The 56,673-nt window shown below is 70.2% G+C and carries 54 protein-coding genes (2 of these 54 only partly in view); 46 read left to right on the forward strand and 8 right to left on the reverse strand.

Features of this window, described 5'->3' with window-relative positions; genetic code table 11:
- Positions 1–1,483: the 5' portion of an HSP90 family protein gene (locus ACWCQ1_RS09835; protein ID WP_451026211.1), read on the reverse strand. It extends 386 nt beyond the left edge of the window; the window shows 1,483 of its 1,869 coding nt (coding positions 1–1,483); the start codon lies at positions 1,481–1,483; its stop codon lies off the left edge, out of view.
- Positions 1,484–1,650: 167 nt separating this feature from the next.
- Here ACWCQ1_RS09835 and ACWCQ1_RS09840 point away from each other — a divergent pair, with 167 nt between their 5' ends.
- The 8 genes from ACWCQ1_RS09840 (at position 1,651) to mutM (ending at position 9,861) form a co-directional block, all read left to right on the forward strand.
- Entirely contained in the window at positions 1,651–4,872 is a 3,222-nt protein-coding gene (locus ACWCQ1_RS09840; RefSeq protein ID WP_451026212.1) for a helicase-related protein, read from the forward strand.
- Positions 4,873–4,910: 38 nt separating this feature from the next.
- Positions 4,911–5,495, forward strand: a complete 585-nt coding sequence (gene rsmD / locus ACWCQ1_RS09845; RefSeq protein ID WP_451026213.1) for a 16S rRNA (guanine(966)-N(2))-methyltransferase RsmD — start codon at positions 4,911–4,913, stop codon at positions 5,493–5,495.
- Positions 5,496–5,521: 26 nt separating this feature from the next.
- Complete coding sequence (gene coaD / locus ACWCQ1_RS09850; protein ID WP_356772047.1) at positions 5,522–6,001, forward strand: pantetheine-phosphate adenylyltransferase; 480 nt, start codon at positions 5,522–5,524, stop codon at positions 5,999–6,001.
- 58 nt (positions 6,002–6,059) lie between these two features.
- Positions 6,060–7,121, forward strand: coding sequence for a cell division initiation protein (locus tag ACWCQ1_RS09855; RefSeq protein ID WP_451026214.1), 1,062 nt, complete (start codon positions 6,060–6,062; stop codon positions 7,119–7,121).
- A 132-nt stretch (positions 7,122–7,253) separates the two neighbouring features.
- Positions 7,254–7,898 carry a YceD family protein gene (locus ACWCQ1_RS09860; RefSeq protein ID WP_133046771.1) on the forward strand — a complete coding sequence of 215 codons (645 nt, stop codon included), beginning with the start codon at positions 7,254–7,256 and terminating at the stop codon, positions 7,896–7,898.
- A 2-nt stretch (positions 7,899–7,900) separates the two neighbouring features.
- On the forward strand, positions 7,901–8,074 hold the full coding sequence (rpmF, locus tag ACWCQ1_RS09865; protein ID WP_003951102.1) for a 50S ribosomal protein L32: 174 nt from the start codon (positions 7,901–7,903) through the stop codon (positions 8,072–8,074).
- Positions 8,075–8,081: 7 nt separating this feature from the next.
- On the forward strand, positions 8,082–8,921 hold the full coding sequence (gene rnc / locus ACWCQ1_RS09870; protein WP_165954999.1) for a ribonuclease III: 840 nt from the start codon (positions 8,082–8,084) through the stop codon (positions 8,919–8,921).
- A 79-nt stretch (positions 8,922–9,000) separates the two neighbouring features.
- Entirely contained in the window at positions 9,001–9,861 is an 861-nt protein-coding gene (gene mutM / locus ACWCQ1_RS09875) for a bifunctional DNA-formamidopyrimidine glycosylase/DNA-(apurinic or apyrimidinic site) lyase (protein WP_133046773.1), read from the forward strand.
- Here mutM and ACWCQ1_RS09880 read toward each other — a convergent pair.
- Complete coding sequence (locus ACWCQ1_RS09880; protein ID WP_133046774.1) at positions 9,834–10,235, reverse strand: winged helix-turn-helix transcriptional regulator; 402 nt, start codon at positions 10,233–10,235, stop codon at positions 9,834–9,836. The two genes, mutM and ACWCQ1_RS09880, sit on opposite strands and share 28 nt — an antisense overlap.
- Positions 10,236–10,370: 135 nt before the next feature.
- Here ACWCQ1_RS09880 and ACWCQ1_RS09885 point away from each other — a divergent pair, with 135 nt between their 5' ends.
- Complete coding sequence (locus ACWCQ1_RS09885) at positions 10,371–10,952, forward strand: flavodoxin family protein (RefSeq protein ID WP_358595676.1); 582 nt, start codon at positions 10,371–10,373, stop codon at positions 10,950–10,952.
- Positions 10,953–10,964: 12 nt separating this feature from the next.
- On the opposite strand, the gene ACWCQ1_RS09890 is transcribed toward ACWCQ1_RS09885, so the two are convergent.
- Positions 10,965–12,089 (reverse strand): CAP domain-containing protein, encoded by a 1,125-nt coding sequence (locus tag ACWCQ1_RS09890; RefSeq protein ID WP_358595679.1) that lies wholly within the window; start codon positions 12,087–12,089, stop codon positions 10,965–10,967.
- A gap of 169 nt (positions 12,090–12,258) precedes the next feature.
- Here ACWCQ1_RS09890 and ACWCQ1_RS09895 point away from each other — a divergent pair, with 169 nt between their 5' ends.
- From ACWCQ1_RS09895 to ACWCQ1_RS09910, 4 genes are all read left to right on the forward strand, one after another.
- Entirely contained in the window at positions 12,259–12,540 is a 282-nt protein-coding gene (locus ACWCQ1_RS09895) for an acylphosphatase (RefSeq protein ID WP_133046777.1), read from the forward strand.
- A gap of 383 nt (positions 12,541–12,923) precedes the next feature.
- Entirely contained in the window at positions 12,924–13,127 is a 204-nt protein-coding gene (locus ACWCQ1_RS09900; RefSeq protein WP_016432419.1) for a hypothetical protein, read from the forward strand.
- 220 nt (positions 13,128–13,347) lie between these two features.
- Positions 13,348–16,959 (forward strand): chromosome segregation protein SMC, encoded by a 3,612-nt coding sequence (smc, locus tag ACWCQ1_RS09905; protein WP_451026215.1) that lies wholly within the window; start codon positions 13,348–13,350, stop codon positions 16,957–16,959.
- Positions 16,960–17,152: 193 nt separating this feature from the next.
- Positions 17,153–18,574: a sugar porter family MFS transporter gene (locus ACWCQ1_RS09910; protein ID WP_451026216.1), complete on the forward strand. Its 1,422-nt coding sequence runs from the start codon at positions 17,153–17,155 to the stop codon at positions 18,572–18,574.
- Between the two features lie 113 nt (positions 18,575–18,687).
- Here the strand turns inward: ACWCQ1_RS09910 and ACWCQ1_RS09915 are convergent, their stop codons facing one another.
- Positions 18,688–19,659, reverse strand: coding sequence for an LLM class flavin-dependent oxidoreductase (locus ACWCQ1_RS09915; RefSeq protein WP_451026217.1), 972 nt, complete (start codon positions 19,657–19,659; stop codon positions 18,688–18,690).
- Between the two features lie 304 nt (positions 19,660–19,963).
- Between ACWCQ1_RS09915 and ftsY the strand changes: the two genes are divergently transcribed.
- A complete protein-coding gene (gene ftsY, locus ACWCQ1_RS09920) occupies positions 19,964–21,166 on the forward strand; it encodes a signal recognition particle-docking protein FtsY (RefSeq protein WP_358595692.1) in 1,203 nt (400 codons plus the stop codon).
- Between the two features lie 204 nt (positions 21,167–21,370).
- Here ftsY and ACWCQ1_RS09925 read toward each other — a convergent pair whose 3' ends face one another.
- Positions 21,371–22,027, reverse strand: a complete 657-nt coding sequence (locus tag ACWCQ1_RS09925) for a bifunctional DNA primase/polymerase (protein WP_133046782.1) — start codon at positions 22,025–22,027, stop codon at positions 21,371–21,373.
- Between the two features lie 447 nt (positions 22,028–22,474).
- On the opposite strand from ACWCQ1_RS09925, the gene nsdA reads away from it, so the two are divergent.
- From nsdA to ftsH, 6 genes are all read left to right on the forward strand, one after another.
- A complete protein-coding gene (nsdA, locus tag ACWCQ1_RS09930; protein ID WP_133046783.1) occupies positions 22,475–23,953 on the forward strand; it encodes a transcriptional repressor NsdA in 1,479 nt (492 codons plus the stop codon).
- A gap of 332 nt (positions 23,954–24,285) precedes the next feature.
- Entirely contained in the window at positions 24,286–25,626 is a 1,341-nt protein-coding gene (locus tag ACWCQ1_RS09935) for an ammonium transporter (RefSeq protein WP_133046784.1), read from the forward strand.
- The gene (locus ACWCQ1_RS09940; RefSeq protein ID WP_133046785.1) at positions 25,623–25,961 is read left to right on the forward strand and encodes a P-II family nitrogen regulator; all 339 of its coding nucleotides are present in this window, start codon (positions 25,623–25,625) and stop codon (positions 25,959–25,961) included. The genes ACWCQ1_RS09935 and ACWCQ1_RS09940 overlap by 4 nt, the downstream gene beginning before the upstream one ends.
- Positions 25,962–25,987: 26 nt before the next feature.
- Positions 25,988–28,435 (forward strand): [protein-PII] uridylyltransferase, encoded by a 2,448-nt coding sequence (locus tag ACWCQ1_RS09945; RefSeq protein WP_133046786.1) that lies wholly within the window; start codon positions 25,988–25,990, stop codon positions 28,433–28,435.
- A 93-nt stretch (positions 28,436–28,528) separates the two neighbouring features.
- Complete coding sequence (gene ffh / locus ACWCQ1_RS09950) at positions 28,529–30,091, forward strand: signal recognition particle protein (RefSeq protein WP_133046787.1); 1,563 nt, start codon at positions 28,529–28,531, stop codon at positions 30,089–30,091.
- A 94-nt stretch (positions 30,092–30,185) separates the two neighbouring features.
- Positions 30,186–32,213 (forward strand): ATP-dependent zinc metalloprotease FtsH, encoded by a 2,028-nt coding sequence (ftsH, locus tag ACWCQ1_RS09955; protein WP_358595696.1) that lies wholly within the window; start codon positions 30,186–30,188, stop codon positions 32,211–32,213.
- Here the strand turns inward: ftsH and ACWCQ1_RS09960 are convergent.
- Positions 32,210–33,076 carry an SAM-dependent methyltransferase gene (locus ACWCQ1_RS09960; protein ID WP_358595699.1) on the reverse strand — a complete coding sequence of 289 codons (867 nt, stop codon included), beginning with the start codon at positions 33,074–33,076 and terminating at the stop codon, positions 32,210–32,212. The genes ftsH and ACWCQ1_RS09960 overlap by 4 nt on opposite strands.
- A gap of 199 nt (positions 33,077–33,275) precedes the next feature.
- On the opposite strand from ACWCQ1_RS09960, the gene proS reads away from it, so the two are divergent.
- The 18 genes from proS to ACWCQ1_RS10050 all read left to right on the forward strand — a co-directional run bounded on the left by proS (position 33,276) and on the right by ACWCQ1_RS10050 (position 47,948).
- Positions 33,276–34,691: a proline--tRNA ligase gene (gene proS / locus ACWCQ1_RS09965; RefSeq protein ID WP_358595702.1), complete on the forward strand. Its 1,416-nt coding sequence runs from the start codon at positions 33,276–33,278 to the stop codon at positions 34,689–34,691.
- Between the two features lie 261 nt (positions 34,692–34,952).
- Positions 34,953–35,549, forward strand: coding sequence for a hypothetical protein (locus tag ACWCQ1_RS09970; protein ID WP_133046790.1), 597 nt, complete (start codon positions 34,953–34,955; stop codon positions 35,547–35,549).
- 272 nt (positions 35,550–35,821) lie between these two features.
- On the forward strand, positions 35,822–36,241 hold the full coding sequence (rpsP, locus tag ACWCQ1_RS09975) for a 30S ribosomal protein S16 (RefSeq protein WP_133046791.1): 420 nt from the start codon (positions 35,822–35,824) through the stop codon (positions 36,239–36,241).
- Positions 36,242–36,243: 2 nt separating this feature from the next.
- Positions 36,244–36,483: an RNA-binding protein gene (locus ACWCQ1_RS09980; protein WP_003973401.1), complete on the forward strand. Its 240-nt coding sequence runs from the start codon at positions 36,244–36,246 to the stop codon at positions 36,481–36,483.
- Positions 36,484–36,577: 94 nt separating this feature from the next.
- Entirely contained in the window at positions 36,578–37,120 is a 543-nt protein-coding gene (gene rimM / locus ACWCQ1_RS09985; RefSeq protein WP_358595711.1) for a ribosome maturation factor RimM, read from the forward strand.
- A 3-nt stretch (positions 37,121–37,123) separates the two neighbouring features.
- Positions 37,124–37,957: a tRNA (guanosine(37)-N1)-methyltransferase TrmD gene (trmD, locus tag ACWCQ1_RS09990; RefSeq protein WP_451026218.1), complete on the forward strand. Its 834-nt coding sequence runs from the start codon at positions 37,124–37,126 to the stop codon at positions 37,955–37,957.
- 135 nt (positions 37,958–38,092) lie between these two features.
- Positions 38,093–38,443, forward strand: coding sequence for a 50S ribosomal protein L19 (gene rplS / locus ACWCQ1_RS09995; protein WP_079309735.1), 351 nt, complete (start codon positions 38,093–38,095; stop codon positions 38,441–38,443).
- A gap of 45 nt (positions 38,444–38,488) precedes the next feature.
- Positions 38,489–39,184, forward strand: a complete 696-nt coding sequence (gene lepB / locus ACWCQ1_RS10000) for a signal peptidase I (protein ID WP_133046794.1) — start codon at positions 38,489–38,491, stop codon at positions 39,182–39,184.
- The gene (gene lepB / locus ACWCQ1_RS10005; RefSeq protein ID WP_358595716.1) at positions 39,177–40,298 is read left to right on the forward strand and encodes a signal peptidase I; all 1,122 of its coding nucleotides are present in this window, start codon (positions 39,177–39,179) and stop codon (positions 40,296–40,298) included. The genes lepB (ACWCQ1_RS10000) and lepB (ACWCQ1_RS10005) overlap by 8 nt, the downstream gene beginning before the upstream one ends.
- Entirely contained in the window at positions 40,186–41,169 is a 984-nt protein-coding gene (gene lepB / locus ACWCQ1_RS10010; protein ID WP_133046796.1) for a signal peptidase I, read from the forward strand. Before lepB (ACWCQ1_RS10005) ends, lepB (ACWCQ1_RS10010) begins: the two co-directional genes overlap by 113 nt.
- 104 nt (positions 41,170–41,273) lie before the next feature.
- Entirely contained in the window at positions 41,274–42,050 is a 777-nt protein-coding gene (gene lepB / locus ACWCQ1_RS10015) for a signal peptidase I (protein WP_133046797.1), read from the forward strand.
- Positions 42,040–42,585 (forward strand): NUDIX hydrolase, encoded by a 546-nt coding sequence (locus ACWCQ1_RS10020; RefSeq protein ID WP_451026219.1) that lies wholly within the window; start codon positions 42,040–42,042, stop codon positions 42,583–42,585. Before lepB (ACWCQ1_RS10015) ends, ACWCQ1_RS10020 begins: the two co-directional genes overlap by 11 nt.
- Positions 42,586–42,641: 56 nt before the next feature.
- Entirely contained in the window at positions 42,642–42,950 is a 309-nt protein-coding gene (locus ACWCQ1_RS10025) for a DUF2469 domain-containing protein (protein ID WP_003965949.1), read from the forward strand.
- Between the two features lie 118 nt (positions 42,951–43,068).
- Positions 43,069–43,431, forward strand: a complete 363-nt coding sequence (locus ACWCQ1_RS10030; protein WP_451026220.1) for a YraN family protein — start codon at positions 43,069–43,071, stop codon at positions 43,429–43,431.
- Position 43,432: 1 nt separating this feature from the next.
- Positions 43,433–45,058: a YifB family Mg chelatase-like AAA ATPase gene (locus tag ACWCQ1_RS10035; protein WP_451026221.1), complete on the forward strand. Its 1,626-nt coding sequence runs from the start codon at positions 43,433–43,435 to the stop codon at positions 45,056–45,058.
- Positions 45,055–46,212 carry a DNA-processing protein DprA gene (gene dprA / locus ACWCQ1_RS10040; protein WP_451026222.1) on the forward strand — a complete coding sequence of 386 codons (1,158 nt, stop codon included), beginning with the start codon at positions 45,055–45,057 and terminating at the stop codon, positions 46,210–46,212. The genes ACWCQ1_RS10035 and dprA overlap by 4 nt, the downstream gene beginning before the upstream one ends.
- 232 nt (positions 46,213–46,444) lie before the next feature.
- Positions 46,445–47,287 (forward strand): RNA polymerase sigma factor WhiG, encoded by an 843-nt coding sequence (whiG, locus tag ACWCQ1_RS10045; RefSeq protein ID WP_133047344.1) that lies wholly within the window; start codon positions 46,445–46,447, stop codon positions 47,285–47,287.
- A gap of 103 nt (positions 47,288–47,390) precedes the next feature.
- The gene (locus ACWCQ1_RS10050) at positions 47,391–47,948 is read left to right on the forward strand and encodes a TetR/AcrR family transcriptional regulator (protein ID WP_451026275.1); all 558 of its coding nucleotides are present in this window, start codon (positions 47,391–47,393) and stop codon (positions 47,946–47,948) included.
- Positions 47,949–48,405: 457 nt separating this feature from the next.
- Here the strand turns inward: ACWCQ1_RS10050 and ACWCQ1_RS10055 are convergent, their stop codons facing one another.
- Complete coding sequence (locus ACWCQ1_RS10055) at positions 48,406–48,978, reverse strand: M23 family metallopeptidase (RefSeq protein ID WP_451026223.1); 573 nt, start codon at positions 48,976–48,978, stop codon at positions 48,406–48,408.
- Between the two features lie 271 nt (positions 48,979–49,249).
- On the opposite strand from ACWCQ1_RS10055, the gene rpsB reads away from it, so the two are divergent.
- From rpsB to ACWCQ1_RS10085, 6 genes are all read left to right on the forward strand, one after another.
- Positions 49,250–50,161: a 30S ribosomal protein S2 gene (gene rpsB, locus ACWCQ1_RS10060; RefSeq protein ID WP_133047346.1), complete on the forward strand. Its 912-nt coding sequence runs from the start codon at positions 49,250–49,252 to the stop codon at positions 50,159–50,161.
- Positions 50,162–50,311: 150 nt separating this feature from the next.
- A complete protein-coding gene (gene tsf / locus ACWCQ1_RS10065) occupies positions 50,312–51,148 on the forward strand; it encodes a translation elongation factor Ts (protein ID WP_133047347.1) in 837 nt (278 codons plus the stop codon).
- A 166-nt stretch (positions 51,149–51,314) separates the two neighbouring features.
- Positions 51,315–52,073: a UMP kinase gene (gene pyrH, locus ACWCQ1_RS10070; protein WP_133047348.1), complete on the forward strand. Its 759-nt coding sequence runs from the start codon at positions 51,315–51,317 to the stop codon at positions 52,071–52,073.
- 142 nt (positions 52,074–52,215) lie between these two features.
- Entirely contained in the window at positions 52,216–52,773 is a 558-nt protein-coding gene (gene frr, locus ACWCQ1_RS10075; protein ID WP_133047349.1) for a ribosome recycling factor, read from the forward strand.
- A 128-nt stretch (positions 52,774–52,901) separates the two neighbouring features.
- On the forward strand, positions 52,902–53,897 hold the full coding sequence (locus ACWCQ1_RS10080; protein ID WP_358595744.1) for a phosphatidate cytidylyltransferase: 996 nt from the start codon (positions 52,902–52,904) through the stop codon (positions 53,895–53,897).
- A 223-nt stretch (positions 53,898–54,120) separates the two neighbouring features.
- Positions 54,121–54,570: an SRPBCC family protein gene (locus tag ACWCQ1_RS10085; RefSeq protein ID WP_451026224.1), complete on the forward strand. Its 450-nt coding sequence runs from the start codon at positions 54,121–54,123 to the stop codon at positions 54,568–54,570.
- 6 nt (positions 54,571–54,576) lie between these two features.
- Here the strand turns inward: ACWCQ1_RS10085 and ACWCQ1_RS10090 are convergent, their stop codons facing one another.
- A complete protein-coding gene (locus ACWCQ1_RS10090; protein WP_451026225.1) occupies positions 54,577–54,996 on the reverse strand; it encodes a hypothetical protein in 420 nt (139 codons plus the stop codon).
- Between the two features lie 167 nt (positions 54,997–55,163).
- Here ACWCQ1_RS10090 and rlmN point away from each other — a divergent pair, with 167 nt between their 5' ends.
- Both rlmN and ACWCQ1_RS10100 read left to right on the forward strand, forming a co-directional pair.
- Positions 55,164–56,270, forward strand: a complete 1,107-nt coding sequence (rlmN, locus tag ACWCQ1_RS10095) for a 23S rRNA (adenine(2503)-C(2))-methyltransferase RlmN (protein WP_133047353.1) — start codon at positions 55,164–55,166, stop codon at positions 56,268–56,270.
- Positions 56,271–56,396: 126 nt separating this feature from the next.
- On the forward strand, positions 56,397–56,673 hold the 5' portion of the coding sequence (locus ACWCQ1_RS10100) for a thiamine ABC transporter substrate-binding protein (RefSeq protein ID WP_451026226.1). Its footprint extends 797 nt past the window's final position; the window shows 277 of its 1,074 coding nt (coding positions 1–277); its start codon is at positions 56,397–56,399; its stop codon lies off the right edge, out of view.

Consider the following 56,673-nt stretch of genomic DNA (forward strand, 5'->3'; position numbering starts at 1 on the left):
GTACTATGTCACATTGCACCGCGTCCAGCCGGGCCCGCGCCGCCGCCAGGAACCCCGACAGGGCCAGCTCCTCCGCCGCGTCCACGGCGTCCAGATGCGCCGTCACGGTGTCCGCGTCCAGCTCCGCGACCACCGTCCCCGGACGCACCGACGGCAACGCCTCGACCAGCTCGCCGTCGTACGTGTAACCGCCGTTGATCACCCCGATGCCCTGCGCGGAGGCGATCGGCGCGACCTGCCGGTACTCCTCCACCGTCCGCGTGAAGTGCACCACCCGGTGCCGCTGCGCGAACTCCTCCAGCGACAGCCGCCCGTCGGTCGTCTCGAACGGCAGCCACGGCAGCATCGTCCGCAGCATCTCCCGGTCGTGCCGCGCCAGGGACTTCACGCCCAGGTGGTGCACCGACAGGAAGGCCGCCAGCCGCTCCGGATCACCGGCCGCGAGCCCGGTCAGCCAGGCCCGGATCCGTTCGCCGAGCGCCTCCCGCACGGCCGCCAGAGTCTCGTCCTCGTACAGCGACTCGCGCGAGGCCGTGGGCCGCAGGCTGTCCGTGTCGAGCACGCAGCGCACGAAGAACGCCCAGTCCGGCAGCAGCTGTTCGGCCCGCTCGGTCAGCAGCATGCCCTTGAGGTGCACCCGGTGCGTCGCCCGCTGCGCCGGACTGACCGCCGACGGCAGCACGTACGCCACCCCCCGGATCCCGGCGAGCGGTACGTCCAGCTCGATCGTGTCCAGCGGGGTGAACCCGAACAGCTCGTGGCAGTGCCGCGCCAGGGCCACCCGGCGGGTGGCGGGGGAGGGGTAGGGACGGTCCCAGGGCGCGGGCAGGTCCGTGACCGCCTCCTCGCCCACCCGGACGTCGTACGGCAGCAGCGAACCGAAGTCCCGCGCCAGCGTGAGCACCCGCTCGGGCGACAGCCACTCCCCGGCCCCCGCCCGCGCCACCAGATGCACGGTGGTGCCCGGTTCGGGCCGCGCCGCGGCGGGCAGCGTCCGCACGGTGTAGGAGCCGTCGTCGCTCGCCGTCCACTCCACGGGCGCCGCGTCCGGGGTACGGGCGCTGCGGCTGACGACCCGGATCCGCTCGGCCACCACGAAGCAGGCCAGCAGCCCGATGCCGAACTGCCCGAGGAAGTCCGAACGGACCTCCTGGATCCCGCCGGCGATCCCCTCGGAGCGCTTGGAACTGCGCCCGATGGTGGCCAGCAGGCTGTGCACGTCCGCCTCGGTGAGCCCGATGCCGGAGTCCTCCACCCGCAGCGCGCCCGCCTCCGCGTGCAGCCGCACCCGCGCCGGGGCGTCGGGCTGCTCGGCGCGCCGGGCGGTGATGGCGTCCACGGCGTTCTGCAGCAGCTCGCGCAGATAGACCCGTGGACTGGAGTAGAGGTGATGGGAGAGCAGGTCCACCAGTCCACGCAGGTCGACCTGGAACGTATGAGGTGGCTGGGACGGCTGGGATGACTGTGAGGTCTGGGAGTCCATCGTCGCAGCGCCGGTGGGGGGACTGCACGTCGGCGCGGGGTCGGGCGGTCCCGATTGGGGCGGTGACCGCGGGGGATGGCCGGAGCGCGCCATCCTAAAGCCGGAACGAGCCGTCTGACCAGGGGTTTCGACAGACGTATACGGCGATGTCAGTGACGTGGTGTGCAATGGATCTCGTGCCCGCACTGGAAGAACCACTGAAGAAGGTGCTCGGACCACCCACCGCGAAGGTGATGGCCGAGTCCCTCGGCCTGCACACCGTCGGCGACCTCCTGCACCACTACCCGCGCAGATACGAGGAGCGCGGCCAGCTCACCCACCTCGCCGAGCTGCCGATGGACGAGCACGTCACGGTGGTCGCCATGGTCGCCGACGCCCGGCTGCACACCTTCGCCTCCGCGCGGGCCCCCCGCGGCAAGGGCCAGCGCCTGGAGGTGACGATCACCGACGGCAGCGGCCGGCTCCAACTGGTCTTCTTCGGCAACGGCGTCCACAAACCCCACAAGGAACTGCTGCCGGGCACCCGCGCGATGTTCGCGGGCAAGGTCTCCCTCTTCAACCGCCGCCTCCAACTGGCCCATCCGGCGTACGAGTTGTTGCGCGGCGACAGCGAGGAGACGGTCGAGACCTGGGCCGGCGCCCTGATCCCCATCTACCCCGCCACCGCCAAGCTGGAGTCCTGGAAGATCGGCAAGGCGATCCAGACGGTGCTGCCCAGCGCCCAGGAGGCCCTTGACCCCCTGCCCGCCACCCTCCGTGAGGGGCGCGGCCTGGTCACCCTGCCCGAAGCCCTCCTGAAGATCCACCAGCCCCACACCAAGGCCGACATCGCCGACGCCCGCTCCCGCCTCAAGTGGGACGAGGCCTTCGTCCTCCAGGTCGCCCTGGCCCGCCGTCGGCACGCCGACGCCCAACTCCCCGCCGTCGCCCGCAAACCCAAGCCCGACGGCCTCCTCACCGCCTTCGACGACCGTCTCCCCTTCACCCTCACCGAGGGCCAGCGGAAGGTCTCGAAGGAGATCTTCGACGACCTGGCGACGGAGCACCCGATGCACCGCCTCCTGCAGGGCGAGGTGGGTTCCGGGAAAGCTCAACCCCTGGACTCGCTTGTGCTCACACCCCGCGGTTTCCGTCGGATGGGAGACCTGGGGGTGGGCGACGAGGTCGTTGTGCCCGCAGGAGAGATCGCTCTGGTCGACGGGGTCTTTCCGCAAGGGGAGCGGGATGTGTGGCGCGTCGTGCTCTCCGACGGAAGTTCGGTGGAATGCGATGACGAACACCTCTGGATCGTCGGCACGAGTTGCGGCTGGGACCGTGGTCAGCCCCCCAAGGTGATGACTACCCGGGAAATCCGACACGATCTGTTCAAGGCCAACGGGTCGTCGAAGTGGTACATCCCGGCGGCGACCCCCGTGGATCTCGGCGACGATTCCGGTCTTCCTCTGGACCCCTACCTTTTCGGGCTCCTGTTGGGCGACGGCTCGTTCCGGCACAATCTGCGGTTTTCCACCGTCGACGCGGAGATTCGCGATGCATTGGTGGCGGCGGTGGCTCCGGACTGTCGGCTCGTCCCGGTGACCGGTTCTCGGTGCGACTACACCATTCAGCTGACCCGACGTTCGGGCGGTGCCCGTAACCCGGTCATCCAGATCTTGCGTGATCTGGGTCTTTGGGGGCTGACGTCGCATGGCAAGTTCATTCCCGCCGAATTCAAGAACACGTCGATCAAGAACCGCCTCGCCCTCCTGCAGGGGCTCATGGACACCGACGGTACGGTTGATCAGAACGGCTTGAGTATTTCCCTGTGCTCGGCCTCGCCGATGTTGGCGGACGACGTGGCTTGGCTCGTGCGCTCCCTGGGGGGCCGGGCGCGTGTTCTGCCCAAGAAGGCCGCATTCAACGTCTCGGTGGCGCTACCCGACGGCTACCCGCCGTTTCGGCTTACCCGCAAGGTCGAACGCGTACGTCCACGTGCGAAGTACAACACCTTCCGTCGGGGCATCCGCACTGTGGAACACGTGGGACGGAAGCCGGTCCAGTGCATCAGCGTCGCTCACCCGAGCCACGCGTATGTCACCGACAACTTCACCGTCACGCACAACACGATGGTCGCCCTCCGCGCGATGCTCGCCACCGTCGACGCCGGCGGGCAGGCCGCCATGCTCGCGCCCACCGAGGTGCTGGCCCAGCAGCACCACCGTTCCGTCGTGGAGATGATGGGCGAGCTGGCCGAGGGCGGGATGCTGGGCGGCTCCGAGCACGCCACCAAGGTGGTGCTGCTGACCGGCTCCATGGGGACGGCGGCCCGGCGCCAGGCGATGCTCGACCTGGCCACCGGCGAGGCCGGCATCGTGATCGGCACGCACGCGCTGATCGAGGACAAGGTCCAGTTCCACGACCTGGGCCTGGTCGTCGTCGACGAACAGCACCGCTTCGGCGTCGAGCAGCGCGACGCCCTGCGCGGCAAGGGCAAACAGCCCCCGCACCTCCTCGTCATGACGGCCACCCCCATCCCGCGCACGGTCGCCATGACGGTCTTCGGCGACTTGGAGACCTCGGTCCTCGACCAGCTCCCCGCCGGCCGCTCGCCCATCGCCTCCCATGTCGTCCCCGCCGCCGACAAACCCCACTTCCTGGCCCGCGCCTGGGAGCGGGTCCGCGAGGAGGTCGGCAAGGGCCACCAGGCGTACGTCGTCTGTCCCCGCATCGGCGACGAGGAGGACGACCCGAAGAAGTCCGGCAAGAAGAAGTCCCCCGAGGACGAGGCGGAGAAGCGCCCGCCGCTCGCGGTCCTGGACGTCGCGGACCAGCTGGCGAAGGGGCCGCTGCACGGCCTCCGTGTGGAGGTCCTGCACGGACGTATGCACCCCGACGACAAGGACGCGGTCATGCGCCGCTTCGCCGCCGGTGACACCGACGTCCTGGTCGCCACCACCGTCATCGAGGTCGGTGTCAACGTCCCCAATGCCACCGCGATGGTCATCATGGACGCCGACCGCTTCGGCGTCTCCCAGCTCCACCAGCTGCGCGGCCGGGTGGGCCGAGGCTCCGCCCCCGGCCTGTGCCTCCTGGTCAGCGAGATGCCGGAGGCGAGCGCGGCCCGCCAGCGGCTGAACGCGGTGGCGTCGACCCTGGACGGCTTCGAGCTCTCCCGCATCGACCTGGAGCAGCGCCGCGAGGGCGACGTCCTCGGCCAGGCACAGTCGGGCGCCCGCACCAGCCTGCGGGTGCTGGCCGTCATCGAGGACGAGGACGTCATCGCGGAGGCGAGGGAGGAGGCGGCGGCGGTCGTGGCGGCGGACCCGGAGCTCACCGGCCTCCCGGCGCTACGGACGGCGCTGGACGCCCTCCTGGACGAGGAGAGGGAGCAGTACCTGGAAAAGGGCTGAGAATGAACCCGTAGCCGTCCACAACCGAGGAACCGAAGATGACCCGCGTGATCGCCGGCGCAGCCGGCGGACGTCGACTCGCCGTGCCGCCGGGCAACGGCACCCGTCCCACCTCCGACCGCGCACGCGAGGGCCTCTTCTCCACCTGGCAGTCCCTCCTCGGCGGCCCCCTCCAGGGCGAACGGGTCCTCGACCTGTACGCCGGCTCAGGAGCCGTGGGCCTCGAAGCCCTCTCCCGAGGCGCGAGCCACACCCTCCTCGTCGAGGCCGACGCGCGGGCCGCCCGCGTCATCAGGGAGAACGTCAAAGCCCTCGGCCTCCCCGGCGCGGAGGTCAGGGCGGGCAAGGCCGAGCAGATCATCCAGTCGGCGCCCGCGGCCCCGTACGACCTTGCCTTCCTCGACCCCCCGTACCGTGTCACGGACCACGATCTTCGGGAGATTCTGCTCACACTCCGCACCGAACACTGGCTCGCGCCGGAGGCTCTGGTCACCGTGGAGCGCAGCACCAGAGGCGGAGAATTCATGTGGCCGCAGGGCTACGAGGCGGTCAAGGCCCGTCGCTACGGCGAGGGAACGTTTTGGTACGGTCGCGCCGCCTCTACGTGCGAAGACGCACGATGACCGGACCGGAGAGCGAGGGATCACAAGTGCGCCGCGCCGTCTGTCCCGGGTCGTTCGACCCCATCACCAACGGACACCTCGACATCATTTCCCGCGCCTCCCGTCTGTACGACGAGGTCTACGTCGCGGTCATGATCAACAAGTCCAAGAAGGGCCTGTTCGAGATCGACGAGCGGATCGACCTGATCCGCCAGGTCACCGCCGAGTACGGCAACGTGAGGGTCGAGGCCTTCCACGGACTCCTCGTCGACTACTGCAAGCAGCGTGACATCCCGGCCATCGTCAAGGGCCTGCGCGCCGTCAGCGACTTCGACTACGAGCTGCAGATGGCCCAGATGAACAACGGCCTGTCCGGCGTGGAGACGCTCTTCGTGCCGACGAACCCCACCTACAGCTTCCTCTCCTCCTCCCTCGTCAAGGAGGTCGCGACCTGGGGAGGCGACGTCTCCCACCTCGTGCCGCCGACCGTCCTCGAAGCCCTGAACGAGCGCCTCCGCCAGGACTGATGGGGCTACAGTCGTCCCGTCCGTCTCCAACACATCGGTAGAGAGTGGCGAGCACACGGTGGACGTGCAGAAGAAGCTCGACGAGATCGTCGCGGCGGTCTCCAGTGCGCGGTCGATGCCCATGTCGGCGTCGTGCGTGGTCAACCGCGCGGAACTGCTCGCGATGCTCGAAGAGGTTCGCGCGGCCCTGCCCGACTCCCTGGCCCAGGCGCAGGAGTTGATCGGCGGCCGGGAGGAGATGGTCGAGCAGGCCCGCCAGGAGGCCGAGCGGATCATCCAGGGCGCGCACGCCGAGCGCGGCTCGCTGATCTCCGACACCGAGATCGCCCGCCGCTCCCAGGCCGAGGCCGACCGGATCCTGAGCGAGGCCCGCCGGGAGGCGGAGGAGGTCCGCGCCGAGGCCGACGACTACGTCGACTCCAAGCTCGCCAACTTCGAGGTCGTCCTCACCAAGACCCTGGGCTCCGTCGGCCGTGGTCGCGAGAAGCTGCTGGGCACCGGACCGGGCCTGGACGAGCAGGGCTACGAGGACGAGGACGCCCCCGAGCGCAGCCACGACCCGGAGACCCTGCGCAAGGACGCCGACGCCTACGTGGACGTCAAGCTGGGCGCCTTCGAGGCGGTACTCGCCAAGACGCTGGAGGCGGTCGGCAAGGGGCGCGCCAAGCTGCACGGCCGCATCGCCACCGACGACCTCGGCGCCCTCGCCGACGACACGACGTCCTTCCAGCACTCCAGCGACGCCGACTACCTGGCCGACCTCACCGCGCTCTCCCAGCAGGAGAACTCGGCCGAGCAGCAACAACAGGCGCAGCCGCAGCAGTACGACCAGCAGCCGGCCTACGGCTACCAGCAGACGGACGCCTACGCCGCGGCCGGCTACCAGCAGCAGACGTACGGCCAGCAGGACGCCTACGGCTACCAGCAGGCCGATCCCTACGCGTACCAGGGCTACGACGCCCAGCAGCAGGCCGCGTACGACCCGAACCAGGTCCAGCAGCACCAGTCGCAGCAGCACCAGCCGCAGCAGTCGTACGCCCTCGACGAGACCAGCCTCTTCGACACCGGCATGATCACGCCGGAGCAGTTGAGGGCCTACGAGCAGGGCCGCGGCCAGTAACGGACCACCGGATTGGGCCGTGAGCGAAAGGTCCAGTATCCTGGCTCTTCGGTCGCGCGTACGTCCGCGATCAACGCTGCCCGGGGACACCGCAGGGCGGTGTCCCTCTGAGCTCAGAAGATCGAAAGCAGGATGGCTCCCAACGCTCGCCTCGACCACCGCAACCCCCTCGTGTTCGACACGCACGAGCTGGGTCGCCGTCCCGGTGCGCTGCAGCGGCTGTCCCGCACGGTCGACGCCCCCAAGGACTTCGGTGTCCAGGGGGTCGTCGGAGTGCCGGAAGGCGCTCCGGTGCAGCTCGAACTCCGGCTCGAGTCGGTCATGGAAGGGGTGCTTGTCACAGGCACCGCCCGTGCACAGGCCGAGGGGGAGTGCGTAAGGTGTCTGGAGCCGCTTCAGCTCGACGTCGAAGCGGACTTCCAGGAGATGTTCTCGTACCCTGACGCCGACGACCGGGGCCGCCCCAAGGCGGAGCCGGCCGACGACGCCGAGGAAGACGAGGACAGGCTCTTCATCGAGGACGGCCTGTTCGACCTCGAGCCCGTGCTGCGCGATGCGGTGGTGCTCGCACTGCCGATGCAGCCGGTGTGCCAGGAAGACTGCCCGGGTCTGTGCTCCGAGTGCGGAGCGCGGCTGGCGGACGACCCGGACCACCACCACGACGCCGTCGACATCCGTTGGGCGGCACTGCAGGGACTCGCCGAAACCATGACGGACGGCGAGAAGGACGAGATGAGCGGCGCCGAAGCGGGCGTCGACGAGAAGCAGGAGAAGTAGCCGTGGCTGTTCCGAAGCGGAAGATGTCGCGCAGCAACACGCGCCACCGCCGGTCGCAGTGGAAGGCTGCGGTCCCCACCCTGGTTGCGTGCGAGCGCTGCCACGAGCCCAAGCAGCAGCACATCGCGTGCCCGTCTTGCGGCACCTACAACAAGCGCCAGGTCCTCGAGGTCTGAGCGGCTGGTGAGAGGCACCGTGTCCACTGCCAAGAAGGCGGATGACGCCAAGGCGGACCCGTCCGCCAAGAAGAAAGCGGACAACACAGCCTCGTCCCACACGCTTCTGGAAGGGCGGCTCGGGTACAAGCTCGAGTCCGCCCTTCTGGTGCGTGCGCTGACCCACCGTTCCTACGCGTACGAGAACGGCGGTCTGCCGACCAACGAGCGGCTGGAGTTCCTCGGGGACTCCGTGCTCGGTCTCGTGGTCACGGACACGCTGTACAACACCCACCCCGACCTGCCCGAGGGCCAACTGGCCAAGCTGCGGGCCGCGGTGGTCAACTCGCGTGCGCTGGCGGAGGTCGGTCGCGGCCTGGAACTCGGCTCCTTCATCCGGCTGGGCCGCGGTGAAGAGGGCACGGGGGGCCGGGACAAGGCGTCCATCCTCGCCGACACCCTGGAAGCGGTGATCGGCGCGGTCTATCTCGACCAGGGCCTCGACGCGGCCTCCGAACTGGTGCACCGCCTGTTCGACCCGCTGATCGAGAAGTCCTCGAACCTCGGTGCCGGCCTGGACTGGAAGACCAGTCTCCAGGAGCTCACCGCGACCGAGGGGCTCGGTGTCCCCGAGTACCTGGTCACGGAGACCGGCCCCGACCACGAGAAGACCTTCACTGCTGCCGCCCGCGTCGGAGGCGTCTCGTACGGCACCGGCACCGGCCGCAGCAAGAAGGAGGCGGAGCAGCAGGCCGCCGAGTCCGCCTGGCGGTCCATCCGGGCCGCCGCGGACGAGCGCGCCGAGAAGGCGGCGGCCGAGAAGGCCGCCCTGGACGGCGACGAAGGCCCGACGTCCGTCTCTGCCTGACGAACAGCGCGTCCCGAGCGCCTGTCCCGCACACCGGGGCGGGCGCTCGGCTCATCCACAGTCCGGTACGGGAGTCGTCATGCCCGAGTTGCCCGAGGTCGAGGTCGTCCGGCGCGGCCTGGAGCGGTGGGTCGCCCACCGTGTCGTCGCCGACGCCGAGGTGCTGCACCCGCGTGCCGTACGGCGCCACATCGCGGGCGCCGACGACTTCGCGCACCGACTCAAGGGCCACCGCGTCGGCGTCCCGAGCCGCCGCGGCAAGTATCTGTGGCTGCCCCTGGAGGACACCCGCCAGTCGATCCTGGCGCACCTCGGGATGAGCGGCCAGCTGCTGGTCCAGCCGGCCACGGCCCCCGACGAGAAGCACCTGCGCATCCGCGTCCGCTTCGCCGACGCCCTCGCGACGGAACTCCGCTTCGTCGACCAACGCACCTTCGGCGGGCTGTCGTTGCACGACAACACCCCCGAGGGCCTGCCCGACGTCATCGCGCACATCGCCCGCGACCCCCTCGACCCGCTGTTCGACGAGGACGCCTTCCACCAGGCGCTGCGCCGCAAGCGGACCACCATCAAACGGGCCCTGCTGGACCAGTCGTTGATCAGCGGGGTCGGCAACATCTACGCGGACGAGGCCCTTTGGCGGGCCCGCGTCCACTACGAGCGCCCCACCGCCGGCTTCACCCGCCCGCGCACGGCCGAACTCCTGGGCCACGTAAGGGACGTGATGAACGCGGCCCTCGCCGTCGGCGGAACCAGCTTCGACAGCCTGTACGTCAACGTCAACGGGGAGTCCGGCTACTTCGACCGGTCCCTCGACGCGTACGGCCGTGAGGGGCTGCCGTGCAAGAGGTGCGGTACGCCCCTGCGCAGGCGCCCCTGGATGAACCGGTCCAGCTATTTCTGCCCGAAGTGTCAGAGGGCGCCGCGCGTGGCGTCGTAACGCTCGCGGGCCGTGAGGACGTCGTTCATGCGGCCCTCCACCAGGTGGATCAGGTCCAGCAGCCGCTCGGCGACCTGGCGGCCGAGCGGGGTCAGTTCGTAGTCCACGCGGGGCGGGTTGGTCGGCTGGGCCTCGCGGTGCACCAGGCCGTCGCGCTCCAGTGCGTGCAGCGTCTGGGAGAGCATCTTCTCGCTCACGCCGTCGACCCGGCGGCGCAGCTCGTTGAAGCGCAGCGAACCCTCGTACAGCGCGCCCAGCGTGAGCGAGCCCCAGCGTCCCGTGACGTGTTCGAGGGTGCCGCGCGAGGGACATGCCTTGGCGAACACATTGAACGGGAGGTCGTGCGCCGACGGGCGCTCCTGCGTGCTGTCCATAGCACAAGCGTACGCGAACGCAGCGCTAACTGACAGGTTGCACTAACCAGAAGTTAGTGCTTTCCTTTCGTCATCGCCAGTGAGCTGGTCATTGACTGTGAACGCTCATCCATGCTCATCTCAGGAGTACTCATCGTGACCACCCCTGTTGTCTCCATCGCCTACCACTCCGGCTACGGCCACACCGCCGTGCTCGCCGAGGCCGTCCGCGCCGGTGCCGTCGAGGCGGGTGCCGAGGTGCACCTGATCAACGTCGACGGGATCACCGACGAGCAGTGGGCGCTGCTGGACGGCTCGGACGCCATCGTCTTCGGCTCGCCGACCTACATGGGCACCGCGTCCGGCGCCTTCCACGTCTTCGCCGAGGCGTCCTCGAAGCGCTGGTTCGGGCAGGACTGGAAGGACAAGCTGGCGGCCGGCTTCACCAACTCCGGCTCCAAGAGCGGCGACAAGCTGCACACCCTGCAGTTCTTCCAGATCCTCGCCGGCCAGCACGGCATGCACTGGGTCAACCTCGGGCTGCACCCCGGCTGGAACAACAGCGAGGGCAGCGAGCACGACCTCAACCGCCTCGGTGTCTTCGCGGGCGCCGCCGCCCAGACCAACGTCGACGAGGGCCCGGACGCCGTCCACAAGGCGGACGTCCAGACCGCCGAGCACCTGGGGCGCCGGGTGGCGGAGACGGCGCGGGTGTTCCTCCAGGGCCGCGCCGCCTGAGCCTCGTAACGTCTAGTAGCCGAAGTCCTGTGTCCACCAGGGGCCACCGGTGCCGAAGTGGACACCGACCCCCAGGGTCTTGAAGTCGCAGTTCAGGATGTTCGCCCGGTGGCCGGGGCTGTTCATCCAGGCCTCCATCACCGCGGCCGCGTCGGCCTGCCCCCGGGCGATGTTCTCGCCGCCGAGGCTGGTGATGCCGAGCTTGGCGGCCCGGTCCCACGGCGTCGCGCCGCTGGGGTCGGTGTGGTCGAAGAAGTTCTGCGCGGCCATGGCGTCGCTGAAGTTCTCCGCCAGCTCCGACAGGGTGCTGTTCGCGGACACCGCACTGCAGCCGACCTTGGCCCGCTCCTCGTTGACGAGCTTGAGCACCTCCGCCTCGGCCGCGGCCTGGGCGGAGACCGTCACCGCGGGGGCGGTCGCGGACTGCTTCGGCGGCGCGGTCTCCTTCCGCGAGGGCTTCGAGGGCGTCGTCTTCGGCTTCTTGCTCTGCGGCGCCTTCGGCTTCTTCGTCGGCACCTCGGTCGGGGCGGCCGCGGAGGCGGACGGAGCGGAGGGAACCGCGGAGGGCGTGGGCGAGCGGTCGGCGTCGCGGCTCGTCGAGGAGCCGTCGTCCCGGCCCTGGACGCTGCCGGAGGTGCCGCCCTGCTCGGCCGCCGAGTTGCTCGGCGTGCTCGCGGCCTGCACTTTTCCGCCGCCGCCACCGCCACCCAGCTTGTAGTTGTCCAGCCCGGGCACCGCACCCGTGGCGACCGCGACCGTGCCGATCGCGACCGCCGCGGAGACCCCGAGCAGCCCGGTCTTCACCGGCGTCACGGTCCGCTTCCGACGGCGGTGCGACCCGCCGCGCCCGCCGTCGGGCGTGAAGCCGTCGTCCGGGAAGACGGTGCGGTAGTCGTCCTCGTTGGCGAACAGGTAGGCGGCACTCCGAGCGGAGGCCTCGGCGTACTCGTCCGCGTTCAGATACGGGGCCGTGCCCAGCGTGGGCGGGTCCTCGGGCCCGTAGGCCTCCGGCGGGTCATAGCTGTACGAGTACTGCCGGGGGTCGTAACTGCCGGCGTGCGAGCCGTTCCTCGCTGTGACCCCCGTGGCGCGGCCCGTGGCGGCGCGGCCGGCGGCGGAGCGTCGGTGGCGTCCCATGTTTCTGGCCTTCCTCGTCCTGGCGGTCAACCCGCCGGATACGATCTTGCGGGTGACCCAGCTCACTCCTTCGAGTGAGTTTTATCTGAGATTCATTGGGTGGGGACGGTACCGCATGGCGCCAGAGGAGGAAGTGTCCGGAGAGACATTGGCCGGTTAGGTTGCCCCCATGAGCGAGGATGTACGACTGGTCGCCTGGGTGCGCGGACGCGTCCAAGGTGTGGGTTTCCGCTGGTTCACGCGGGCCAAGGCGCTGGAGCTCGGCGGCCTGAGTGGTTTTGCTCTCAATTTGGGCGACGGCCGGGTCCAGGTGGTCGCGGAGGGCTCGCGGGAGTCCTGTGAAGGACTTCTGGACTGGCTCCAGGGTGACGACACGCCCGGGCGCGTGGAAGGCGTCACCGAGATCTGGGACACACCTCGCGGGGGTTACGACGGCTTCGCCATCCGCTGACCGCTTTCTGTAAAGAGGCCCAGGCGGGAGCGGACGGACATGCCACCGGCAGCTGCCGGGAGCGGAAAGACGCTGGTGGTTGCCAAGAACCGCTTGCTCTGGCAGGCTGCGCACGCAAAGATGATCGCCACGCCCCGAGGGGCCCGCAGGAGTCGCAGCGCAGCCGTTCTCAGGCCGCGCGCCCCCGGGATGCCCGCCAATACGGGGCGTGATCGTGTTGACCGTCAAACTTTTTGGTGAGACGCTGAAAGCACCCCGCGCACCTTAGCTGTTTGGCATGGATGAACGGCAGCATGAACTCCATAGTGTCAAGCACCACGGGTGCGATTCCCTCACGACCCACACCGCTTCGGTCGGTCACTCAGTGTGGAGGACCATCCATCATGGCAAAGGCGCTTCTCGGTTACGTCGGCGGCTCCGACCCTCGACTCCTCGCCGAGATGCGACGGCTTCAGCAGCGTGTCCAGGACCTGGAATCCGAGCTCGTACGGATCCAGGCCGAGAACGACGCGCTCGCGGCTGCCGCTTCTCACGACAGGATCATGGAGAGCATCGACGCACACCAGGCGGAGCCTGCGCTCACCTGATCACTGCATCGCACCACGACAGCAGTGGTTGGGCCGCCCGTATCAACCGCTAAGTTGTCAGATTTGCAAGGGACGCTTCGGCGTCCCTTCTTTCTTACCTGCCCCCGCGCATCCTTTCACCTTCTACAACGTTTGATGTGCCCTGCATGTTCAAAGGTGAAACCGCGGGAGACAGCACGTTCATGGAGTGAGACACCCCCGGAAGGTAGAGTCCAGCGGCGTGCACCTCAAGGCCCTGACCCTCCGCGGGTTCAAGTCGTTCGCCTCGGCGACCACGCTCCGGTTCGAACCGGGGATCACGTGCGTCGTCGGACCGAACGGCTCGGGCAAGTCCAACGTCGTCGACGCCCTCAGCTGGGTGATGGGCGAGCAGGGTGCCAAGTCGCTGCGCGGCGGCAAGATGGAGGACGTCATCTTCGCCGGCACCACCGGCCGCCCGCCGCTGGGCCGCGCCGAGGTGTCCCTGACCATCGACAACTCCGACGGCGCGCTGCCCATCGAGTACGCCGAGGTCACCATCACGCGGATCATGTTCCGCAACGGCGGCAGCGAGTACCAGATCAACGGCGACACCTGCCGTCTGCTGGACATCCAGGACCTCCTCTCCGACTCCGGCATCGGCCGCGAGATGCACGTCATCGTCGGCCAGGGCCAGCTCGACTCCGTCCTGCACGCCGATCCCATGGGCCGCCGCGCCTTCATCGAGGAGGCGGCGGGCGTCCTCAAGCACCGCAAGCGCAAGGAGAAGGCCCTCCGCAAGCTCGACGCGATGCAGGCCAACCTCGCGCGCGTGCAGGACCTGACCGACGAACTCCGCCGCCAGCTCAAGCCACTGGGCCGGCAGGCCGCCGTCGCCCGCCGGGCCGCCGTCATCCAGGCCGACCTCCGCGACGCCCGGCTGCGTCTGCTGGCCGACGATCTCGTACGACTGCGCCAGGCGCTGCAGGCCGAGGTCGCCGACGAGGCCGCGCTGAAGGAGCGCAAGGAAGCTGCCGAGCAGGAGCTGAAGAAGGCCCTCCAGCGCGAGGCCCTCCTGGAGGACGAGGTACGGCAGCTCACCCCGCGCCTGCAGCGCGCCCAGCAGACCTGGTACGAGCTTTCGCAGCTGGCCGAGCGCGTGCGCGGCACGATCTCGCTGGCCGACGCCCGCGTGAAGAGCGCCACCTCCGCGCCTCCCGAGGAGCGGCGCGGACGCGACCCGGAGGACATGGAGCGCGAGGCCGCCCGGATCAGGGAGCAGGAGGCCGAGCTGGAGGCGGCCCTGGAGGCGGCCGAACGCGCCCTGGAGGACACGGTCGCCCACCGCGCCGAACTCGAACGCGAACTCACGCAGGAGGAACGGCGCCTGAAAGACGTGGCCCGCGCCATCGCCGACCGCCGTGAGGGCCTCGCCCGCCTCAACGGCCAGGTCAACGCGGCCCGTTCGCGCGCCGCCTCGGCCCAGGCCGAGATCGACCGGCTGGCAGCGGCGAGGGACGAGGCACAGGAGCGCGCGGTCGCCGCCCAGGAGGAGTACGAGGCGCTCAAGGCCGAGGTCGACGGCCTGGACGCCGGCGACGCCGAACTGGCGGAGCGGCACGAGTCGGCCAGACAGCAGCTGACGGAGGCGGAGACCGCCCTGTCGGCGGCCCGCGAGGCGGCGACGGCGGCGGAACGCAGGCGCGCGGCGACACAGGCCCGCCATGAGGCGCTGGCACTCGGCCTGCGCAGAAAGGACGGCACGGGCGCCCTGTTGGGAGCGAAGGATCGTCTCTCCGGACTGCTGGGCCCGGCAGCCGAACTCCTGACCATCACCCCGGGCTACGAGGTCCCCCTGGCGGCGGCCTTCGGTGCGGCGGCGGACGCACTGGCGGTGACGTCACCGTCGGCGGCGGCCGATGCGATCCGGCTCCTGCGCAAGCAGGACGGGGGACGGGCGGCACTGATTCTGGCCGGGGGCCCCGAAGACGCGCCCCAAAGGGGCGCGGGGCTGCAACAATTTGCGGCTCCGCCGCGGAGCGCGATCAACCACGACGGCCCGGCAGACGCCACACATCAGCACGCGGCAGATCTGGTCCGCGGCCCTTCCGACCTGATGCCGGCGGTCCGTCGCCTTCTGCAGGGCATCGTCGTCGTGCCCACCCTCGAAGACGCCGAGGAACTGGTCTACTCCCAGCCCCACGTCACCGCCGTGACCGCCGAAGGCGACCTGCTCGGCTCCCACTTCGCCCACGGCGGCTCCGCCGGCGCCCCGAGCCTCCTCGAAGTACAGGCCTCCGTCGACGAGGCCGCCGCCCAACTCGAAGACCTGGCCGTCCGCTGCGAGGAACTCACCGAGGCCCAGCACGCGGCCCAGGAGCGCCGCAGGGAATGCGCCGCCCGTGTCGAGGAACTGGCCGACCGCCGCCGAGCCGCCGACCGCGAGAAGTCGACCGTGGCCCAGCAGCTCGGCCGTCTCGCGGGACAGGCCAGAGGCGCCGCGGGCGAGGCCGAGCGGTCCGTCGCGGCGGCGGCCCGCGCCCAGGACGCCCTCGACAAGGCACTCCAGGACGTCGAGGAACTCGCCGAACGGCTGGCCGTGGCCGAGGAGATGCCCGTCGAGGAGGAGCCCGACACCTCCGTCCGGGACCGCCTCGCCGCCGACGGCGCCAACGCCCGCCAGACCGAGATGGAGGCCCGCCTCCAGGTCCGTACGCACGAGGAACGCGTCAAGGGCCTGGCCGGGCGCGCCGACTCCCTCGACCGCGCCGCCCGCGCGGAGCGCGAGGCACACGCGCGTGCCGAGCAGCGGCGGGCCCGGCTGCGTCACGAGGCGGCCGTCGCGGAAGCCGTCGCCTCCGGTGCCCGCCAGCTGCTCGCGCACGTCGAGGTCTCGCTCACCCGCGCCGACGAGGAGCGCACCGCCGCGGAGGCCGCCAAGGCCCGGCGTGAGCAGGAGCTGACCGCAGCCCGCAACGCCGGACGTGACCTCAAGGCGGAGCTCGACAAGCTCACCGACTCCGTGCACCGCGGTGAGGTCCTCGGCGCCGAGAAGCGGCTGCGCATCGAGCAGTTGGAGACCAAGGCGCTGGAGGAACTGGGCGTCGAACCCGCCGGGCTCGTCTCCGAGTACGGCCCCCACCAGCTCGTACCGCCCTCCCCGCCCGCCGAGGGCGAGGAACTGCCCGAGGACCCGGAGCATCCGCGCAACCGGCCGAAGCCGTTCCACCGGGCCGAACAGGAGCGGCGGCTGAAGGCGGCCGAGCGCGCCTACCAGCAGCTCGGCAAGGTCAACCCGCTGGCGCTGGAGGAGTTCGCCGCGCTGGAGGAGCGGCACAAGTTCCTCAGCGAGCAGCTGGAGGACCTGAAGAAGACCCGCGCCGACCTCCTTCAGGTCGTGAAGGAGGTCGACGAGCGGGTCGAGCAGGTCTTCACCGAGGCCTACCGGGACACCGCCCGGGAGTTCGAGGGCGTCTTCAGCCGGCTCTTCCCCGGCGGCGAGGGACGGCTCGTGCTGACCGATCCAGACAACATGCTCACCACGGGCGTCGACGTCGAGGCCCGGCCGCCCGGCAAGAAGGTCAAGCGGCTGAGCCTGCTCTCGGGTGGCGAGCGGTCGCTGACCGCCGTCGCCCTGCTGGTGTCGATCTTCAAGGCCCGTCCGAGCCCGTTCTACGTCATGGACGAGGTCGAGGCCGCCCTCGACGACACCAACCTCCAGCGGCTCATCCGCATCATGCAGGAGCTGCAGGAGGCCTCGCAGCTCATCGTGATCACGCACCAGAAGCGCACGATGGAGGTCGCCGACGCGCTGTACGGCGTCTCCATGCAGGGCGACGGTGTCTCGAAGGTCATCAGCCAGCGGCTGCGCTGACCTGTCGTCGGCGGGGCGTCCCTTCAAGAAGTGAACGTAAGTCACTGAATCCTGTCTCAGTTCTCACATTTCCCCGCGTTTGATTTTGGGAGTTGAAGGCATAAGGTCAGCAGAGTTGGATTTAGCTTCAGGTACCACCTACCTGGAGCGCTGACCGCACCGGCGGCGTTGCCGGTGGCCCGAGGAGTTGAACGTGACCAGCACAGCGCAGGCACAGAAGTCAGGAGCCGGTACGGCTCATCCCGATCACCTCGGGCATGTCATCTTCATCGCGGCGGCGGCCGCGATGGGCGGTTTCCTCTTCGGCTACGACAGTTCCGTGATCAACGGCGCCGTCGAGGCCATCCGGGACCGCTACGACATCGGCTCCGCGGCCCTCGCCCAGGTCATCGCCATCGCCCTGATCGGCTGTGCCATCGGCGCCGCGACCGCGGGCCGGATCGCCGACCGCATCGGCCGGATCCGCTGCATGCAGATAGCCGCCGTGCTGTTCACCATCAGCGCCGTCGGCTCCGCGCTGCCCTTCGCCCTGTGGGACCTCGCCCTGTGGCGCGTCGTCGGCGGCTTCGCCATCGGCATGGCCTCCGTCATCGGCCCCGCCTACATCGCCGAGGTCGCCCCGCCGGCGTACCGCGGCCGGCTCGGTTCCTTCCAGCAGGCCGCGATCGTCGTCGGCATCGCCATCTCCCAGCTGGTCAACTGGGGTCTGCTCAACGCGGTCGGCGGCGACCAGCGCGGCAAGCTGATGGGCCTGGAGGCCTGGCAGGTCATGCTCGGCGTCATGGTGATCCCGGCCGTCCTGTACGGCCTGCTCTCCTTCGCCATCCCCGAGTCGCCGCGCTTCCTGATCTCCGCCGGCAAGCGCGAGCGCGCCCGCGAGATCCTCGCCGAGGTCGAGGGGGGCGAGAGCGCCGTCCTCGACGCCCGGGTCGCCGAGATCGAGCAGGCGATGCGGAGCGAGCACAAGTCGTCGTTCAAGGACCTGCTCGGCGGTGGCTTCTTCTTCAAGCCGATCGTCTGGGTCGGTATCGGCCTGTCGGTCTTCCAGCAGTTCGTCGGCATCAACGTCGCGTTCTACTACTCCTCGACGTTGTGGCAGTCGGTCGGCGTCGACCCGACGGACTCGTTCTTCTACTCCTTCACGACGTCGATCATCAACATCGTCGGCACCGTGATCGCGATGATCTTCGTGGACCGGATCGGCCGCAAGCCGCTGGCCCTGATCGGCTCCGTCGGCATGGTCATCGGTCTGGCGCTGGAGGCCTGGGCCTTCTCGTACCACCTGGTCGACGGCAAGCTGCCGGCCGCGCAGGGCTGGACCGCCCTGGTCGCCGCCCATGTCTTCGTCCTCTTCTTCGCCCTGTCCTGGGGTGTGGTCGTCTGGGTCATGCTCGGCGAGATGTTCCCGAACAAGCTCCGCGCCGCAGCCCTGGGCGTGGCCGCCTCGGCGCAGTGGATCGCCAACTGGGCCATCACCGCTAGCTTCCCGTCGCTGTCCGACTGGAACCTCTCCGCGACCTACGTGATCTACACGGTCTTCGCGGCGCTCTCCATCCCGTTCGTCCTGAAGTTCGTCAAGGAGACGAAGGGCAAGGCGCTGGAGGAGATGGGCTGAGGCCCCCCGGCTCGGGGGAAGGCCCCCGACTCGAGTGAAGGCCCCCGGCTCGGGGAGAAGGGCCAAGTCCCCGCCGCCCCTCTCCCCGTATCCGCAGGACGTACCGCCCCGGCTCACTCCCCGAGCCGGGGCAGTACGTTCTCGCAGAACAACCGCAGGCTGCGCCATCCCTCCTCCACCGGCATGCCACCGGACAGCGGATGCAGGACGAGATTGTCGAGCCCCTGCTCCACGCACTGGTCCGGCGTCAGGATCCGGTAGACGCCCTCGGCACGCAGTTCCTCCACGCTCGTGGCCCCCGACTTCACCGCCGAGCGGATGTCCCCGGACTGCCAGGAGGCGTAGGTCCGGGCCTCGTGCAGGAAGTGCGCGCCGTAGGAGGCCCAGGCCCGGTCCGGGTCCTCGGCGATGTGCAGCAGCGGGGTCTCGGCGGTCGGCATCATGGTCCAGCCTTCGGTGCCGTACTCCACGAGCCGTTCCTTGTAGTAGGCCTCCAGCTCCGGCAGATGCGCGCTCGGGAAGAAGGGGAGACCGAGGCGGGCGGCCCGGCGGGCGGCGGCCTTCGAGGAGCCGCCGACCAGCAGCAGGGGGTGCGGGTCGGTGAAGGGGCGCGGGGTGATCCGTACCGTACGGCCCCGGTACTCGAACGCCTCGCCGGTCCAGGCATTCAGGAGCGTCTCCAGGACCTCGTCCTGGATCCTCCCGCGGCGCTTCCACTCCACGTCGAACAGCGCGTACTCCTCCGGGCGGTACCCGATCCCCGCGACCGTCACCAGCCGGCCGCCGCTGAGCAGGTCCAGCACGGCGATCTCCTCGGCCAGCCGGAGCGGGTCGTGCAGCGGGCCGATGATCGCCGACACGGTCACCGCGATCCGCCGGGTCGCGCCGAAGACCGCGCCCGCGAAGGCGAACGGCGACGGCAGCCAGTTGTTGTCGGCGCCGTGGTGCTCCTCGGTCTGCACGGTGGTGATGCCGTGCTCGTCGGCGTAAGCGGCCATCTCCAGTGCCGCGCGGTAGCGGGCGGAGAGCGTGGCGGGGGTGGCGCCGGGCTCGACGAGGTTGAAGCGGACGACCGTGACGGGCATGGGGGTCCCCCTTCACAGGGCGGGTGGTGCGGGGGACGGTAGCTGACGGAGCGTCAGATGGCCATGCCGTTGGGTTGCCGCGATGAGACGAGGGCGGGTCGCGGCCCACTGCATGGGCCACGACCCCCCTGGGGGACGCTCAGTGCGCACCCGGCACGTCCCGGTACTGGACGCGTTGTGACTCCGCTCCCGAGGAGCTTCCGGCCGACCGAAGTCGGACCGCGGGCCGGCCCGGCCCGGCAGGGCACGAGCCCGCCTGTGCATCGAACGATCGAGGGGGACGTCACGCCATACTGAAGGTGTTATGGAAACCGTCATCCTTGCTGTAGTCATCGCCGTGGTCGTGCTCGGCGCGCTCGGTGGGCTCGTCGTCGGCAGTCGTCGCAGGAAGCCGCTGCCGCCGCCGCCCCCCTCCGCGCCCGACATCACCGCCCCTCCGGCCGAGCCGCACGTCGGCGACGAGGCCGAGACGCCCCGCGACGAACCGCGCCGGACGATAGAGGAGGTGGATCTTCCGGACGGCTCGGCGCCGGTCACCGTCGAGGAACCGCCGGCTCTGGAAGTCCCCGAGATCGAGGTGCCCGAGCCGACCGCCGGCCGGCTCGTGCGCCTCCGCGCCCGTCTCTCCCGCTCCCAGAACGCGCTCGGCAAGGGGCTGCTCGCGCTCCTGTCCCGGGAGCACCTGGACGAGGACACCTGGGAGGAGATCGAGGACCTCCTGCTCACCGCCGACGTCGGAGTGCAGCCCACCCAGGAACTGGTGGACGGCCTGCGCGAGCGCGTGAAGGTGCTCGGCACCCGCACCCCCGAGGAACTGCGCGGCCTGCTGCGCGCTGAGCTGCTCAAGCTGGTCGACCCCGGCATGGACCGCACGGTGAAGACCGAGCCTGAGACCAGCAAGCCCGGCATCGTGATGGTCGTCGGCGTCAACGGCACCGGCAAGACCACCACCACCGGCAAGCTCGCCCGGGTGCTCGTCGCCGACGGACGCAGCGTGGTGCTGGGCGCCGCCGACACCTTCCGCGCCGCCGCCGCCGATCAGCTGCAGACCTGGGGTGAGCGCGTCGGCGCCTACACCGTTCGCGGGCCCGAGGGCGGCGATCCCGCCTCCGTCGCCTTCGACGCGGTGAAGGAGGGCAAGGAGATGGGCGTGGACGTCGTGCTCATCGACACCGCCGGCCGTCTCCACACCAAGACCGGCCTCATGGACGAGCTCGGCAAGGTCAAGCGCGTCGTCGAGAAGCAGGCCCCGCTGGACGAGGTGCTGCTGGTACTGGACGCGACCACCGGGCAGAACGGCCTGGTCCAGGCCCGGGTCTTCGCCGAGGTCGTCGACATCACCGGCATCGTCCTGACCAAGCTCGACGGCACGGCCAAGGGCGGCATCGTGGTCGCGGTCCAGCGCGAGCTGGGCGTACCGGTCAAGCTGATCGGTCTCGGCGAGGGCGTGGACGACCTGGCCCCGTTCGAGGCGGAGGCGTTCGTGGATGCCCTTATCGGTGACTGACCGGCCCCCACCACACGAAGGAGCGCCCGCCCCGAGGTGCAGTCGGGAGCGGGCGCTTCGCTGTGTACGGGGCGGGGGGTACGGCTGTGCAGGCGGCCGGTGTGGCAGGTGCGGCTCCGCCCGCGGCGGGTGTGGCAGGTGCGGCTTCGCCCGCGGCGGGTGTGGCAGGTGCGGCTTCGCCCGCGGCCGGTGTGGCAGGTGCGGCTATGCCCGCGACCGGTGTGCCACGTACGCCAGGGTGCCCAGCAGGAGGCGGGCCGCCGGTGGCCTCGTCGCGGAGTCCAGGGCCGGGGGGCGCAGCCAGCGGACGGGGCCCAGGCCGGCCCGGTCCGACGGGGGAGCGGTGATGTGGGTGCCGGGGCCCAGGCCACGCAGGTCCAGGGAGGTCGGGTCGTCCCAGCCCATGCGGTAGAGCAGCGCGGGGAGTTCGGCGGCGCCGCCCGGGGCGACGAAGAAGTGGGCGCGGCCCTCGGGGGTGGCGGCGACCGGGCCGAGGGGGAGGCCCATGCGTTCGAGGCGGACGAGGGCGCGGTGCCCTGCGGGGGCGGCCACCTCGATGACGTCGAACGCGCGGCCGACCGCGAGCATCACCGCGGCACCGGGGAACTCGCCCCAGGTCTTGGTCACTTCGTCGAGGGTGGCGCCGGCCGGCACGGGGGGTGCGAAGTCCAGCGGGTGCGCGCCCGGCGCGGGACAGTCGGCACGGCCGCAGGAGCACTGGCCGCCCGCGGCCCGCGCGCCCGCCACGACGTCCCAGCCCCACAGTCCGGTGTACTCGGCGACGGCGGTGCACTCCGAGGAGCGACCGCGCCTGCGCGTGCCGGACCGGATCTCCCGGATGCCGCCGATCGTGAACCCCATGCCCCCTCCAACGTTTCCGACGCGTCGGTGGTTACGGCGCGGATGCGGAACGTGACCCTCTGTGTTCGGATGCCCCGGTTCCGCTCGGTCCCGAGCGGCGCTCGGAAGTACCCCTGGTGGTGAACTCGGCCGTGCGCGCCCCTGAGTGCATCGCTCCGCCTACTCCCGGCCGTCCTATGTCAAGTGAATCGTGTGGCGGCGACCGTTAGTTCATTCGAAGGGGTGGCGAATGGTGGCGTTTCAGGGATCGCCATGGCTGGACGCGTGATCGTAGGATTACTTTGAGTGCACGAGTCCTGGGGGCACATGCACTCGTGGGTATGCCGGAGGCAACTCGGCATCGCGTTCGAAGGGTGAGAACCGGCGGACGGGCGGCCGTATTTACCGGCATTCTGATAGGGCTTGGCGCACTCAGCGACAAGTGGTCTCAGGGATGGGGGCGTTCCAGTGAGCGGCAACGGCGGAGGCGGGACGACCGCGACCAGCACGGACAAGCGCCCGAACGAGCTGCTCACGTCGTGGTTCGTCCGCAGCGGCTGGTCGAAGGGCGAGCTGGCCCGTCAGGTCAACCGCAGGGCACGCCAGTTGGGCGCCAACCACATCTCCACCGACACCTCCCGGGTGCGCCGCTGGCTGGACGGCGAGAACCCCCGCGAACCCATCCCCAGAATCCTGTCCGAGCTGTTCTCCGAGCGCTTCGGGTGCGTGGTCTCCGTCGAGGACCTCGGCCTGCGCGCGGCACGCCAGTCACCGTCCGTGTCCGGCGTCGACCTGCCCTGGACGGGCCCGCAGACAGTCGCTCTGCTCAGCGAGTTCTCGCGCAGCGACCTGATGCTGGCGCGGCGCGGCTTCCTCGGGAGCTCGCTCGTGCTGTCGGCGGGCCCGTCCCTCATCGAGCCGATGCAGCGCTGGCTGGTGCCCGCGCCGCAGACCCCGCAGCCGGAGCCCGAGCCCGTCAGCCGGGCCCGCGGCCGGCTCTCCAGGCCCGAGCTGGACCTCCTCGAGTCCACCACGATCATGTTCCGCCAGTGGGACGCCCAGTGCGGCGGCGGCCTGCGCCGCAAGGCGGTCGTCGGCCAGCTGCACGAGGTGACCGACCTGCTCCAGGAGCCCCAGCCCGAGGAGACCACCCGCAAGCTGTTCAAGGTCGCCGCCGAGCTGGCCGAGCTGGCCGGATGGATGTCGTACGACGTCGGGCTGCAGCCCACCGCCCAGAAGTACTTCGTGCTCGCCCTGCACGCGGCCAAGGAGGCCGGCGACAAGCCCCTCGGCTCCTATGTCCTGTCCAGCATGAGCCGCCAGATGATCCACCTCGGCCGGCCCGACGACGCACTGGAGTTGATCCACCTCGCGCAGTACGGCAGCCGGGACTGCGCGAGCCCGCGCACCCAGTCGATGCTGTATGCGATGGAGGCCCGCGCGTACGCCAACATGGGCCAGCCCGGCAAGTGCAAGCGGGCCGTGCGGATGGCCGAGGACACCTTCGCGGACGTCGACGAGTGGGACGACCCGGATCCCGACTGGATCCGCTTCTTCTCCGAGGCCGAGCTGTACGGGGAGAACAGCCACTCCTTCCGCGACCTCGCCTATGTCGCCGGCCGCAGCCCCACCTACGCCTCGCTGGCCGAGCCGCTGATGCAGCGGGCGGTGGAGCTGTTCGCGGCGGACAGCGAGCACCAGCGGTCGTACGCACTCAACCTCATCGGCATGGCCACCGTGCACCTGCTGCGGCGTGAACCCGAGCAGAGCGCGGTGCTGGCCGAGCAGGCCATGCACATCGCCAAGAAGGTCCGCTCGGAGCGCGTGAACACTCGTATCCGAAAGACGGTCGACACGGCTGTACGCGACTTCGGGGAGCTGGCCGAGGTCGTCGACCTCACCGAGAAGCTCGCCATCGAACTCCCGGAGAACGCCGAAGCGGTCTGACCCAGCAGGAGAAACACCTGACCCCGGCCGCGGCCGGCCCTCCCGAACTGCCCGACTCGGCTCCCCCATGCCAGGTCGTCGGAAGGCCGACCGCGGCCGGTTCCCGTCATTCGCGAAGGTTGCGCCACGATAACGATCGCGCGGCCGGACATCCGGCAGTTCATCGACGCGTAACACACAGGGCGTCTTCGTCACTCCGGTGAAACAACCAGGGGCTTCCATCGAAACCGCGCTGCGCCAATCTCATGGCGCATAACCGGCCCACCCCTTTTAACCGGACCGCTCACACGCTCCGACCCGCACGGGGCCGTACAACCGACGAGGAGACGCCGATGGCATCAGCCGCCATCACGCTTGCCGCGGAGGCACCCAAGCTGTCATCCGCCAACACAGGCTTCATGCTGATCGCATCCGCCCTGGTGCTGATCATGACCCCGGGTCTCGCCTTCTTCTACGGAGGCATGGTCCGGGTCAAGAGCACCCTGAACATGCTGATGATGAGCTTCATCAGCATCGGCATCGTCACCATTCTGTGGGTGCTCTACGGTTTCTCTCTCGCCTTCGGCACGAACAACAGCCTGATCGGCTGGGACACCGACTGGTTCGGACTCCACAAGGTCGGCCTCACCGAGCTCTGGCCCGGCTACACCATCCCGATCTTCGTGTTCATGGTCTTCCAGATGATGTTCGCGATCATCACGCCGGCCCTGATAAGCGGCGCCCTCGCGGACCGCGTCAAGTTCTCGGCCTGGGCGCTCTTCGTCGCCCTGTGGCTCACGGTCGTCTACGTCCCGGTCGCCCACTGGGTGTGGGGCGCCGACGGCTGGGCCTTCAAGCTCGGTGTGATCGACTTCGCCGGTGGTACCGCGGTCCACATCAACGCCGGTGCCGGCGCCCTCGGCGTCATCCTGGTCATCGGCAAGCGCGTCGGCTTCAAGAAGGACCCGATGCGTCCGCACAGCCTCCCGCTGGTGATGCTCGGTGCCGGTCTGCTGTGGTTCGGCTGGTTCGGCTTCAACGCGGGCTCCTGGCTCGGCAACGACGACGGCGTCGGCGCGCTGATGTTCGTCAACACGCAGGTCGCCACCGCCGCCGCCATGCTCGCCTGGCTCGCCTACGAGAAGATCCGCCACGGCGCGTTCACCACGCTGGGCGCCGCTTCCGGAGCGGTCGCGGGTCTGGTCGCGATCACCCCGTCCGGTGGCGCGGTCTCCCCGATCGGCGCGATCGCCGTCGGTGCCATCGCCGGTGTCGCCTGCGCCGCCGCGGTCGGCCTGAAGTTCAAGTTCAACTACGACGACTCGCTCGACGTCGTCGGCGTCCACATGGTCGGCGGCATCATCGGCTCCCTGCTCATCGGCTTCTTCGCCACCGGCAAGGGCCAGTCCACCGCGACCGGTGTCTTCTACGGCGACCACTCCTTCACCCAGCTGTGGAAGCAGTTCGCCGGTGTCGGCGCGGTCCTCGCCTACTCCCTGATCGCCTCCGCGGTCCTCGCCTTCCTCCTCGACAAGACCATCGGCATGCGGGTCACCGAGGACGAGGAGGTCGCCGGTATCGACCAGGCCGAGCACGCCGAGACCGCATACGACTTCAGCGGCGCGGGCGGTGGCATCGCCGGATCCGCCGCCTCGGTCCTGGCCGCCACGGAGAGCAAGAAGGTGGACGCATGAAGCTCATCACCGCCGTCGTCAAGCCGCACCGGCTCGACGAGATCAAGGAAGCCCTCCAGGCCTTCGGGGTCCACGGCCTGACGGTCACCGAGGCGAGCGGTTACGGTCGTCAGCGGGGCCACACCGAGGTCTACCGCGGTGCCGAGTACACCGTCGACCTGGTGCCCAAGATCCGTATCGAGGTACTGGCCGAGGACGACGACGCCGAGCAGCTGATCGAGGTCGTCGTCAAGGCGGCCCGCACCGGCAAGATCGGTGACGGCAAGGTCTGGTCGATCCCGGTCGAGACGGCGGTCCGGGTGCGGACCGGCGAGCGCGGCCCCGACGCGCTCTGACGGAAAAAAAGAACAGGAGCTCCTGGGTGTCGAGTACGGACGTGCACAACGAAGCAGAAGACTCGGGACCCAGCGGCTACGCGGCGGCCCGGCTGCGCCTCCTCACCGAGGGGGAGCGGTCCGGGCCGCCGCGCCGTGCGGCCCTGTCCGCGCTGACGGACGACTGGCTGACGGGGCTCTTCGCCGCCGGAGCCGAGGGGCTGCGCGGGGTCTCCCTGGTCGCCGTCGGCGGATACGGGCGCGGCGAGCTGTCCCCGCGCAGCGACCTGGACCTGCTGCTCCTGCATGACGGCAGCGACAGCAAGGCGGTCGCCGCGCTCGCCGACCGTCTCTGGTACCCCGTCTGGGACCTCGGTCTCTCCCTGGACCACTCGGTACGCACCCCGGCGGAGGCCCGCAGGACCGCCGGGGAGGATTTGAAAGTCCAACTCGGTCTCCTGGACGCCCGTCACATCGCCGGCGACCTCGGTCTCACCGCCGGTCTGCGTACCGCCGTCCTCGCCGACTGGCGCAACCAGGCACCCAAGCGCCTGCCCGAACTGCAGGAACTGTGCGCCGAGCGCGCCGAGCGCCAGGGCGAGCTGCAGTACCTGCTGGAACCGGACCTGAAGGAGGCGCGCGGCGGGCTGCGGGACGCCACCACCCTGCGCGCCGTCGCCGCCTCCTGGCTGGCCGACGCCCCGCGCGAGGGCCTCGACGACGCCCGGCGCCGGCTCCTCGACGTCCGTGACGCGCTCCACCTCACGACAGGGCGCGCGACGGACCGGCTCGCACTCCAGGAACAGGACCAGGTCGCCGCCGAACTCGGCCTGCTCGACGCGGACACGCTGCTGCGCCAGGTCTACGAGGCGGCCCGCGTGATCTCGTACGCCAGTGACGTCACCTGGCGCGAAGTGGGGCGCGTCCTCAGGTCGCGCGCCGTGCGGCCGCGGCTGCGCGCCATGCTGGGCGGCGGCAAGCCGGTCGCCGAGCGCTCCCCGCTGGCCGAGGGCGTGGTGGAGCAGGACGGCGAGGTGGTGCTCGCCCGCGCCGCGCGCCCCGAGCGCGACCCCGTCCTGCCGCTGCGCGCCGCGGCCGCCGCCGCGCAGGCCGGACTCCCGCTCTCCCTGCACGCCGTACGGCGCATGGCGGCCATCACGCGCCCCCTGCCCACGCCGTGGCCCGCCGAGGCGCGCGAGCAGCTGGTGACCCTGCTCGGCTCCGGTCATCCGACCATCGAGGTCTGGGAGGCACTGGAGGCGGAGGGGCTGATCACCCGGCTGCTGCCGGACTGGGAGCGGGTGCGGTGCCGGCCGCAGCGCAACGCCGTGCACATCTGGACCGTCGACCGGCACCTCATCGAAACGGCCGTGCGCGCCTCCGAGTTCACCCGCCGCGTCCACCGTCCCGACCTCCTCCTGGTCGCCGCGCTGCTGCACGACATCGGCAAGGGCTGGCCCGGCGACCACTCGGTGGCCGGCGAGATCATCGCGCGCGACGTGGCCGCCCGGATCGGCTTCGACCGCGACGAGGTCGCCGTGCTCGCGACCCTGGTACGGCACCATCTGCTGCTCGTCGACACCGCCACCCGGCGTGACCTGGAGGACCCGGCCACCGTGCGGTCGGTCGCAGACGCGGTCGGCTCGCAGGGGACGCTGGAGCTGCTGCACGCGCTGACCGAGGCGGACGCGCTGGCCACCGGACCGGCCGCCTGGTCGTCCTGGCGCGGCTCGCTCGTCGCCGATCTCGTGAAGCGGGTCTCCGCGGTCCTCGCCGGGGACGTCCCCGACGAGCCCGAGGCCGCCGCGCCCACCGCCGAGCAGGAACGGCTCGCCATCGAGGCGGTCGCCACGGGCTCTCCCGTGCTGTCGCTGCGCGCGCAGACCGAGCCGCCGGCCGAGGACCAGCCCTCAGGGGACCCCGAACCGCTCGGCGTGGAGCTGCTGATCGCCGTGCCCGACCAGCCGGGCGTGCTGCCCGCGGTCGCCGGCGTCCTCGCCGTGCACCGGCTGACCGTGCGCACGGCGGGACTGCGGACCCTGGACCTGCCGGACGGCGTCGAGGGCTCGGTGCTGCTGCTGGACTGGCGGGTGGCCGCCGAGTACGGCTCCCTGCCGCAGGCCGCTCGGCTGCGTGCGGACCTCGTACGGGCCCTGGACGGCTCCCTGGACATCGCGGGACGCCTGGCCGAGCGGGACGCCGCCTATCCGCGCCGCCGGGGAGTCGTGGCCCCGCCGCCCCGTGTGACGGTCGCCCCGGCCGCCTCCCGGCACGCCACGGTGATCGAGGTGCGCGCCCAGGACGCCCCAGGACTGCTGCACCGGATCGGACGGGCACTGGACGACGCGAAGGTACGGGTGCGCAGCATGCACGTGTCGACCCTCGGCGCCAACGCCGTGGACGCCTTCTACGTCACCGCCCCCGAGGGCACGCCCCTGCCCACCGAGGAAGCGGCCTCGGTGGCCCGGAAACTGGAGGAGACGCTGCGGGGGTGACCTCGAAGGTGCCGGGCGGGGGCGATTGTCCTGCCGGTCCGGATACCCTGGAAGGCGCTCACACTGACCCCGACTCCGAGGACCGACGCCGCCGTGTTCGACACTCTCTCCGATCGCCTTTCAGCGACCTTCAAGAATCTGCGCGGCAAGGGGCGTCTGAGCGAGGCGGACATCGACGCCACCGCGCGCGAGATCCGTATCGCGCTGCTCGAGGCGGACGTGGCCCTGCCTGTCGTCCGGTCGTTCATCAAGAACGTCAAGGAACGCGCCCTCGGCCCCGAGGTCTCCGGTACGCAGTATCCCGCCCAGCGGGTGCTGGACATCGTCAACGACGAGCTGGTCACCGTCCTGGGCGGCCAGACCCGCCGACTGCGCTTCGCCAAGCAGCCCCCGACCGTGATCATGCTCGCGGGTCTGCAGGGTGCCGGTAAGACCACCCTCGCGGGCAAGCTCGCCAAGCACCTCAAGGAAGAGGGCCACTCGCCGCTCCTGGTCGCCGCCGACCTCCAGCGCCCGAACGCGGTCAACCAGCTCAGCGTCGTCGCCGAGCGCGCTGGCGTCGCCGTCTTCGCCCCGGAGCCGGGCAACGGCGTGGGCGACCCGGTCAAGGTCGCCAGGGACTCCGTCCAGCACGCCAGGACCAAGCTCCACGACATCGTCATCGTCGACACCGCCGGCCGCCTCGGCATCGACCAGGAGATGATGCAGCAGGCCGCGGACATCCGGGACGCGGTCTCGCCGGACGAGATCCTCTTCGTCGTCGACGCGATGATCGGTCAGGACGCCGTCAACACGGCGGAGGCCTTCCGCGACGGCGTCGGCTTCGACGGCGTGGTCCTCTCCAAGCTCGACGGTGACGCCCGCGGTGGTGCGGCCCTGTCGATCGCCTCGGTCACCGGCAAGCCGATCATGTTCGCCTCCAACGGCGAGAAGCTGGACGACTTCGACGTCTTCCACCCGGACCGGATGGCCTCCCGCATCCTCGACATGGGTGACCTCGCCACCCTGTTCGAGAAGGCGCAGAAGGAGTTCAGCGAGGAAGAGGCCGCGAAGATGGCCTCCAAGCTCGCCTCCAAGAAGGGCCAGGACTTCACCCTGGACGACTTCCTGGCCCAGATGGAGCAGGTCAGGAAGATGGGCAGCATCAGCAAGCTGCTCGGCATGATGCCCGGCATGGGCCAGATCAAGGAACAGATCAACAACATCGACGAACGGGACGTCGACCGCACGGCCGCCATCATCAAGTCGATGACCCCGGGTGAGCGCCAGGACCCGACGATCATCAACGGCTCCCGCCGCGCCCGTATCGCCAAGGGTTCCGGTGTCGAGGTCAGCGCCGTCAAGAACCTCGTCGAGCGGTTCTTCGAGGCCCGCAAGATGATGTCCCGCATGGCCCAGGGCGGCGGCATGCCCGGGATGCCGGGGATCCCGGGCATGGGCGGCGGTCCCGGCCGCAGCCGGAAGCAGCCGAAGAAGGCCAAGGGCAAGCAGCGCTCCGGCAACCCGATGAAGCGCAAGCAGCAGGAGCAGGAGGAGGCCGCACGCCGGGCCGCCGCCCAGGGCGGTGCCGTGCCGGGCGGTGCCTTCGGGCTGCCGGGTCAGCAGGGCGGCCAGGACTTCGAGCTGCCGGACGAGTTCAAGAAGTTCATGGGCTGAACTCCACGAGAGTTCACGGGCCGCTCGTTAAGTTCATGGGTCGATTTCACCGGCAGCGCACGCCCGGGGTTGGTCGTTGTCGTAACGTCCGCTTATGACCAACCCCGCGCCGCCGCGCAAGTCGCCCGACCAGCCCTGGCGTACCGAGGGCACGCCCGAGGAGCCGCAGAAGCCGTCCTCGGGCGGCCGGAGGATGCGCGGCGGTTGGTGGAGCCTGATCCTCACCGCGCTGGTCGTGTACCTGATCGCGAACGTGCTGCTGTCGTTCTTCAACGAGGGCGACGAGCCGACGATCTCCTACACCGAGTTCAGCAAGCAGGTCGACGCGGGCAACGTCAGCAAGATCTACGCCAAGGGCAACGCCATCCAGGGCCAGCTCAAGAAGGCCCGGGACAACCCCCAGGGCGAGGGCAAGTACACCAAGTTCAACACCGAGCGGCCCACCTTCGCGGACGACAAGGTCTGGGAGGACCTGACCAAGCACGACGTCACGGTCACCGCGGAGCCGGTCGTCCAGCACCGCAGCTTCCTGTCCAACCTGCTGATCTCGCTGGCGCCGATGCTGCTGCTGATCGCGGTGTGGGTGTTCATCGCACGGCGGATGAGTTCGGGGCTCGGCGGCGCGGGCGGCATGCTCGGCCGCAAGGCGCCGCCCAAGCCGGTGGAGCTGGAACCGGGGCAGCAGCGCACCACGTTCGAGGACGTCGCCGGCATCGACGAGGTCGAGGGCGAGCTCAACGACGTCGTGGACTTCCTGAAGAACCCCGATGCCTACCGCAGGATGGGCGCGAAGATGCCCAAGGGCGTACTGCTCGCGGGCCCTCCCGGCACCGGCAAGACGCTGCTCGCGCGGGCGGTCGCCGGCGAGGCGGGGGTGCCGTTCTTCTCGGCGTCCGCCTCCGAGTTCATCGAGATGATCGTCGGTGTGGGCGCCTCACGCGTGCGTGAACTGTTCGCGGAGGCCCGCAAGGTGGCCCCGTCGATCATCTTCATCGACGAGATCGACACCATCGGCCGGGCCCGCGGCGGCGGTTCCGGAATGGGCGGTCACGACGAACGCGAGCAGACACTGAACCAGATCCTCACCGAGATGGACGGCTTCTCCGGCTCGGAGGGCGTCATCGTCATCGCGGCCACCAACCGCGCCGACGTCCTCGACCCGGCCCTGACCCGCCCCGGCCGCTTCGACCGGGTGGTCATGGTCTCGCCCCCGGACCGCGGCGGCCGCCAGGCCATCCTGGAGATCCACACCCGCCAGATCCCGCTCGCGCCGGACGTCGACCTCGCCCAGGTCGCCCGGACCACCCCGGGCATGACCGGCGCCGAACTCGCCAACCTCGCCAACGAGGCCGCCCTCCTCGCCGTCAAGCGCAAGCAGGAGAAGGTCACCCAGGCCGACCTCTCGGAGGCGCTGGAGAAGGTCCAGCTGGGCGCGGAACGGCCGCTGGTGATGCCCGACGAGGAGCGGCGCAGGACGGCGTACCACGAGAGCGGACACGCCCTGCTGGGCATGCTCCAGCCCGGCGCCGACCCCGTCCGCAAGATCACCATCGTCCCGCGCGGCCGCGCCCTCGGCGTCACCCTGTCGACGCCGGAGTCCGACAAGTACGCCTACACCGAGGAGTACCTGCGCGGCCGGATCATCGGCGCGCTCGGCGGCATGGCGGCGGAACAGGTCGTGTACGGGGTGATCACCACCGGCGCCGAGAACGACCTCGAACAGGTCACCAACATCGCGCGCGGCATGGTCGCCCGCTGGGGCATGAGCGACCGCGTCGGCCGCCTCTCCGCCCTGCCCAACGACGCCCAGCAGGCCTACGGCCTCGCGGCGGCCCCGCAGACCCTCGACGTCATCGACGGCGAGATGCGCCGCATCGTCGACGAATGTTATGACGAGGCCTGCCGCAAGCTCACCGAGCACCGCGGCCGACTCGACGCACTCGCCGAGGCCCTGCTGGAGCGGGAGACCCTGGAGGAGGCGGACGTGTACCGCATCGCGGGCATCACGCGTCTGACCAAGGACGTCGAGAACGCGCAGGACGCGCAGGACGCGCAGGACACGGAGGCACAGGGCGACCGGCCCGAGGAGTCCCTCCAGGGCACGGGCAAGGAGTCCCTCTAGGGCACGCGCGCGATCAGGTAGCGGAAGACGTTCGGCATCCACACCGTCCCGTCGCCGCGCCGGTACGGGTGCAGGGCCTCCGTCAGCTCCTTGTCGACCTGGACCTGGTCCGTGGCGGTGATCGCCGCGTCGAAGAGGCCGGTGGAGAGCAGCCCCCGCAGCGCGCTGTCGACGCCGGCGTAGCCGAAGGGGCAGGAGACCCGGCCCGAGCCGTCCGGCTTGAGGCCGGCCCGCTGGGCGACCTCCTCCAGGTCGTCGCGAAGGGCGGGGCGCCAACTGCCCGCGCCGCGCAGCGGATCCGCCAGCCTGGCGGCCACCCGCAGAACGGACGACGTGGCGCAGCGTTCCGGCGGACCCCAGCCGGCGAGCACCACGGGCGCCCCGCGCTCGGCGAGCGGTGTCGCTGCCCGTAGCAGCCCGCCGAGCCCCTCCGAGTCGCCCGCGAGACACCCGATGGGCTCGAAAGCGGTCACCAGGGTGTACGCGGGCGTCTCCGCGTCGCCCGCGGCCCCGACGTCCCCGGGCGAACCGTCGACGAGTCGTGTGTCCCCACGCGCGCGCGTGCCCCCCGGCTCCGGGAGCAGCCGCTCCCGCGCGAGGGCGAGCCGTTCGGGCGAGCGGTGGTCGACACCGGTGACCGCGGCGCCTCTGGACGCCGCCATCAACAGGGCGAGTCCGCTGCCGCAGCCCAGGCCCAGCATCCGGGTGCCGGAGCCCACCTCCAGTCGCTCGTAGACGGCCTCGTAGAGCGGAACCAGCATCCGCTCCTGGATCTCGGACCAGTCACGCGCGCGTGCACACAGGTCCACACGGGGTGTCGTCCCCGTATGAGGCAGGTGCTGCCGCACGAGCGTAGGTGTCATGTAAAGCGCCCCAATCCGCCGAGAGTTGCCGCTGTACCCGTTTCCATGGCCCCCGTGACGTGCGCTCGCGCTCCCCCCGTATGCCAGGTAACTCCGCACTCGACTGCTCGTCCAGGGGTTGACGGTCCCCGGCTTGTGGCTTGACCGCGCCGGTGAAAAGAATTCACATCCCGGCAATGTGCCCCCGTAATATCCCGGCATGGCAAAGGCATCCGTGCTCACCCCGCGGGCGGACGACTTCCCCCGCTGGTACCAGGACCTCATCAACAAGGCCGAACTGGCGGACAACGGGCCGGTGCGCGGCACCATGGTCATCCGACCGTACGGATACGGGCTCTGGGAGCGGATGCAGGCCGAGATGGACGCCCGGATCAAGGCCACGGGCACGCAGAACGCGTACTTCCCGCTGCTGATCCCGCAGTCGTACCTCACCCGCGAGGCGGACCACGTCGAGGGCTTCGCACCGGAGCTGGCCGTGGTCACCCACGCCGGGGGCAAGGAGCTGGAGGAGCCGGCGGTCGTCCGGCCCACCTCCGAGACGATCATCAACGAGTACTTCTCGAAGTGGGTGCAGAGCTACCGCGATCTGCCGCTGCTGATCAATCAGTGGGCGAACGTGGTGCGTTGGGAGTTGCGGCCCCGCCTCTTCCTCCGTACCACCGAGTTCCTGTGGCAGGAGGGCCACACCGCGCACGCCACCTACGAGGAGGCACGCGACTTCGCCGCCCGTATTCAGCGGCACGTCTACGGGGATTTTCTGCGGGACGTCCTCGCGATGGACTTCGTCTCCGGACGCAAGACGGTCAAGGAGCGCTTCGCGGGTGCCATCAACACCCTGACCCTCGAAAGCATGATGGGCGACGGCAAGGCCCTCCAGATGGTCACCAGTCACGAGCTGGGCCAGAACTTCGCGAAGGCCTTCAACACCCGGTACCTGTCGAAGGAAGGCAGCCAGGAACTCGTCTGGCAGACCTCCTGGGGCTCCACCACCCGCATGATCGGCGCCCTGGTGATGACTCACGGCGATGACAACGGCCTGCGCGTCCCGCCGCGGCTGGCGCAGATCCAGGTCGTCGTCCTCGCGATCAAGGGCGACGAGACGGTTCTGGCCAAGGTCCGCGAGATCGGTGATCTGCTGGCGGCCGCGGGTGTCCGCGTCCATGTCGACGACCGCACCGACATCCCCTTCGGGCGCCGGGCCGTCGACTGGGAGCTCAAGGGCGTGCCGGTACGGATCGAGGTCGGCCCCCGTGACCTGGAGAACGGCACGGCGATGCTCGCCCGGCGGATCCCGGGCGGCAAGGAGCCGGTGGCGATCGACTCCCTCGTACGACTGCTGCCGTCCGTCCTGGAGGAGGACCAGGCGCTGCTGCTGGCGCAGTCCCGCGCGCGGCGTGAGTCGCGCACGGCCGACGTGTCGACGGTCGAGGAGGCCGTGGAGGCGGCCGTGGCCGGCGGCTGGGCGCGGATCCCGTGGGCGGATCTCGGCACGGAGGGCGAGGCCAGGCTGGCCGAGCACGCGGTGACCGTACGGTGTCTGGTCGGCGCCGACGGGTCGGTGCCGGAGTCCGAGGACGCACCCGGTAACGTCGCCCTCGTCGCGCGCGCTTACTGATACGGCGCCCTTCCGCGGCGAGAGCGGCCGAAACGCCCCTTGCACATCCGCGGAACACAGCCGCACCGGCGCGTGGACGGTGGCTACGCGCCGGTACGTAGGTCTTGCTACGTACCACCTTGGTAGGAGCTGTGAGGTTTCTCCGCAGATCAGCGCACCCGCCCTCGTCTCCACTCATCAGCGGCAACTGACGGGTACGTGCAAATTATTTGGGATGCCCCGGAATAGGAACACAGGGGCACCCCCGCTCGTTGTCATTACGTGAGCACGACACAGACACCACCTGTTCTCGCCGCCGAGCTGGCACAGGCGTGGGCCGACATTCAGCGGTACCACCCCGAGCTGCCCGACCTCGCCGCGCCAGAATCCCTGATCGGAGAGTCGTCGTCCGCGTGCGGGCACGAGCTCTCCTTCGAGCGACTGCTCCATGAGGCAGTCCACGGCATCGCCGCAGCACGCGGCGTGCGCGACACGTCCCGTGCCGGCCGGTACCACAACCGCAGATTCCTCGCGATCGCCGAGGAGCTGGGCCTGGACCACCCCGAGGAACCGCATCCCAGCAGCGGCTTCTCGCTGGTCACGCTCAACCCCGAGGCCAAGCGCCGTTACCGTCCGACGATGGAGCGCCTCCAGCGCGCCCTGAAGGCGCACACGGCGGCGACCTCCGCGGACACCCCGAAGAGCTTCCGGGGACCGGCCGCCCGGCACGGTTCCTCCGGCGGAGGGGTGCGCGTGAAGGCCGTGTGCGACTGCGGGCGCAACGTCCGGGTCGTCCCGTCCGTCCTGGCCCAGGCCCCCATCGTCTGCGGCGGCTGCGGCAAGCCGTTCCGGATTCCGGAGGTCGTCGGCGCGGCATGAGGATGCGGCTGCTCGTGGCAGCCGCACCCGTGATGCCGTGGCGGACGTGTGCAGCCTGTGGGCACCCGGAGAGCCGGGTGCCCCTCAGGCATGCCCCGGACCACCCGGCGTGAGCGACCCGCCGGGTGTGGCACAATGGCTAGCTGTACTCGACAGCCGCACAGGACCCCTCTCTCCTCCGGCTGACGCGTCCATCGGGCACTCGGGTACCGCAACCCCACGCGGCCTTCTCGCCGTGCCCAACCACGTCAAATCCAGGAGAACCCACTCCCGTGGCAGTCAAGATCAAGCTGAAGCGTCTGGGCAAGATCCGTTCGCCTCACTACCGCATCGTCGTCGCCGACTCCCGCACCCGTCGCGACGGCCGTGCGATCGAGGAGATCGGCAAGTACCACCCGACCTACAACCCGTCGGTCATCGAGGTGGACGCCGAGCGCGTGGCGTACTGGCTGGGTGTCGGCGCGCAGCCGACCGAGCCCGTCCTCGCCATCCTGAAGAAGACCGGCGACTGGCAGAAGTTCAAGGGCGAGCCCGCCCCGGCTCCGCTGCTCGTCGCCGAGCCGAAGAAGGCGCGCCCGTCGTTCGAGGCCCTGGGTGGCGACGACGAGGGCAAGGGTGAGGCGATCACCCAGAAGAAGAAGGCGGAGAAGAAGGACGAGGCTGCCGCCGAGTCCGAGTCGGCCGAGGCCTGAGCATGCTCGAGGAGGCTCTCGAGCACCTCGTGAAGGGCATCGTCGACAACCCCGACGATGTGCAGGTCGCATCCCGCAACCTGCGCCGCGGACGTGTCCTCGAGGTCCGGGTCCACCCCGACGACCTCGGCAAGGTGATCGGCCGCAACGGTCGCACCGCACGCGCTCTGCGTACCGTCGTGGGCGCCATCGGCGGCCGCGGTGTCCGCGTCGACCTCGTCGACGTCGACCACGTCCGCTGACGCCGAAAACGCAGCACCGGCTCGGGCCGGGGAGGGCCACTGGGCCGTCCCCGGCCCGTAGTCGTGTGCAACCGGATCAGGAGAAGCAAGCACCGTGCAGCTGGTAGTCGCTCGCATCGGCCGTGCCCACGGCATCAAGGGCGAGGTCACCGTCGAGGTCCGTACGGACGAGCCCGAAGTGCGGCTCGCCCCCGGCGCCGTACTCGCCACCGATCCCGCCTCCGCGGGCCCGCTCACCATCGAGACCGGACGCGTCCACAGCGGCCGCCTCCTGCTGCGCTTCGCGGGCGTGGCAGACCGCAGCGCCGCCGAGGCCCTGCGCAACACCCTCCTGATCGCCGAGGTCGACCCCGACGAACTGCCCGAGGAGGAGGACGAGTACTACGACCACCAGCTCATCGATCTCGACGTCGTCACCCGGGACGGCGTGGAGGTGGGCCGGATCACCGAGATCTCGCACCTGCCCTCGCAGGACCTGTTCATCGTGGAGCGCCCCGACGGCAGCGAGGTCCTGATCCCGTTCGTCGAGGAGATCGTCGCCGAGATCGACCTGGCGGAGCAGAAGGCGGTCATCACACCGCCGCCCGGCCTGATCGACGACCGTGCCGAGATCGCCTCCTCGCGGGAAGAGTCGTAGGACATGCGCCTCGACGTCGTCACGATCTTCCCCGAGTACCTCGAACCGCTGAACGTCTCCCTCGTCGGCAAGGCACGCGCGCGTGGGCAGCTCGACGTCCAGGTGCACGACCTGCGGGCGTGGACGTACGACCGGCACAACACCGTCGACGACACCCCGTACGGCGGCGGCCCCGGGATGGTCATGAAGACCGACCCCTGGGGAGACGCGCTCGACACCGTGCTCGCCGACGGCTACGAGAGCGGCTCGCACGCCCCCGCGCTGATCGTGCCCACCCCCAGCGGCCGTCCCTTCACCCAGGAACTCGCCGTCGAGCTCTCCGAGCGCCCCTGGCTGATCTTCACGCCCGCGCGCTACGAGGGCATCGACCGCCGTGTCATCGACGAGTACGCGACCCGCGTCCCGGTGTACGAGGTGTCCATCGGCGACTACGTCCTCGCCGGCGGCGAGGCGGCCGTCCTGGTGATCACGGAGGCCGTGGCCCGGCTGCTGCCCGGCGTCCTCGGCAACGCCGAGTCGCACCGCGACGACTCCTTCGCGCCCGGCCCCATGGCCAACCTCCTGGAGGGCCCCGTCTACACCAAGCCCCCCGAGTGGCGCGGACGCTCCATCCCCGACGTGCTGCTCAGCGGCCACCACGGCAAGATCGCCCGCTGGCGCCGCGACGAGGCCCTCAGGCGTACGACGGCCAACCGGCCCGACCTGATCGAGCGCTGCGACCCCAAGGCCTTCGACAAGAAGGACCGCGAGATGCTCTCCATCCTGGGCTGGGCGCCGGATCCAGAGGGGGAGCCGTACGGCCGATTTTGGCGCAGGCCAGAGGGCGTGGAAGAATAGGCCGCTGTTGTGCGTCGTCCGGCGTGCGCCCCTGCCACAGGGGGACACGACGCCCGCCCCGACACGGACAGCATCCTTCCTGGAACACCTAGCTCCCGTTGATGACCTGTGGCATCAGCGAAGAAAGCAGACGAAATGTCTCACCTGCTCGACTCCGTCGACTCCGCGTCGCTGCGCAGCGACATCCCGGCCTTCCGCCCGGGTGACACCGTCAACGTCCACGTCCGCGTCATCGAGGGCAACCGCTCCCGTGTGCAGCAGTTCAAGGGCGTTGTGATCCGTCGCCAGGGCGCCGGTGTCCGCGAGACCTTCACGGTCCGCAAGGTCTCCTTCTCCGTCGGCGTCGAGCGCACCTTCCCGGTGCACACCCCGATCGTGGAGAAGATCGAGCTCGTCACCCGCGGTGACGTGCGTCGCGCCAAGCTGTACTACCTGCGCGAGCTGCGCGGCAAGGCGGCGAAGATCAAGGAGAAGCGCGAGAGCTGAGCGCTCACCGGTGGTCACAGCGGGGCCGGATACCATTCCGCCCCGATGGACACCGAAGCACAGCACACGGAGCGCGACCGCTCCTCCCGCCCTGAACCAGTGGCTGCGGAGGGCCGGTCGCGTTTCGCGTTGGTGGCGCGAATCACCGACTGGCTGCCCGGCGGCCGGATCACCCTGACCCTGCTGGTCTGCCTGGTCTTTTTGCTGCTCCTCAACTCTTTCGTGGCTCAACCATTCCAGATTCCCAGCGGATCCATGGAACAGGGATTGAGGATCGGGGACCGCGTTCTCGTAAATAAGTTGGCGTACCGTTTCGGTGCCGAGCCGCGCCGTGGCGATGTTGTGGTGTTCGACGGAACTGGGTATTTCGGTGACGCGGACTACATCAAGCGCGTCGTCGGCGTGGGCGGAGACCGCGTTGTCTGCTGCGACAAGGAGGGGAGGATCGAGGTGAACGGCCGGTCGGTCGACGAGTCGGCTTTCCTGTACCCCGGGGACAGCCCGTCGACGGTGCCCTTCCGTGTCGTCGTGCCCGACGGCACCCTCTTCGTCCTCGGCGACCACCGCGGCGACTCGAGCGACTCACGCGACCACCTGGGCTCGCCGGGCGGCGGCATGATCCCGGTCTCCGACGTCATCGGCCGCGCCGACTGGATCGTATGGCCCACCACCCACTGGACCCGCCTGCACCGCCCCGCCGCCTACGCGCGCGTGCCCGCCGCCGGCGGTGCGCATGGGTAACCGCGGCAAACCGCGCCGTCCGGAGCCGAGCGGCGGCTACAGCACGTTCGGCACCGAGAACCTGCTGCCCACCGGCTCCCGGCGCACCTCCACCGGCACCGCGCCGAGCGGCGGCCGCACCCGCGCGGAGCGGCGCAAACTGCAGCGCAAGGTCAAACGAAAGCGCAGGCGCAGCGCGGTCAAGGAGATTCCGCTCCTGGTCGGTGTGGCGGTCCTGATAGCGCTCGTCCTGAAGACGTTCCTCGTCCAGGCGTTCGTGATCCCGTCCGGCTCCATGGAGCAGACGATCCGGATCGGCGACCGCGTCCTGGTCGACAAGTTCACCCCGTGGTTCGGCTCCGAGCCCAAGCGCGGGGACGTCGTTGTGTTCAAGGACCCCGGCGGCTGGCTCGCGGGCGAGCAGACCACGACGGCCAAGGACGACCCCGTCGTCGTCAAGCAGATCAAGGAAGGGCTCACCTTCATCGGCCTGCTGCCCTCGGCCAACGACAAGGACCTCATCAAACGGGTCATCGGCGTCGGCGGGGACCACGTCAAGTGCTGTGACACCGACGGGCGGGTGACCGTCAACGGCGTTCCCCTGACCGAGGCCGACTACCTGTATCCCGGCAACGCCCCCTCCACCCAGCCGTTCGACATCACCGTCCCCCAGGGGCGGCTGTGGGTGATGGGCGACCACCGGGGCAACTCGGCCGACTCCCGCGCCCACATGAACACCGACTACGGCGGCACGGTCTCCCTGCACTCCGTCGTGGGGCGGGCCATGGTGATCGCCTGGCCCCTCGGGCACATGACGTCCTTGAAGGAACCTAAAACTTTCTCCTCCGTTTCCAACTCCGTGTCGGGGACGACCGCGTCCCCCGGGCTGTCGCATAGGGTTGCACCCGACGATCCGAAGACAGCGATCCAGCTCCCGAGCCCTGCGGAACTCCCGCTCGTTATGGGAGTGGTGGGCCTGCGCCGGGTACGGCTCAGGCGGCGGCACAGAGTAAGGAGTTGGCGTGGGGGATGTGGCGGTTGGCGCACGGTCCGGACACGACGGCGAGGAGCACCGCGGGCGCCCCGCGGAATCAGCCGTCCCGGCCGCGGACAGCGCCGTGACCTCCGGGAGTGACTCCGGCGCGCAGGACGAGCCCGCGGCGCCCGGTGAACCGACCAGGACGGACGACCAGGGCCCGGGTGACTCGAAGCCGACGGCGAAGAAGCAGCGCTCCTTCTGGAAGGAGCTGCCCATCCTGATCGTCATCGCGCTCGTCCTCGCGCTGCTGATCAAGACCTTCCTCGTGCAGGCGTTCTCGATTCCCTCGGACTCGATGCAGAACACCCTCCAGCAGGGCGACCGCGTCCTGGTGGACAAGCTCACCCCCTGGTTCGGCTCGAAGCCCGAGCGCGGTGAGGTGGTCGTCTTCCACGACCCGGACAACTGGCTGGCCGGCGAGCCGACGGCGAACCCGAACGCGCTGCAGAAGGTCCTCAGCTGGATCGGCCTGATGCCGTCCGCCGAGGAGAAGGACCTGATCAAGCGCGTCATCGGCGTCGGCGGCGACACGGTCTCCTGCAAGGGCAGCGGCCCGCTGAAGGTCAACGGCAAGGCGCTGAACGACACCTCGATCGTCTACCCGGGCAACACCCCGTGCAGCGTCGACGACCAGGGCGGCCAGTTCACGGTGAAGGTCCCCAAGGGCTACATCTGGGTGATGGGCGACCACCGCCAGAACTCCCGCGACTCCCGCTACAACCAGAGCGACAAGCACAACGGCATGGTCCCGGTGGACAAGGTCGTGGGCCGCGCCATCGTCATCGCCTGGCCGATCAACCGCTGGAGCACCCTGCCCATCCCGGACACCTTCGAGCAGCCCGGCATCAACGACAAGTCCTCGGCGTCCGCCGCACTGACCCTCGCCCCGAACGCCCTCGCGCTCGCCGGCGCGGTACCGGTGGTGCTGTGGCGGCGCAGGAGGATCGCACCCGCCGAGACCCGCTGAACCGGGCCCCGCACCCCGCCTTGGTGAAACCCTGGTGCAGCTGTGACCCAGAGCGGCCATGAGGGGCTGACCCGTTCAGGTACCGCCGGGTAGGGTGCGGGTCCATGGGTGGCGAGAGCACGACACGTACGGCCCCGCGCAGCGGCGGCAAGAGCACGACCCCGGTGGGCACCAGGGCGGGACAGCGCCTGTCCGGCATCGCGGTCGCCCTGGGCATCGTGCTGTTCCTCGGCGGATTCGGTTGGGCAGCGCTGGTCTACCGGCCCTACACCGTGCCGACGACCTCGATGACGCCGACGATCGACGCCGGTGACCGGGTGCTGGCCCAGCGCGTCGACGGCGGCGAGGTGCACCGGGGCGATGTCGTCGTCTTCACGGACAAGACCTGGGTCACCAACGCCCCCGTGGTCAAGCGCGTGGTCGCGGTCGGCGGGGACACCGTCGCCTGCTGCACCGGCGGCAAGCTGACCGTCAACGGCAAGCAGATCGACGAGGGCTACCTCAAGGGCGGCGCGGTCGAGGACAAGACCATCCCGACCGTGAAGGTCCCCAAGGGCCGGCTGTTCCTGCTCGGCGACGAGCGCCAAGGCTCGCTGGACTCCTCCGCCCACCTCACCGACGCGGCCCAAGGCACGGTGGCCGAGTCCGCGGTCACGGCCCGGGTGGACGCCGTCGTGTGGCCCATGAAGGGCATGCTGGCCCGTCCCACGGGCTTCGAGACGCTGGGCGCGCTGTCGACGCCGGGTCCGCTGCGCGTGATCGTCACCCTGATCGTGGTCGGTGCCGTCCTCGTCCTCGGTGGCGGGGCGTACGGCCCGATCGCCAAGCGTCTGGGCGGCAGGCGCTCCCGCACGCGGACGGAGCCCGTAAGTGCCCGCTGAGGCGACGGGCGCGTACGAGGGCTCCCGCGCGGGCGGCCTGCGCAAGGGCACGGGCGGCCTGCGCAAGGTGGCCCGGGTCGTCCTGCTCGACCCCGAGGACCGCATCCTGCTCCTGCACGGCCACGAACCGGACGATCCCACCGACGACTGGTGGTTCACGCCGGGCGGGGGCCTGGAGGGCGACGAGAGTCGTGAACAGGCCGCACTGAGGGAACTCGCCGAGGAGACCGGCATCACCGAGGTCGAACTCGGTCCGGTGCTGTGGCGGCGGACGTGCTCCTTCCCGTTCGCGGGACGACGCTGGGACCAGGACGAGTGGTACTACCTGGCCCGTACGACCCAGACGGCCACCGAGGCCAGGGGCCTCACCGAGCTGGAGCGGCGCAGTGTCGCCGGAGCGCGCTGGTGGACGTGTGCGGAACTTGCCCGGGCACATGAGACGGTGTATCCGACCAGACTCGCCGAGCTGCTGCGCCGGCTGCTCGACGAAGGGCCCCCGGCCGGGCCCGTGACCCTTGACACGGAAATCGTCTAGGGGCTCACGGGACTGGCGCACAATGGTGGGACCGCACGGCTGAAGGGGAAGCTGCCATGAGCGCCGAGGACCTCGAGAAGTACGAGACCGAGATGGAGCTGAAGCTCTACCGGGAGTACCGCGATGTCGTCGGTCTGTTCAAATACGTGATCGAGACCGAGCGGCGCTTCTACCTCACCAACGACTACGAGATGCAGGTGCACTCGGTCCAGGGTGAGGTGTTCTTCGAGGTGTCGATGGCGGACGCGTGGGTGTGGGACATGTACCGCCCGGCGCGTTTCGTGAAGCAGGTCCGCGTTCTCACGTTCAAGGACGTGAACATCGAGGAGCTGAACAAGAGCGACCTGGAGCTGCCGGGCGGGTGAGTGCCGGGCGGGCGAGTGCCAGGCGGGTGACGAAGTTATCCACAGCCGGTGAGTTGTCCACCAAGATCCACTTCTCTTGGTGAGGTGCGTGACGGTTGGCGCCGGAGGTGGTGCCGACATGAACGCACGCAGTGCACTCGGCAGGTACGGCGAGGATCTGGCCGCGCGGCGGCTGACGGACGCCGGTATGACGGTTCTGGAGCGCAACTGGCGCTGTGGCAGGACCGGGGAGATCGACATCGTGGCCTGGGACGGGGACGTCCTGGTCGTCTGCGAGGTGAAGACCCGCAGGGACGGCCGCTTCGAGCACCCGATGGCGGCGATCACGCCGGAGAAGGCGCGGCGGCTGCGGGATCTCGCCGAGAGGTGGATCCAGACACACGGGGGAGCACCGCCGGGAGGCGTCCGAGTCGACCTGATCGGCGTGGTGCTCCCGGTCAAGGGTGCCCCGGTGGTCGAGCACGCGCGGGGGGTGGCCTGAGATGGGTTTCGCGCGGACGTGCTCGGTGGCGCTGGTGGGCGTCGAGGGCGTGGTGGTCGAGGTCCAGGCGGACCTGGAGCCCGGGGTGGCGGCTTTCACCCTGGTGGGCCTCCCGGACAAGAGCCTGACGGAGAGCCGGGACCGGGTGCGGGCGGCCGTGGTGAACTCGGGGGGCGAGTGGCCGCAGAAGAAACTGACGGTCGGGCTCAGTCCGGCATCGGTGCCGAAAGCCGGCTCCGGCTTCGACCTGGCCGTGGCCTGCGCGGTGCTGGGTGCGTCGGAGCGCATCGACCCACGGGTGCTGGCGGACATCGTGATGATCGGCGAGCTGGGCCTGGACGGCCGGGTGCGGCCGGTGCGGGGCATCCTGCCGGCCGTGCTCGCCGCGGCGGAGGCCGGCTACGAACAGGTCGTCGTGCCCGAGTGCGCCGCGGCCGAGGCCTCCCTCGTGCCCGGGGTGTCCGTCCTGGGCGTGCGAAGCCTGCGGCAGCTGATCGCCGTGCTGGCGGACGAGCCCGTGCCCGACGAGGAACCCGATGAGCCCGGCCGTCCGGATCCGCTGCTCGCCGGGCTGCGCGTGCCCGGCACTGGTGCGGCCACGGGCATGCGCAGCATGGGCGCCGCCCAGCACGACCAGGGCCACGACCTCGCCGACGTGGTGGGCCAGATCTCGGCGCGGACGGCGGTGGAGGTCGCCGCCGCGGGCGGACACCACCTGTTCCTGGAAGGCCCGCCCGGCGCCGGCAAGACCATGCTGGCGGAACGGCTGCCCGCCATCCTGCCCAGGCTCTGCCGTGAGGAGTCGCTGGAGGTCACCGCGGTCCACTCGGTGGCGGGGCTGCTGCCACCGGGCAAACCCCTGATCGACATCGCCCCGTACTGCGCCCCGCACCATTCGGCGACCATGCAGGCACTCGTCGGCGGCGGTCCCGGCATCGCCCGGCCCGGAGCGGTGTCGCTGTCGCACCGGGGTGTTCTCTTCCTGGACGAGACGCCCGAGTTCAGCAGCCATGCCCTCGACGCGCTGCGCCAGCCGCTGGAGGCCGGGCACGTGGTGATCGCCCGCAGCGCGGGCGTGGTGCGTTTCCCGGCGAAGTTCCTGATGGTGCTCGCGGCCAATCCCTGCCCCTGTGGGCGCTTCTCCCAGACGGACGACTTCTGCGAGTGTCCGCCCTCGGCGGTCCGCCGCTACCAGGCGCGACTGTCCGGGCCACTGCTGGACCGGGTCGACCTCCGGGTCGAGGTGGACCGGGTCACGCGCGCCGAGCTCGCGCAGCTCGGCGCGCGGGGCGAGTCCACGGCGACGGTCGCCGAGCGGGTGCGGGCGGCGAGGGAGCGCGCGGCGGCGCGGCTCGCGGGCACCCCGTGGCGGACCAACAGCGAAGTCCCCGGCCGGGAGCTGCGCAGCCGGTGGCACGCCGTGAGCGGGGCGATGGACGAGGCCGAACGCAACCTGGAGCGGGGCGCGCTGACCGCCCGCGGGCTCGACCGCGTCCTGCGTGTCGCCTGGACCGTCGCCGACCTCGTCGGGCACGACCGGCCCGACGCGACGGACGTCGGCCTCGCGCTGCAACTGCGCACGGGTGTTCCCCGGGGCGTGCCCATGGCCATCGGGGCGCTGACGTGACCCCCGACGGCCCGGACCGCGAGCTGCTCGCCCGGGTCTTCCTCAGCCGGGTCCTGGAACCCGGTGACGAAGTGGCGGGCCGGTGGGTGCGGGAGCTTGGTGCCGTGGAGACCGCGCGAGTGCTGCGGAAAGGGGCGCCGCAGCTCGCCGGGGTCACCGACAAGCGCTGGGCAGGGCTGCTCACCCGCGCCCAGGAGGCCGACGCCGAGCGGGATCTCGGCCTCGCCCTGGAGGCCGGGGTCCGCTTCGTGATCCCGGGGGACACGGAGTGGTCGGCCCAGCTCGATGACCTCGGCGACGCCCGCCCCGTGGGCCTCTGGGTCCGGGGCAGGCCCAGTCTGCGGATGTGGGCGTTGCGGTCCGTCGCCGTCGTCGGGGCGCGGGCCTGTACCGAGTACGGGGCTCACATGGCCGCCACACTCGGCGCCGGGCTCGCCGAGCGCGGGTGGGTCGTCGTGTCAGGCGGGGCCTACGGGGTGGACGGGGCCGCTCATCGTGGGGCGCTCGGGGCCGGCGGGGCGACCGTGGCCGTGCTTGCTTCGGGCGTCGACAGGCCCTATCCGCGTGGGCACACCGAGCTGCTCAACCGGATCGCCGAGCAGGGACTGGTGGTCGGGGAACTGCCGCTCGGCGAGCATCCGACGGCCAGCAGATTCATCGTCCGCAACCGGGTCATCGCCGCCCTGACCACGGGCACCGTGGTGGTCGAGGCCGCCCACCGCAGCGGCTCGCTCGTCACCGCACGGGCGGCACAACGGCTCGGACGCCACACGATGGGAGTACCCGGACCGGCCACCAGCGGCCTCTCGGCCGGCGTGCACGAACTGCTGCGCGACGACGCCGTCCTCGTCACCGACGCCGCCGAGGTCGTCGAACTCGTCGGCGACATGGGGGAACTGGCACCCCAGCGGCGCGGACCCGTGCTGCCCAGGGACCTGCTGGAGCCGGACGCCAGACGGGTGCTCGCCGCCCTGCCGGGCCGGGGAGCCTCCTCGGCCGACGCGGTCGCCCGCGGGGCGCAGACCACCAGGGACGACGCGATCGCGAGACTGTACGAACTCCGATCACTCGGTTACGTCGAACGACACGGCGACGGCTGGAGGTTGACACGCCAGGCGGTGACCTCCGTCCGTGACGGCCGGGGCGGATGTTGACCGAGCGTGTTCGGCCGTCCGGGGGAAGGCCCCGCACCTGTGCAAACAGCGGCGGTCGAGGTCCCCGGGCGATCACGGAAAGCGACCGTCGTGACCCGGTGGGACGGCCCGCGGGACAGGTCCGCGTACGCGTTCCCCCTCATCGTTCGCTGACCGCGACAGCTCAGTCACGCTACGCTCACGAGGTTCCGACGCAGTACGCACTTCACGGCAGAACGGCACAAGGCGACGAATGCCCCAGCACACCTCCGGGTCCGACCGGGCGGCGATCCCCCCAGCCGCCCGTGACGGTGGCAGCGTGCGGCCGCCCGCTCCCTCGACGCTCGACGAACTGTGGCGGTCGTACAAGAGCACGGGGGACGAACGGCTGCGGGAGCAGCTGATCCTGCACTACTCGCCGCTGGTCAAGTACGTGGCGGGACGGGTGAGTGTCGGTCTGCCGCCCAACGTCGAGCAGGCCGACTTCGTCTCCTCGGGAGTGTTCGGACTGATCGACGCGATCGAGAAGTTCGACATCGACCGGGAGATCAAGTTCGAGACGTACGCGATCACCCGGATCCGTGGCGCGATGATCGACGAGCTGCGGGCGCTGGACTGGATCCCGCGGTCGGTGCGGCAGAAGGCGCGGAACGTGGAGCGGGCGTACGCGACGCTGGAGGCGCGGCTGCGGCGGACGCCTTCGGAGGGCGAGGTGGCCGCCGAGATGGGCATCGGGGTGGACGAACTCCACGCGGTGTTCAGTCAGTTGTCGCTGGCGAACGTGGTGGCGCTGGAGGAGCTGCTGCACGTCGGGGGCGAGGGCGGCGACGGGCTGAGCGTCATGGACACGCTGGAGGACACCGCCGCGGACGACCCCGTGGAGGTGGCCGAGGACCGGGAGCTCAGGCGGTTCCTGGCGCGGGCGATCAACACCTTGCCCGAGCGGGAGAAGACCGTGGTCACCCTCTACTACTACGAGGGACTCACGCTCGCCGAGATCGGGAACGTGCTGGGTGTGACCGAGAGCCGGGTCAGCCAGATCCACACCAAGTCGGTGCTGCAGCTGCGGGCGAAGCTGGCGAGCTTCGGGCGGTGAGTCCGGCGGCTCCGCCGGGGCGGGCCGTGTCCATGCGAGTCACTCCCGTCCGGGGTGGCGCGTCCGTAAAGTGGTTGACGTGCCAAGGATTCGAGCGGCCTCCGTGGCCGAGCACCGGTCGATGCAGCAAGGCGCCCTGCTGGACGCGGCCCGGTCGTTGCTGTCCGAGGGAGGGACGGACGCGCTGACGTTCCCGGCGCTCGCCGAGCGGACCGGGCTGGCGCGGTCGTCGGTGTACGAGTACTTCCGGTCCCGGGCCGCCGTCGTCGAGGAACTGTGCGCGGTCGACTTCCCCGTGTGGGCGGCCGAGGTCGAGGCCGCCATGGCGGGGGCCGGGTCGGCGGCGGACAAGGTCGAGGCGTATGTGCGGCGGCAGCTCGAGCTGGTGGGGGACCGGCGGCACCGGGCGGTCGTGGCGATCTCCGCGAGCGAGCTGGACGCGGGGGCGCGGGAGAAGATCCGGGCCGCACACGGCGGGCTCGTCGCGATGATCGTGGAGGCCCTGGGCGAGATGGGACACCCCGAGCCCCGGCTCGGCGCGATGCTCGTGCAGGGGGTCGTGGACGCGGCGGTCCGGCGGATCGAACTGGGGGTGGCAGAGCCTCCCGAGGTGATCGCGGACGCGGCGGTGGCATTGGTACTGAGGGGCGCGCGCGGCTGAGGGGGGCGGGCAGGTCGTGCGGTGCGACTGCCCTCACGAGTTGAGCAGGTCGCCGCACGGCTGGGGCCAGCAGCAGATCGAAGGCAGGCTCGGCGCGATTGCTTCCGTGGGCTGGGCAGGTCGGCGCGCGGCTTCGCTCGCGGGTCGAACACGGGCTCGGCGCGACTGCCCCTGCGGGCCGAGCAGGTCGCCGCGCGAATGCCGTCCCCGCTGGTCGAAGGCAGGCACGGTGCGTCTGTTCCCGTAGGCCGTAGGCAGCACGCCCGGTGCGTCTGCTCCCGCAGGCCGCAGGCGGGCCCGGTGCGTCCGCTAGGGCGGCACGGGTGGGCGCAGGCGGCGGCACCCCGTCAGCGCCGGGCTGCGCGACCTCCCCCCCGGTGAGGCCACCCGCACGGTCAGCCCCGCGGCCAGCGCGGCCTCGGACACGCGCCGTCCTCGGCACGACTGCCCCCGCAAGTTACCCAGGCAGCGGAACCCCCAGTACCGGGAGCAGTCTCGATGGGCCCCTGTGGAGGAGCCACGGGGGGAGTAGGGACAACGGGTCCAGGTAGGTCTCGCCCCGTAGCAAGCCCCAGTGGACGCAGGTGACCGTGCAGTGCGAACCCGTGAGGTCCACCGTCCCCACCACCTCGCCGGGCTCGACCTCGTCCCCCTTCCGCACCGACGCGCTCACCGGTTCGTAGGTCGTGCGCAGGTCCGTGCCGCTCAGCTCCACCGACACGACTCCCCTTCCCGCCACCCTGCCCGCGAAGGACACCCTGCCGGCTGCCACCGCGCGGACCGGCGTCCCGGCCGGGGCCGCCAGATCCACGCCGCGGTGGCCCCGGCCGTAGATCGTCGCCGGGGGCTCCCAGCCCCGTACGACCGTGGGACGGGTGCCCACCGGCCAGGCGCGGCCGATGGCGGGGACGTCAGGGGGCGGGTCGGCCGGGGGCTGTGGGGGCTCCGCCCAGGCCCACGGGGTCAGGACGGCCCACGTCAGCGCCAGGAGAGCCGTCACCGTCAGACGCAGGTATCGGTTCGCTCGCATGACGGAACCGTCCCGCACCAGCCGCCGATCATGGCGGGATCTGTGGACTACTCCCGGGTTGTGGACAGCGGCGTCACCCGGTGCCTCGCCGGTCCCGTACACTTCTTCTGGCGATCCGGGTCACCGGGTCGACTTCGCACGCCCCGACACCAGGTGATCACAAGCCGGTGTCAGCGCCTCTCGGTCCTCTGCGGCACGGCGCACGCGGGCGTCAGGCGCGGATACCGCACGGCATCCGCGGGACAACCGAGAAATTCAAGGAGATACGGCCATGGCCGTCGTCACGATGCGGGAGCTGCTGGAGAGCGGCGTCCACTTCGGTCACCAGACCCGTCGTTGGAACCCGAAGATGAAGCGCTTCATCTTCACCGAGCGCAACGGCATCTACATCATCGACCTGCTCCAGTCGCTGTCGTACATCGACCGCGCCTACGAGTTCGTCAAGGAGACCGTCGCCCACGGCGGCACGGTCATGTTCGTCGGCACGAAGAAGCAGGCGCAGGAGGCCATCGCCGAGCAGGCCACCCGCGTCGGCATGCCCTACGTCAACCAGCGCTGGCTGGGCGGCATGCTCACCAACTTCTCCACCGTCTACAAGCGTCTGCAGCGCCTCAAGGAGCTCGAGCAGATCGACTTCGAGGACGTCGCCGCGTCCGGTCTGACCAAGAAGGAGCTTCTCGTGCTCTCGCGCGAGAAGGCCAAGCTGGAAAAGACCCTCGGCGGTATCCGCGAGATGCAGAAGGTGCCCAGCGCCGTCTGGATCGTGGACACCAAGAAGGAGCACATCGCGGTCGGTGAGGCCCGGAAGCTCAACATCCCGGTCGTCGCGATCCTCGACACCAACTGCGACCCCGACGAGGTCGACTACAAGATCCCGGGCAACGACGACGCGATCCGCTCCGTCACCCTGCTCACCCGTGTGATCGCCGACGCCGTCGCCGAGGGCCTCATCGCCCGCAGCGGTGTCGCCACCGAGGGCAAGGAGAAGGCCGCGGGCGAGCCGCTCGCCGAGTGGGAGCGCGACCTGCTCGAGGGCGAGAAGAAGGCGGACGAGGCCGAGAAGCCGGCCGAGGCCGCCGCTGAGGCTCCTGCCGCCGAGGCCCCCGCCGCCGAGGCCCCCGCGGCCGAGGCTGCCGAGGCTCCGGCTGCCGAGGCCCCGGCCGCGGACGCCGAGCAGGCCTGATCAGTCAGCGTTGACGGCGGGGGCGGCGACATCCGGGTCGCCCCCGCCGTTCACCCGTAGGTCAGCGGAGAGTCGGCGGCCCCCGCTACATGAGGGCCGTAGACCCGTAGATCTTCGATCTTCCAGACTTCGAGAAAGATTCACAGACTCATGGCGAACTACACCGCCGCCGACGTCAAGAAGCTTCGTGAGCTCACCGGCGCCGGCATGATGGACTGCAAGAAGGCACTGGACGAGGCCGAGGGCAACGTCGAGAAGGCCGTCGAGGCGCTGCGCATCAAGGGCCAGAAGGGCGTCGCCAAGCGCGAGGGCCGCTCCGCCGAGAACGGCGCCGTGGTCTCCATCATCGCCGACGACAACTCCTCCGGCGTCCTCGTCGAGCTGAAGTGCGAGACGGACTTCGTCGCCAAGGGCGAGAAGTTCCAGGCCGTCGCCAACGCGATCGCCGAGCACGTCGCCAAGACCTCCCCGGCCGACCTCGAGGCCCTGCTGGGCTCCGAGATCGAGGCCGGCAAGACCGTCCAGGCGTTCGTGGACGAGGCCAACGCCAACCTCGGCGAGAAGATCGTCCTGGACCGCTTCGCGCAGTTCGCCGACGGCTACGTGACCGCGTACATGCACCGCACGATGCCCGACCTGCCCCCGCAGATCGGTGTCCTCGTCGAGCTGGACAAGCCGAACGCCGAGGTCGCCCGGGGCATCGCCCAGCACATCGCCGCCTTCGCGCCGAAGTACCTCTCCAAGGAGGACGTGCCGGCCGAGGTCGTCGAGTCCGAGCGCCGCATCGCCGAGGAGACCACCCGCGCCGAGGGCAAGCCCGAGGCCGCGATCGCGAAGATCGTCGAGGGTCGCCTCAACGGCTTCTTCAAGGACGCCACGGTGCTCGGTCAGCCGTACGCGCTCGACGCGAAGAAGTCGGTCCAGAAGGTCCTGGACGAGGCCGGTGTCACCCTGAAGCGCTTCACGCGCATCAAGGTCGGCATCTGAGTCCGTACCGCGATCGGCGCGCGACCCCGATAGGGTCGTACGCAGTTGTCAGCGGGTGACGGACGACAGCGGATCTGACGAGGAGGCCATTGCCGAGCACGGGAGCCAAACCCCAGCGGCAATGGCCTTCTTCGTATGTGCAACAGGTGAAAGAGGCGGGATCTCCATGACCACCAAGCCCCAGAAGAGCGACGACGGCAAAGTACCCGGCCGGTTTCTGCTGAAGCTGTCCGGAGAGGCCTTCTCCGGTGGCGGGGGCCTGGGCGTGGACCCCGACGTGGTGCACAAGATCGCCCGTGAGATCGCGGCCGTCGTCCGCGACGGAGCGCAGGTCGCGGTCGTCATCGGCGGCGGCAACTTCTTCCGCGGCGCGGAGCTGCAGCAGCGCGGCATGGACCGGGCCCGCTCGGACTACATGGGCATGCTGGGCACCGTGATGAACTGCCTCGCCCTCCAGGACTTCCTGGAGAAGGAGGGCATCGACAGCCGGGTGCAGACCGCGATCACCATGGGCCAGGTCGCCGAGCCGTACATCCCGCTGCGGGCCGTGCGCCACCTGGAGAAGGGCCGCGTGGTCATCTTCGGCGCCGGTATGGGCATGCCGTACTTCTCCACCGACACCACCGCCGCCCAGCGCGCCCTGGAGATCGACGCCGAGGCGCTGCTGATGGGCAAGAACGGCGTGGACGGGGTCTACGACTCCGACCCCAAGCGCAACCCGGACGCCGTCAAGTTCGACTCCCTCGGCTACGGCGAGGTCATCACCCGCGACCTCAAGGTCGCCGACGCCACCGCCATCACGCTGTGCCGCGACAACAAGCTCCCGATCCTCGTCTTCGAGCTCCTGACCGAGGGCAATATCGCCCGCGCCGTCAAGGGTGAGAAGATCGGCACGCTGGTGGGTGAGCAGGACAGCCGGGACTGACAGCAACACCGACGGACCCTGACCGGGGGATGGACAATGTCCCGCAGGTCGGGAACCGTGCAGGAAGAAGACGCGACGCAGCCGGCCGCCGCCCCCACAGGAACCGCAGCCGGGCCTTACTCAAGACACGCAGGAGCAAGTGGTGATCGAAGAGACCCTCCTCGAGGCCGAGGAGAAGATGGAGAAGGCCGTCGTGGTCGCCAAGGAGGACTTCGCCGCGATCCGCACCGGTCGTGCGCACCCGGCGATGTTCAACAAGATCGTGGCCGACTACTACGGCGCGCCGACGCCGATCAACCAGCTGGCTTCGTTCTCCGTGCCGGAGCCGCGCATGGCGGTCGTGACCCCGTTCGACAAGACGGCGCTGCGCAACATCGAGCAGGCCATCCGCGACTCCGACCTGGGCGTCAACCCGAGCAATGACGGCAACATCATCCGGGTGGTGTTCCCCGAGCTGACCGAGGAACGCCGCCGCGACTACATCAAGGTCGCCAAGGGCAAGGCCGAGGACGCGCGTGTGTCCATCCGCTCCGTGCGCCGCAAGGCCAAGGACGCCCTCGACAAGGCCGTCAAGGACGGCGACATCGGCGAGGACGAGGGCCGCCGCGCCGAGAAGGAGCTCGACGACACCACGCACAAGTACGTGGCCCAGGTGGACGAGCTCCTCAAGCACAAGGAAGCGGAGCTGCTCGAGGTCTGATGAACGACTCTTCCTGGGGAGCGCCGCCACACAACGGGTACTGGGGGCCGTCCGACCAGGGGCCTGTCCAGGGGGCTGCCCCGGCGGGTCCCGCGTACGATGCGCCTGAGGCGCAGCAGACTCGCCCCATGCCCATCGTGCCCGAGGTACCCGCGTACGGCGGAGACCAGGATGACGACCGGGGGGCCGCGCGGCTGAGCGGCCCCCCGTTCCGCGACGAGACGCCGCAGGCACCGCCGCCCCTGGCGGTGCAGCAGAATCCGGAGCCCATGCCCGACGCCTCGCAGCCGGCGCCCCAGCCGCAGAAGAAGAGCGCTGGGCGCGACCTGAGCGCGGCCATAGGGGTGGGCGTCGGGCTCGGCGTGGTGATCATCGCGTCGCTCTTCGTCGTCAAGGCCGTCTTCGTGGGCGTGGTCGCGGTCGCCGTGGTCGTCGGCCTGTGGGAGCTGACCAGCAGGCTCGCCGAGCGCAAGGACATCAAGGCGCCGCTGGTTCCGCTGGCGCTCGGCGGTGCGGCGATGGTCGTCGCCGGATACGTGCGCGGGGCCGAGGGCGCGTGGGTCGCCATGGCGCTCACGGCACTCGCGGTCCTCGTCTGGCGCATGACGGATCCGCCGGAGAACTATCTCCGGGACGTCACGGCGGGCGTCTTCGCGGCGTTCTACGTGCCGTTCCTGGCGACGTTCGTGGCGCTCATGCTCGCGGCGGACGACGGGCCGTGGCGCGTCCTGACCTTCCTCCTGCTCACGGTCGTCAGCGACACGGGCGCGTACGCCGTCGGCTGGCGCTTCGGCAAGCACAAGCTCGCGCCGCGCATCAGCCCCGGCAAGACGCGCGAGGGTCTGCTGGGCGCGGTGACCTTCGCGATGGTGGCGGGCGCGCTGTGCATGCAGTTCCTGATCGACGACGGTGCCTGGTGGCAGGGCCTGCTGCTGGGTCTGGCCGTCGCGGCCAGCGCCACGCTGGGCGACCTCGGCGAGTCGATGATCAAGCGGGATCTGGGAATCAAGGACATGGGCACGTTGCTGCCGGGACACGGCGGCATCATGGACCGCCTGGACTCCCTGCTGCCCACGGCGCCCGTGGTGTGGCTGCTGATGGTGTTGTTCGTCGGCAGTGGCTGATGCGGGGGCATGGCGCCGCGCCGCGGTAGCGGCGAATTGACACAGCATGGACCGCCTGGACTCCCTGCTGCCCACGGCGCCCGTGGTGTGGCTGCTGATGGTGCTGTTCGTCGGGTCCGGCTGACGGGTCCGGGAGTCCCGCTCGCTCGTTGGCGCGGTCGCCGGGCGAGTGGGACGATCCCCGTGTAAGCCCTCGAAGGGGATCCCCTGAAAGGAGGGCGTCATGTCCGCCTTCCATGAAGAGATCGACGTCGACCGCGCTCCTGAGGACGTCTGGGCGTACGTCATCGATCCCTCCCATCTGCCCGAGTGGCAGCTGAGCGCGGTATCAGCGGAGCGGCTCGACGAGGGACCGCTGGGCACCGGATCCCAGGTCCGGGTCACCCGGCGCCTCGGGCACCGCCGTGAGGTGCCGATGACGATGGAGTACACCGAGTACGACCCGCCGCACAGCTGGACTGTGCGCGGCATCGACGGCCCGGTCAGGGGCCTGTTCCGCGCCGAGGTGGAACCGCTGGACGAAGGGCGCCGCTCCCGGGTGAAGATGGACCTCGACTTCGAGGGCCACGGCCTCGGCAAGGTCATGCTGCCCCTGTTCGTCCGCCCCCAGGTCCGCAAGGAACTGCCGCGCAACGAGCAGCTGCTCAAGGACCGCCTGGAGCACACCGGCTAGCCCTGCCTACTTGGCGCAGACGTCCTTCAGCTCGTCGGCCGCCTTGTCGATCGCACGCGAGTCCGGGTTCTCGCCGGTGAGGACGGCCCTGTTGTAGTCGGCGAGGGCCCGGTCCAGGTCCTTCACAGCCTTGTCGACCTTGCCGTCGACCGTGCCGTCCTTTGTGTCGTCACCGAGCCTGTCGAGGTTCTTCTCGATGGTGTCGATGGACTCGCCGGTCCGCGAGGGGTCGCTCGCCGCGGCCGACCCGGCCTCGTGGATCGCCCTCAGACTGTCCGCGATCGTGTCGTAGCTCCGCCCACAGTCCAGTGAGGTGTCGACGTCGTCGGGATCGCAGCCGGTGACGAGCCCGGCGGCCAGGGCCACGCCCGCGACGGCGGTGGCGACGGTGACGGTACGACGTCGGCGACGGCGGTTGACGACCATGGGACGGTCCCCTCGTGAGATGGCTTCGGCCGGCTCGATGTGAGGTCTCCACGATCCCGGCGCCACCCCTGCCCCTACGAGGGAGCCCGCCCCCGTATCCGCGGTAGAGCGGTCTACACCTCCGCAGTCCCGGGTCACCCGATTGGATCTGCGACACTGGTTGAGCCATGCCTAAGCCCGGAGAACTTACTTTCGTCGCCCCCCGCGGAGCTCAGAAGCCGCCGCGGCATCTTGCCGATCTCACTCCTGCCGAGCGCAAGGAGGTCGTTGCCGAGGTCGGGGAGAAGCCGTTTCGTGCGAAGCAGCTGTCGCAGCACTACTTCGCGCGGTACGCGCACGACCCCGCGGAGTGGACCGACATCCCGGCCGCGGCGCGCCCCAAGCTGCGGGAGGCGCTGCTTCCCGAGCTGATGACCGTCGTACGGCATCTGTCGACCGACCAGGGGACCACCCGTAAGACGCTGTGGCGGCTGTTCGACGGGACGCTCGTCGAGTCGGTGCTGATGCGGTACCCGGACCGGGTGACCATGTGCATCAGCTCGCAGGCGGGGTGCGGGATGAACTGCCCGTTCTGCGCCACCGGGCAGGCCGGGCTGGACCGGAATCTGTCGACCGCCGAGATCGTGCACCAGATCGTGGACGGGATGCGGGCGCTGAGGGACGGAGAGGTCCCGGGCGGGCCCGCGCGGCTGTCCAACATCGTCTTCATGGGGATGGGGGAGCCGCTCGCCAACTACAAGCGGGTGGTCGGAGCCATTCGCGCGCTCACCGACCCCGCCCCGGACGGCCTCGGGCTCTCGCAGCGCGGGATCACCGTGTCGACGGTCGGGCTCGTGCCCGCCATCCACCGCTTCGCCGACGAGGGCTTCAAGTGCCGGCTCGCGATCTCGCTGCACGCTCCCGACGACGAACTGCGCGACACCCTCGTCCCCGTGAACACGCGCTGGAAGGTGCGGGAGGTGCTCGACGCCGGGTTCGAGTACGTGGAGAAGAGCGGGCGGCGGCTGAGCATCGAGTACGCGCTCATTCGGGACATCAACGACCAGGCGTGGCGGGGGGACCGGCTCGGGCGGCTGCTCAGGGGCAAGCCCGTACACGTCAATCTCATTCCGCTGAACCCGACCCCGGGCTCGAAGTGGACCGCCTCCCGGCCCGAGGACGAGAAGGCCTTCGTCGAGGCCATCGCCGCGCACGGCGTGCCGGTGACCATCCGGGACACCCGCGGTCAGGAGATCGACGGTGCCTGTGGACAGCTGGCGGCCACCGAGCGGTAACCTTTGCCCGTACGTACATCTTCATATCCGACAGGGGAGCGCCACAGCGCTGAGAGTGCGGCAATAGGGCCGCAGACCCTCTGAACCTCGCCCAGGTCATTCTGGGTAGGAAGTTCGGTCATCACCGTGAACACCAAGAAGTACTGTGCTGCCGTCGTCGGCCTCGGCATGCTCACGCTGTCCGCGTGCGGCTCCTCCGGCGGCGGTTCGGCCACCGACTCCAAGACCGTCACCCTGGTCAGCCACGACTCGTGGGCCGTTTCGAAGAGCGTCCTCGCCGACTTCGAGAAGCAGTCCGGCTACAAGGTCCACGTCCTCAAGGACGGAGACGCCGGGCAGGCCGTCAACAAGGCCATCCTGACGAAGGACAACCCCCAGGGCGACGTCTTCTTCGGCGTCGACA

The organism is Streptomyces sp. NPDC002144, from assembly GCF_053593695.1.

What these genes read in the sequence shown, in the direction of transcription:
- ACWCQ1_RS09900 (WP_016432419.1), top strand. Translation starts at nt 12,924, where the DNA reads ATGGCAAAGGCGCTTCTCGGTTACGTCGGCGGCTCCGACCCTCGACTC.
- proS (WP_358595702.1), top strand. Translation starts at nt 33,276, where the DNA reads ATGGCAAAGGCATCCGTGCTCACCCCGCGGGCGGACGACTTCCCCCGC.
- ACWCQ1_RS09925 (WP_133046782.1), bottom strand. Translation starts at nt 22,027, where the DNA reads ATGGGGTTCACGATCGGCGGCATCCGGGAGATCCGGTCCGGCACGCGC.
- ACWCQ1_RS09980 (WP_003973401.1), top strand. Translation starts at nt 36,244, where the DNA reads ATGCTCGAGGAGGCTCTCGAGCACCTCGTGAAGGGCATCGTCGACAAC.
- ACWCQ1_RS09890 (WP_358595679.1), bottom strand. Translation starts at nt 12,089, where the DNA reads ATGGGACGCCACCGACGCTCCGCCGCCGGCCGCGCCGCCACGGGCCGC.
- ftsH (WP_358595696.1), top strand. Translation starts at nt 30,186, where the DNA reads ATGACCAACCCCGCGCCGCCGCGCAAGTCGCCCGACCAGCCCTGGCGT.
- ACWCQ1_RS10080 (WP_358595744.1), top strand. Translation starts at nt 52,902, where the DNA reads ATGCCCATCGTGCCCGAGGTACCCGCGTACGGCGGAGACCAGGATGAC.
- lepB (WP_358595716.1), top strand. Translation starts at nt 39,177, where the DNA reads ATGGGTAACCGCGGCAAACCGCGCCGTCCGGAGCCGAGCGGCGGCTAC.
- ACWCQ1_RS10035 (WP_451026221.1), top strand. Translation starts at nt 43,433, where the DNA reads ATGGGTTTCGCGCGGACGTGCTCGGTGGCGCTGGTGGGCGTCGAGGGC.
- ACWCQ1_RS10055 (WP_451026223.1), bottom strand. Translation starts at nt 48,978, where the DNA reads ATGCGAGCGAACCGATACCTGCGTCTGACGGTGACGGCTCTCCTGGCG.
- ACWCQ1_RS09860 (WP_133046771.1), top strand. Translation starts at nt 7,254, where the DNA reads ATGGCTCCCAACGCTCGCCTCGACCACCGCAACCCCCTCGTGTTCGAC.
- ACWCQ1_RS10030 (WP_451026220.1), top strand. Translation starts at nt 43,069, where the DNA reads ATGAACGCACGCAGTGCACTCGGCAGGTACGGCGAGGATCTGGCCGCG.
- rplS (WP_079309735.1), top strand. Translation starts at nt 38,093, where the DNA reads ATGTCTCACCTGCTCGACTCCGTCGACTCCGCGTCGCTGCGCAGCGAC.
- ACWCQ1_RS10085 (WP_451026224.1), top strand. Translation starts at nt 54,121, where the DNA reads ATGTCCGCCTTCCATGAAGAGATCGACGTCGACCGCGCTCCTGAGGAC.
- lepB (WP_133046794.1), top strand. Translation starts at nt 38,489, where the DNA reads ATGGACACCGAAGCACAGCACACGGAGCGCGACCGCTCCTCCCGCCCT.
- ACWCQ1_RS09840 (WP_451026212.1), top strand. Translation starts at nt 1,651, where the DNA reads ATGGATCTCGTGCCCGCACTGGAAGAACCACTGAAGAAGGTGCTCGGA.
- ACWCQ1_RS09895 (WP_133046777.1), top strand. Translation starts at nt 12,259, where the DNA reads ATGAGCGAGGATGTACGACTGGTCGCCTGGGTGCGCGGACGCGTCCAA.
- ACWCQ1_RS09915 (WP_451026217.1), bottom strand. Translation starts at nt 19,659, where the DNA reads ATGCCCGTCACGGTCGTCCGCTTCAACCTCGTCGAGCCCGGCGCCACC.
- ACWCQ1_RS10025 (WP_003965949.1), top strand. Translation starts at nt 42,642, where the DNA reads ATGAGCGCCGAGGACCTCGAGAAGTACGAGACCGAGATGGAGCTGAAG.
- ACWCQ1_RS10090 (WP_451026225.1), bottom strand. Translation starts at nt 54,996, where the DNA reads ATGGTCGTCAACCGCCGTCGCCGACGTCGTACCGTCACCGTCGCCACC.
- rpsB (WP_133047346.1), top strand. Translation starts at nt 49,250, where the DNA reads ATGGCCGTCGTCACGATGCGGGAGCTGCTGGAGAGCGGCGTCCACTTC.
- ftsY (WP_358595692.1), top strand. Translation starts at nt 19,964, where the DNA reads ATGGAAACCGTCATCCTTGCTGTAGTCATCGCCGTGGTCGTGCTCGGC.
- ACWCQ1_RS09880 (WP_133046774.1), bottom strand. Translation starts at nt 10,235, where the DNA reads ATGGACAGCACGCAGGAGCGCCCGTCGGCGCACGACCTCCCGTTCAAT.
- mutM (WP_133046773.1), top strand. Translation starts at nt 9,001, where the DNA reads ATGCCCGAGTTGCCCGAGGTCGAGGTCGTCCGGCGCGGCCTGGAGCGG.
- ACWCQ1_RS09960 (WP_358595699.1), bottom strand. Translation starts at nt 33,076, where the DNA reads ATGACACCTACGCTCGTGCGGCAGCACCTGCCTCATACGGGGACGACA.
- ACWCQ1_RS09935 (WP_133046784.1), top strand. Translation starts at nt 24,286, where the DNA reads ATGGCATCAGCCGCCATCACGCTTGCCGCGGAGGCACCCAAGCTGTCA.
- ACWCQ1_RS09940 (WP_133046785.1), top strand. Translation starts at nt 25,623, where the DNA reads ATGAAGCTCATCACCGCCGTCGTCAAGCCGCACCGGCTCGACGAGATC.
- whiG (WP_133047344.1), top strand. Translation starts at nt 46,445, where the DNA reads ATGCCCCAGCACACCTCCGGGTCCGACCGGGCGGCGATCCCCCCAGCC.
- trmD (WP_451026218.1), top strand. Translation starts at nt 37,124, where the DNA reads ATGCGCCTCGACGTCGTCACGATCTTCCCCGAGTACCTCGAACCGCTG.
- rlmN (WP_133047353.1), top strand. Translation starts at nt 55,164, where the DNA reads ATGCCTAAGCCCGGAGAACTTACTTTCGTCGCCCCCCGCGGAGCTCAG.
- rsmD (WP_451026213.1), top strand. Translation starts at nt 4,911, where the DNA reads ATGACCCGCGTGATCGCCGGCGCAGCCGGCGGACGTCGACTCGCCGTG.
- tsf (WP_133047347.1), top strand. Translation starts at nt 50,312, where the DNA reads ATGGCGAACTACACCGCCGCCGACGTCAAGAAGCTTCGTGAGCTCACC.
- pyrH (WP_133047348.1), top strand. Translation starts at nt 51,315, where the DNA reads ATGACCACCAAGCCCCAGAAGAGCGACGACGGCAAAGTACCCGGCCGG.
- lepB (WP_133046797.1), top strand. Translation starts at nt 41,274, where the DNA reads ATGGGTGGCGAGAGCACGACACGTACGGCCCCGCGCAGCGGCGGCAAG.